Annotated in this window: 42 protein-coding genes, 1 tRNA gene and 2 pseudogenes; 14 read left to right on the top strand and 31 right to left on the bottom strand. The window is 68.0% G+C overall.

The window, feature by feature from the left end; genetic code table 11:
• Positions 1-532: 532 nt before the first annotated feature.
• Complete coding sequence (locus N5096_RS07200) at positions 533-1,636, bottom strand: pyridoxal phosphate-dependent aminotransferase (RefSeq protein ID WP_267663650.1); 1,104 nt, start codon at positions 1,634-1,636, stop codon at positions 533-535.
• Positions 1,637-1,782: 146 nt separating this feature from the next.
• Between N5096_RS07200 and N5096_RS07195 the strand changes: the two genes are divergently transcribed.
• On the top strand, positions 1,783-2,295 hold the full coding sequence (locus N5096_RS07195) for a metal-dependent hydrolase (protein ID WP_267663649.1): 513 nt from the start codon (positions 1,783-1,785) through the stop codon (positions 2,293-2,295).
• Positions 2,296-2,353: 58 nt separating this feature from the next.
• On the opposite strand, the gene N5096_RS07190 is transcribed toward N5096_RS07195, so the two are convergent.
• The gene (locus N5096_RS07190) at positions 2,354-3,145 is read right to left on the bottom strand and encodes a PHP domain-containing protein (RefSeq protein WP_267663648.1); all 792 of its coding nucleotides are present in this window, start codon (positions 3,143-3,145) and stop codon (positions 2,354-2,356) included.
• Positions 3,146-3,284: 139 nt separating this feature from the next.
• Between N5096_RS07190 and N5096_RS07185 the strand changes: the two genes are divergently transcribed.
• Positions 3,285-3,581 (top strand): DUF7565 family protein, encoded by a 297-nt coding sequence (locus tag N5096_RS07185; protein WP_267663647.1) that lies wholly within the window; start codon positions 3,285-3,287, stop codon positions 3,579-3,581.
• A gap of 34 nt (positions 3,582-3,615) precedes the next feature.
• Here N5096_RS07185 and rocF read toward each other — a convergent pair whose 3' ends face one another.
• Positions 3,616-4,521 (bottom strand): arginase, encoded by a 906-nt coding sequence (gene rocF / locus N5096_RS07180; protein ID WP_267663646.1) that lies wholly within the window; start codon positions 4,519-4,521, stop codon positions 3,616-3,618.
• Between the two features lie 104 nt (positions 4,522-4,625).
• On the opposite strand from rocF, the gene N5096_RS07175 reads away from it, so the two are divergent.
• Complete coding sequence (locus tag N5096_RS07175; protein WP_267663652.1) at positions 4,626-5,021, top strand: 6TM ABC transporter family protein; 396 nt, start codon at positions 4,626-4,628, stop codon at positions 5,019-5,021.
• Between the two features lie 132 nt (positions 5,022-5,153).
• Positions 5,154-5,687: an Rrf2 family transcriptional regulator gene (locus N5096_RS07170; RefSeq protein WP_267663645.1), complete on the top strand. Its 534-nt coding sequence runs from the start codon at positions 5,154-5,156 to the stop codon at positions 5,685-5,687.
• Between the two features lie 175 nt (positions 5,688-5,862).
• On the opposite strand, the gene N5096_RS07165 is transcribed toward N5096_RS07170, so the two are convergent.
• The 6 genes from N5096_RS07165 to N5096_RS07140 all read right to left on the bottom strand — a co-directional run bounded on the left by N5096_RS07165 (position 5,863) and on the right by N5096_RS07140 (position 11,578).
• Positions 5,863-7,044 (bottom strand): NAD(P)/FAD-dependent oxidoreductase, encoded by a 1,182-nt coding sequence (locus N5096_RS07165; RefSeq protein WP_267663644.1) that lies wholly within the window; start codon positions 7,042-7,044, stop codon positions 5,863-5,865.
• 81 nt (positions 7,045-7,125) lie between these two features.
• A complete protein-coding gene (locus tag N5096_RS07160; protein ID WP_267663642.1) occupies positions 7,126-7,998 on the bottom strand; it encodes a nucleoside phosphorylase in 873 nt (290 codons plus the stop codon).
• 84 nt (positions 7,999-8,082) lie between these two features.
• Positions 8,083-8,484: a cytidine deaminase gene (gene cdd / locus N5096_RS07155; RefSeq protein ID WP_267663641.1), complete on the bottom strand. Its 402-nt coding sequence runs from the start codon at positions 8,482-8,484 to the stop codon at positions 8,083-8,085.
• Between the two features lie 81 nt (positions 8,485-8,565).
• Positions 8,566-9,603 carry an AI-2E family transporter gene (locus N5096_RS07150; protein WP_267663640.1) on the bottom strand — a complete coding sequence of 346 codons (1,038 nt, stop codon included), beginning with the start codon at positions 9,601-9,603 and terminating at the stop codon, positions 8,566-8,568.
• 97 nt (positions 9,604-9,700) lie between these two features.
• Positions 9,701-10,291 (bottom strand): GNAT family N-acetyltransferase, encoded by a 591-nt coding sequence (locus N5096_RS07145; RefSeq protein ID WP_267663639.1) that lies wholly within the window; start codon positions 10,289-10,291, stop codon positions 9,701-9,703.
• A gap of 60 nt (positions 10,292-10,351) precedes the next feature.
• A complete protein-coding gene (locus N5096_RS07140) occupies positions 10,352-11,578 on the bottom strand; it encodes a pyridoxal-phosphate dependent enzyme (protein WP_267663638.1) in 1,227 nt (408 codons plus the stop codon).
• Between the two features lie 622 nt (positions 11,579-12,200).
• Between N5096_RS07140 and N5096_RS07135 the strand changes: the two genes are divergently transcribed.
• On the top strand, positions 12,201-13,514 hold the full coding sequence (locus tag N5096_RS07135) for an NAD(P)/FAD-dependent oxidoreductase (protein ID WP_267663637.1): 1,314 nt from the start codon (positions 12,201-12,203) through the stop codon (positions 13,512-13,514).
• On the opposite strand, the gene N5096_RS07130 is transcribed toward N5096_RS07135, so the two are convergent.
• From N5096_RS07130 to N5096_RS07115, 4 genes are all read right to left on the bottom strand, one after another.
• A complete protein-coding gene (locus tag N5096_RS07130; protein WP_267663636.1) occupies positions 13,509-13,925 on the bottom strand; it encodes a type II toxin-antitoxin system VapC family toxin in 417 nt (138 codons plus the stop codon). The two genes, N5096_RS07135 and N5096_RS07130, sit on opposite strands and share 6 nt — an antisense overlap.
• Positions 13,922-14,191 (bottom strand): AbrB/MazE/SpoVT family DNA-binding domain-containing protein, encoded by a 270-nt coding sequence (locus N5096_RS07125; protein ID WP_267663634.1) that lies wholly within the window; start codon positions 14,189-14,191, stop codon positions 13,922-13,924. The genes N5096_RS07130 and N5096_RS07125 overlap by 4 nt, the downstream gene beginning before the upstream one ends.
• Before the next feature lie 41 nt (positions 14,192-14,232).
• Positions 14,233-15,438, bottom strand: a complete 1,206-nt coding sequence (locus N5096_RS07120; RefSeq protein ID WP_267663633.1) for a thiamine pyrophosphate-dependent dehydrogenase E1 component subunit alpha — start codon at positions 15,436-15,438, stop codon at positions 14,233-14,235.
• A 75-nt stretch (positions 15,439-15,513) separates the two neighbouring features.
• On the bottom strand, positions 15,514-16,554 hold the full coding sequence (locus N5096_RS07115; protein ID WP_267663632.1) for an NAD(P)-dependent alcohol dehydrogenase: 1,041 nt from the start codon (positions 16,552-16,554) through the stop codon (positions 15,514-15,516).
• A gap of 156 nt (positions 16,555-16,710) precedes the next feature.
• On the opposite strand from N5096_RS07115, the gene N5096_RS07110 reads away from it, so the two are divergent.
• Entirely contained in the window at positions 16,711-17,772 is a 1,062-nt protein-coding gene (locus tag N5096_RS07110) for an amidohydrolase family protein (protein ID WP_267663631.1), read from the top strand.
• A complete protein-coding gene (locus N5096_RS07105; protein ID WP_267663629.1) occupies positions 17,772-18,680 on the top strand; it encodes a metal-sulfur cluster assembly factor in 909 nt (302 codons plus the stop codon). Before N5096_RS07110 ends, N5096_RS07105 begins: the two co-directional genes overlap by 1 nt.
• A gap of 79 nt (positions 18,681-18,759) precedes the next feature.
• Here the strand turns inward: N5096_RS07105 and N5096_RS07100 are convergent, their stop codons facing one another.
• The 4 genes from N5096_RS07100 to N5096_RS07085 all read right to left on the bottom strand — a co-directional run bounded on the left by N5096_RS07100 (position 18,760) and on the right by N5096_RS07085 (position 20,842).
• Entirely contained in the window at positions 18,760-18,957 is a 198-nt protein-coding gene (locus N5096_RS07100) for a hypothetical protein (protein ID WP_267663628.1), read from the bottom strand.
• Between the two features lie 32 nt (positions 18,958-18,989).
• A complete protein-coding gene (locus tag N5096_RS07095; protein WP_267663627.1) occupies positions 18,990-19,715 on the bottom strand; it encodes a metallophosphoesterase in 726 nt (241 codons plus the stop codon).
• Positions 19,716-19,761: 46 nt separating this feature from the next.
• Positions 19,762-20,475, bottom strand: a complete 714-nt coding sequence (locus N5096_RS07090) for a J domain-containing protein (protein ID WP_267663626.1) — start codon at positions 20,473-20,475, stop codon at positions 19,762-19,764.
• 109 nt (positions 20,476-20,584) lie between these two features.
• The gene (locus tag N5096_RS07085; RefSeq protein WP_267663625.1) at positions 20,585-20,842 is read right to left on the bottom strand and encodes an MTH865 family protein; all 258 of its coding nucleotides are present in this window, start codon (positions 20,840-20,842) and stop codon (positions 20,585-20,587) included.
• A gap of 152 nt (positions 20,843-20,994) precedes the next feature.
• Between N5096_RS07085 and N5096_RS07080 the strand changes: the two genes are divergently transcribed.
• The 3 genes from N5096_RS07080 (at position 20,995) to N5096_RS07070 (ending at position 23,337) form a co-directional block, all read left to right on the top strand.
• Positions 20,995-22,047, top strand: a complete 1,053-nt coding sequence (locus N5096_RS07080) for a M42 family metallopeptidase (protein ID WP_267663624.1) — start codon at positions 20,995-20,997, stop codon at positions 22,045-22,047.
• 523 nt (positions 22,048-22,570) lie between these two features.
• On the top strand, positions 22,571-23,176 hold the full coding sequence (locus N5096_RS07075) for an SRPBCC family protein (protein ID WP_267663623.1): 606 nt from the start codon (positions 22,571-22,573) through the stop codon (positions 23,174-23,176).
• Positions 23,177-23,265: 89 nt separating this feature from the next.
• A tRNA-Ala gene (locus tag N5096_RS07070) sits at positions 23,266-23,337 on the top strand.
• Between the two features lie 360 nt (positions 23,338-23,697).
• Here the strand turns inward: N5096_RS07070 and N5096_RS07065 are convergent.
• A complete protein-coding gene (locus N5096_RS07065) occupies positions 23,698-24,534 on the bottom strand; it encodes an alpha/beta fold hydrolase (protein WP_267663622.1) in 837 nt (278 codons plus the stop codon).
• 182 nt (positions 24,535-24,716) lie between these two features.
• Between N5096_RS07065 and N5096_RS07060 the strand changes: the two genes are divergently transcribed.
• Together N5096_RS07060 and N5096_RS07055 are read left to right on the top strand one after the other, a co-directional pair.
• Positions 24,717-25,967 carry an RNA-guided endonuclease InsQ/TnpB family protein gene (locus N5096_RS07060; protein ID WP_267663621.1) on the top strand — a complete coding sequence of 417 codons (1,251 nt, stop codon included), beginning with the start codon at positions 24,717-24,719 and terminating at the stop codon, positions 25,965-25,967.
• Positions 25,968-26,142: 175 nt separating this feature from the next.
• Positions 26,143-26,715: a PAS domain-containing protein gene (locus N5096_RS07055; protein ID WP_267663620.1), complete on the top strand. Its 573-nt coding sequence runs from the start codon at positions 26,143-26,145 to the stop codon at positions 26,713-26,715.
• A 22-nt stretch (positions 26,716-26,737) separates the two neighbouring features.
• Here N5096_RS07055 and N5096_RS07050 read toward each other — a convergent pair whose 3' ends face one another.
• The 6 genes and pseudogenes from N5096_RS07050 to purB form a co-directional block, all read right to left on the bottom strand.
• The gene (locus N5096_RS07050) at positions 26,738-28,321 is read right to left on the bottom strand and encodes a phytoene desaturase family protein (protein WP_267663619.1); all 1,584 of its coding nucleotides are present in this window, start codon (positions 28,319-28,321) and stop codon (positions 26,738-26,740) included.
• A 123-nt stretch (positions 28,322-28,444) separates the two neighbouring features.
• Positions 28,445-29,125 carry a metal-dependent hydrolase gene (locus N5096_RS07045; RefSeq protein ID WP_267663617.1) on the bottom strand — a complete coding sequence of 227 codons (681 nt, stop codon included), beginning with the start codon at positions 29,123-29,125 and terminating at the stop codon, positions 28,445-28,447.
• Positions 29,126-29,812, bottom strand: a complete 687-nt coding sequence (locus N5096_RS07040; protein WP_267663616.1) for a hypothetical protein — start codon at positions 29,810-29,812, stop codon at positions 29,126-29,128.
• A 51-nt stretch (positions 29,813-29,863) separates the two neighbouring features.
• The gene (locus N5096_RS07035) at positions 29,864-30,664 is read right to left on the bottom strand and encodes a sensor domain-containing protein (RefSeq protein WP_267663615.1); all 801 of its coding nucleotides are present in this window, start codon (positions 30,662-30,664) and stop codon (positions 29,864-29,866) included.
• A 112-nt stretch (positions 30,665-30,776) separates the two neighbouring features.
• Positions 30,777-30,921 (bottom strand): annotated as a pseudogene (locus N5096_RS07030) (zinc ribbon domain-containing protein); the annotation flags it as partial.
• 37 nt (positions 30,922-30,958) lie between these two features.
• Positions 30,959-32,398, bottom strand: a complete 1,440-nt coding sequence (purB, locus tag N5096_RS07025) for an adenylosuccinate lyase (protein ID WP_267663614.1) — start codon at positions 32,396-32,398, stop codon at positions 30,959-30,961.
• A gap of 168 nt (positions 32,399-32,566) precedes the next feature.
• Here purB and purN point away from each other — a divergent pair, with 168 nt between their 5' ends.
• The gene (purN, locus tag N5096_RS07020) at positions 32,567-34,186 is read left to right on the top strand and encodes a phosphoribosylglycinamide formyltransferase (RefSeq protein WP_267663613.1); all 1,620 of its coding nucleotides are present in this window, start codon (positions 32,567-32,569) and stop codon (positions 34,184-34,186) included.
• 496 nt (positions 34,187-34,682) lie between these two features.
• Here purN and N5096_RS07015 read toward each other — a convergent pair whose 3' ends face one another.
• From N5096_RS07015 to N5096_RS06985, 7 genes are all read right to left on the bottom strand, one after another.
• Positions 34,683-35,843, bottom strand: a complete 1,161-nt coding sequence (locus tag N5096_RS07015; protein WP_267663612.1) for a sensor histidine kinase — start codon at positions 35,841-35,843, stop codon at positions 34,683-34,685.
• A 173-nt stretch (positions 35,844-36,016) separates the two neighbouring features.
• Entirely contained in the window at positions 36,017-36,574 is a 558-nt protein-coding gene (locus N5096_RS07010) for a diadenylate cyclase (protein ID WP_267663611.1), read from the bottom strand.
• Between the two features lie 130 nt (positions 36,575-36,704).
• Positions 36,705-41,414, bottom strand: coding sequence for a glutamate synthase large subunit (gltB, locus tag N5096_RS07005; RefSeq protein ID WP_267663610.1), 4,710 nt, complete (start codon positions 41,412-41,414; stop codon positions 36,705-36,707).
• Positions 41,415-41,752: 338 nt separating this feature from the next.
• Positions 41,753-41,920 (bottom strand): HEWD family protein, encoded by a 168-nt coding sequence (locus N5096_RS07000; RefSeq protein ID WP_267663608.1) that lies wholly within the window; start codon positions 41,918-41,920, stop codon positions 41,753-41,755.
• A gap of 68 nt (positions 41,921-41,988) precedes the next feature.
• Positions 41,989-43,296: a hypothetical protein gene (locus N5096_RS06995; RefSeq protein WP_267663607.1), complete on the bottom strand. Its 1,308-nt coding sequence runs from the start codon at positions 43,294-43,296 to the stop codon at positions 41,989-41,991.
• Between the two features lie 460 nt (positions 43,297-43,756).
• Positions 43,757-45,190, bottom strand: a complete 1,434-nt coding sequence (locus N5096_RS06990) for a hypothetical protein (protein ID WP_267663606.1) — start codon at positions 45,188-45,190, stop codon at positions 43,757-43,759.
• 243 nt (positions 45,191-45,433) lie between these two features.
• The gene (locus N5096_RS06985; protein WP_267663651.1) at positions 45,434-45,802 is read right to left on the bottom strand and encodes a DUF6517 family protein; all 369 of its coding nucleotides are present in this window, start codon (positions 45,800-45,802) and stop codon (positions 45,434-45,436) included.
• A gap of 123 nt (positions 45,803-45,925) precedes the next feature.
• Here N5096_RS06985 and N5096_RS06980 point away from each other — a divergent pair.
• A pseudogene (locus tag N5096_RS06980) lies at positions 45,926-46,672 on the top strand (IS4 family transposase); the annotation flags it as partial.
• Positions 46,673-46,742 lie beyond the last annotated feature (70 nt).

The raw sequence follows: 46,742 nt of genomic DNA, 5'->3' as shown, positions 1-46,742 counted from the left end.
GCTTTGGAGTTTGTAGACACAGTCTCCAAACCCTGCTGCTTCGCACGTGACGCTTTCTATGACAGGCTCTAACATGGTTGATGCTGGCTCGGCAGAGAACACCGCCAACGCCCCAGCCGCTCGGCTATAAATACTCGACTACAGATCGGCGAAGAACACCGCCAAAGCCCCAGTCGCTCGGTTATAAATACTCAACTACAGATCGGCGAAGAACACCGCCAAAGCCCCAGTCGCTCGGTTATAAATACTCGACTACAGATCGGCGAAGAACACCGCCAAAGCCCCAGCCGCGAGAAGGCCGCACGCTCGCTGCGCTCCTCAGTCGCTCGTTTCACTTCGTCCTTGCGGTGCTTGCGTCGCCTGCGGCCTTCTCGCGACTGCCCCTTTGAATCCCGCCCAACCGCACCGCAACCTCACGCCTCCCCAGCCTCGCCGCGACGGCGTTTATAAACGCCGTCGCGGGCTCCCTCGCGCGTGCGACTCGCGGCCTACCGGCCGCTCGTCGGCACGCGCCACCGCTATCTGTTCCGGATCACTCTCCGAAGTAGTCCGCGAGGCGCTCCGCGGCCTCGACGGCGCGCGGGGTGACGAGGGCGAACCGGACCCACTCGTCGCGCGCGGTGCCGAACGCCTCGCCGGGCATCCCCGCGACGCCGGCCTCGTCGACCAGCCGCTTCACGTTCGCCATCGTCCCGGGAAATCCGTCGAAGCGCGCGAGCACGTAGAAGGCTCCCTCGGGGCGGCTGTACTCGGCGCCGGCCGCGTCGAGCGCGTCAGTGAACGCGTCAGCGCGCTCGGCGAGCAGCTCGCGGGCCTCGTCGTAGTACTCCGGCGGGGTCTCCGCGAGCGCGTGGTGGACCGCGTACTGCGAGGGTCGCGCCCCGGCAACGTTCACGAGCATGTGCCGCGTCTTCGCGTCGCCGACGTGGGCCTCGGGGAAGAGCCCGTACCCGACCCGGAACCCCGTAATCGCCATCGACTTCGAGAAGCCGCCGGTGACGAGCACGCGGTCCGACTCCAGCGTCAGGGCGGACTCGAACGAACCGGTCAGGTCGAAGTGGTCGTACACCTCGTCGACGAGGACGAGGGCGTCGACCGCCTCGGCGACCCCGACGACCTCGCGGACCGCGTCGAGGTCGTAGACGGCGCCCGTCGGATTGTTCGGCGTGTTCAAGACGATCAGCGCGGTGTCCTCGCTCGCGGCCTCGCGGATCGCCGCGACGTCGAGGCCGCCGTCGCGCTCCGTCGGGGCGAACGTCGACTCGCCGCCGAGCATGTCCACCTTCCCGGGGTAGTACGGGTAGACGGGGTCGGTGAGCACCGCCTCGTCGCCCGCGTCGCGCTCGAACGCGCGCGCCATCGCGAGGTAGTTCGCCTCCCCCGTCCCGTTCGTGACGACGACGCGGTCGACGTCGACGTTCCGGCGCTCGGCGATCGCCTCCCGGAGCTCCAGGAGCCCCTCGCTCGGCGGGTACTGGAACGCGTCCGGCGGGAGGTCGGCGTACTCGCGAAGCGCCTCCCGCAGCGCGGCCGGCGGCTCCCAGTCGGGGTTACCGCTCACCATGTCGATGACGTCGCCGTCGGCCGCGGCCGCGTACTGCATCACGTGGAAGAACTTCGGCTCCTCGTACTCCATACCCACCGCTGGGCGCCGCCCCCCGTGGCTCTTTCGACCGGCGGATCCGCGGGTCGACGCCCTCCGGGTCGACGGCCGGTAAGGCGACCGTCCCCGCCGTCGGCGGGATCCGGTGGTTTCACTTACGGCCCCGGCCACCCGGAGGTATGAACAAACGCGGCCACGTTCTCAACGCCCTTCTGCTCGCGCTCGGGCTCGGCTTCGTCATCGAGCCCGGGCTCGACGTGGCGACGGCGCGGACCACCGCTCAGATCACCGTGCCGATCGTGTTGGGGGCGCTATTCCCCGACGTCGACACCGCCTTCGGGCGCCACCGGAAGACGCTCCACAGCCTTCCGGTGCTCGCCGTCTTCCTCGCGTATCCGATCGTCTTCGGTAACCTCCAGTACGTCTGGATCGGCGTGTTCACTCACTACCTCCTCGACGTCGTTGGGAGCCGGCGCGGCATCGCGCTGTTCCACCCGCTGTCGGACGCGGAGTACGGTCTCCCGACCGGCGTGACGACGAGCAGCAAGTACGCCGACCTCGTCACGGTGATCGTCACGGCCCTGGAGCTGGCGGCGTTCTGGGCGCTCCACACCTACGTCGTGACGCTCGATCTGGACGTCTCGGCCGCGGCTCGAGCCGCGAGCGAGGCGGCGGCGGGCCTCGGGCTCTGACGGGGTCCGGCCGGTTCGGTCCGGTTCGACTCGATAGTTCGCGACCCCGGCGGCTCTCTCACTTCGGCCGGTAGTCCGACAGCGTCCCGGAGTAGACGCTCACGTCGTTGAACCGCCCCTCGTAGACGACGTTGGTCGGGAGAGTCGGCTCGTCGCCGGAGAGGAACAGCCGGTCGAGCTTCTCCCAGGTGTTCTCGTAGCCCAAGTGAGCGAACTCGACGAGCCCGCGGAGCTGGTGGCCCACTCCGCCGCGGTGGACCACGGTCCGGGGGCGCTCCTCGCGGAAGGCGTCGACGACCGCGTCGGCGTCGTCGAGGTCGCCGTCGAACTCGGTCCACGCCTCCCCGACGGTGCCGGGCAGGTGCGCGTACGAGGAGCCGAAGCCGGGCTGGTCGGTCACCTCGGCGATCCGCCGGGTCCGGGCGTTCTGGTGGGGCAACAGCTTGGTGTTGTACGTCTCCACCGCGGCGAGCCGCTCGGCGTGGGCCGCGATCTCCGGGCGCGTGAGCGAGATGGTGGCGAAGCCGGGGTGCGGGACGAGCACGGCGGCCTCCTGCCGGTCGAACTCCGCCATCGCCGCCTCGAAGGTGATGTAGTCGGGGACGGGCTCGTCCAAGCCGACCACGAGCAGGTGCCGGCGGTTCCCCCAGTCGCCGGTAAACACCTCCCGGCCGGGGACGATCGTCAGGTCGTCGTCGGCGTACCGGGCCGCGCGCTCCCGGACCGTCGTCAGCCGGGTGAAGTGCGGCGCGTACACGAGCGCGTCGATCCCTCGCTCCTTCGCGAGGGCCACGACGTCGTCGTCGAGCACCTTCACGTGGGCGTCGACGCGCGTTCTCGATCGGGTCACGTTACCGGACGGTGTATGTCGCCGAGCAAAGGCGTATCGTTTGCCCGCGAGCGGATCCGGTTCCGACGGCGGGAGCGCGGCCGGGGTGAACGAGGCCGCGGGGGGAAACGGTTAATCCCCCGCGGGCGAGACGGGGAATATGCCCCGCTGGACGTGCGGAATCGACGGCTGCGACGCCGCCTTCGACGACGCTGAGTCGGCCATCGTCCACCAGACCGACGGCCACCAGCGCCACGAGTGCAAGGTGTGCGGCACGATCGTCCCGGACGGCTACTTTGCGATCCGGCACGCGTTCGACGAGCACACTCGGGCCGAGTTCGTGCGCGCGTACGACGCCGACTCCGCGGCGGTCCGCCGCCGCGAGGAGATCAAACGCGAGATCGAACGGGAGGCCGACCTCCAGCGCGTCGTCGACGAGTTGGACCGCGGCGTCTGACCGGGGAGTCGGACGTCCCTGTTCTCCCGCCCGCCTACAGCACCCGCTTCCCGAACGCGCTCGCCGCCAGCTCCGTCGCGAGCTCGGCCGTCTCGTTGTGCTGGTCGAGCGTCGGGTTCACCTCGACGAGCTCCATCGACCGGAGCGAGTCGGCCTCGTCGACGATCTCCATCGCCCTGTGGGCCTCCCGGTAGGTGACGCCCCCGCGGACCGGGGTCCCGACGCCGGGCGCCTCCTTCGGGTCGAGCCAGTCGAGGTCGAGGCTGACGTGGACCCCGTCGACGCCGGCGCCCGCGGTCGCCATCGCCTCCTCGGTGACGTCGGTGATCCCGCGCTCGTCGATGTCGGACATCGTGTACGCCGCGAACCCCCTGTCCCGGATCACTTCCACCTCCGCCTCGTCGACGGAGCGGAGCCCGACGAGCGCGACGTTCTCAGGGGAGAGGCCGGGCGCCGTCGCCCACTCCGACCCCGCGAACTCGTCGAGGCCGAGCGCGGCCGCCAGCGGCATCCCGTGAACGTTCCCGGACGGCGTCGTCGAGGGCGTGTTGAGGTCGGCGTGGGCGTCGAACCACACCGCGCCGACATCAGCGTCGCGCGCCGAGCCGACGAGCGAGCCGATCGCGATGGAGTGGTCGCCGCCGAGCCCGAGCGGTACCGCCCCGTCGGTGAGCGTCCCGCCCACCTCGTCCGCGAGGCGCCGGCAGACGTCGGCGGTCTCCCGGAGGAACTTCGCGTTCCCCGCGCTCGGCGCGTCCGCGTCCGGGTCGCGCTCCTCCGCGCGCGGGACCGCCAGGTCGCCCGCGTCGACGACGTCGACGCCCGCGCTCCCGAGCTGGTCGGCGAGCCCGCCGTACCGGATAGCTGACGGCCCCATGTCCACGCCGCGTCGGTTCGCCCCGTAGTCGGTCGGCGCGCCGATGATCCTGACGGTGGTCATATCAGAGAGCGCGGCGTCCCGGCGCTTGAATGGTGGGGTCGCGCGGCGGCGACCGGACGGACGCGATCGCACACGGTTTTGTCGCCCCGCCCCGATCGGTCGGTATGGGCGGCTCTGAAAACGGCTCTCGTTCCGGGGAGGACGCCGACAGCGACGACGCCGGCGAGGTCGACAGTGACGACGCCGGCGAGGTCGACAGCGACGACGCCGGCGAGGTCGACAGTGACGACGCCGGCGAGGTCGACAGCGACGACGCCGGCGAGGTCGACAGCGACGACGCGCCGCCCGAGTTCGACCCCGCTGACGTCAGCGGGAGCGACATCGAACCGGTCGGCGCCATGATCGCCGTGGCCTTCACCGGGGCGGTAGTCGGCCTCGTCGGCGCCGGCGTCGCGCTGTTCGTGACCGACCTCGGACTGGCCCTGATCGGGGTCGGCGTCGTCGTCGCGCTCTCCAGCCCGCTCGCGTACGTCCGGATCCGTCGCCGATACGGATCGTAGCTGCCGCCGGTACGGACCGTACCCCCCGCCGACGCGGACCGCGCTCGCCGGGGGGCGGGTCGTCAGATCCTACATAATCGTTTATAAGGGGCTTCCATCGCATTTAAGCGGTGCGGCCATCTATCCGTCTCCATGTCATCGATCGAGCTCACATCGAGTCAGAAAAGCATCCTCACAGCCCTCATCAACCTGTACGGGGAGCAGGAAGACGCCGTGAAAGGGGAGGCGATCGCCGATGAGGTCGACCGCAACCCCGGCACCATCCGCAACCAGATGCAGAGCCTGAAGGCCCTCCAGCTGGTCGAGGGCGTCCCCGGCCCGAAGGGCGGCTACAAGCCCACCTCGAACGCCTACGAGGCGCTCGACATCCAGCGCATGGACGAGCCCGCCGACGTCCCCATCTTCCACGAGAGCGAGGAGGTCACGGGCGTCAACGTCGACGGGATCGACCTCTCCAGCGTCCACCACCCCGAGCTCTGCCGCGCCGAGATCCACGTCCAGGGCTCCGTCCGGAACTTCCACGAGGGCGACTCCGTCACCGTCGGCCCGACGCCGCTCTCGAAGCTCGTCATCGACGGGACCGTCGACGGGAAAGACGACACCGCGAACATCCTCATCCTGCGGATCGACGACATGCGCGCCCCCGACGAGCCCGCCGAACACTGAGCGTCTCGCCGAGAGTCCCGCTCCGTTCTCTCTCCTCCCGACCGCCTCCACGACCCGAGCGCGGCCGCTCGACCTCGGTCGCTGATCCCGCCGCTATCGGCGGACTCACCGCTCTCGGCCCGGGACACCCGACCTCCGATAAAACGCCGTTACGACGGGTTCGGTCCCCCCGAGCTTACATGTCGCCGAACGCGCTCACGCCGCGTCCGGTCGAGGACACCTTCGCGATCCACCGCACCGCGATGGACTTCTTCAGGAGCTTCGCCGGGGCGCCGCCGAACGTCTTGATCGGCATCCCTATCACGTCGTGGGCGACCGCCTCCTCGCCGACCGAGATGACGGTCCCCTTGTCCTTGTGCTCCCACGACTGGAGGGGCGCGCCGCGGGCGGCCCGCGCGAGGTTCTCGCCCGCGACCTCGGCGGCCTGCCAGGCGGCCTGCGCGGTCGGCGGCGCGACGTCGTCGTCGCCCTGCTCGACGAGGGCGCTGTCGCCGATGGCGAACACGCGGTCGTCGCTGGTGACGAAGTCGGAGGCGGCGTGGACGCGGCTCGAGCGCTCGTCCTTCTCGACTTCGACGCCCTCGATCTCCGGCTGCCCCGTGATGCCGCCGGTCCAGACCAGCACGTCGTGCGCGAGCTCCTCCGGCTCCTCGTCCTCGCCGCCGCCGAGGTAGACCGCGTCCTCGTCGGCCTCCGAGATGAAGTCGCCCGTGAGTATCTCCACGTCGGCGTCCTCCAGCCGCTGGCGGAGCGCGCCCTGGAGCTGCGGGTCGTTGCCGGGGAAGACCTCGTCGAGCCCCTCGACGAGCGTGATCTCTATCGGGGCGCGGTGTTTGTCCCGGTACTCCGCGATCTCGCCCGCGGTCTGGATGCCGGAGAGCCCGGCGCCGCCGACGATGACCTCGACGGGGTCGGACCGGGTCGCCTCGGCCGCGGCCGACCGCACGTCCTCGTGGATCGCCTTCGCGTCGTCGAGGCTCTTGAGCTGGTGGGCGTTCTCCTCGAGCCCCTCGATGCCGAAGAAGGCGGTCGTGGAGCCGACGCCGAGCAGGAGGTAGTCGTAGTCGACGGTCGTCCCGTCCCCGGTCTCGACGACCCGCTCCTCGGTGTCGACGTCGACGACGCGGCCCTGGACGAACTCCGACTCGGGCGACTTGATCTCGTCGACGGGGATGGTGATCTTCTCGGCGACCGCGGGGTTGCGGATCGCGCGGTGGACCTCGTGGAGAACGAGGTGGTAGTCGTGCTCCGAGATCCACGTGAGCTCCGCCTCGCCCTCGCCGACCTCGTCTTCGAACGCCTTCACCGCACCCGCCCCGGCGTAGCCGGAGCCGACGACGACGACCTGTGTAGTCATGCCTGTCAATCCGCGGTGCGCGGGTAAAGTCGCTTTGGAACGCTCGCAACGCCCTCGCGGTCCGGCGACTCGCGGTCCGCCCTACAGCGAGAGCCCCGCGTGCCAGCGGTCTGCGCCCGCTTCCCGCTTGACCCCGTCCATGCGCGCGAGGAGCTTCACTGCGAGGCTCGCGGTCTCCGCCGCCCGCGACTCGCCCTCGGTCCGGAACTCGCCCGTGATCCGGTTCGCGTACACGGAGCAGACCGCGCCGGCGCGGAGCCCGTACACGCTCGCGATCGTGAGGATCGCCGACGCCTCCATCTCGATGTTCCTCACGTTGGCGTCCCGCAGCTCCGCGACCAGCTCGTCCGAGCCCGCGGCCTCGAACCCCTCGAAGCCGGCGCGGCCCTGCCCGGCGTAGAAGGAGTCGGCGCTCATCGTCACGCCCGTGTGGTAGTCGTACCCGAGCCGCTCGGCGGCGGCGACGAGCGCCGAGACGACCTCGCCGTCGGCGGCGGCCGGATACTCCTCGCGGACGTACTCGTCGCTCGTCCCCTCCTGGCGGACCGCGCCGGTCGTGATCACCAGGTCGCCGACCTCCATCCCGGGCTGGATCGCGCCGCAGGAGCCGACTCGGACGAACGTGTCGACGCCCACTCTGGCGAGCTCCTCGACGGCGATGGCGGCCGACGGAGAGCCGATCCCGGTCGACGTCACCGAGATCGGCGCGCCGTCGTAGCTGCCGGTCGCGGTGCGGTACTCGCGGTGGTGCGCGACCTCGTCGTACTCGTCCCACAGCGCCGTGACCTTGTCGACGCGCTCGGGGTCACCGGGGAGGAGCACGGCGTCGGCGACGTCGTCGGGCCCGACTTCGACGTGGTAGCCCGCCTCGTCGCTGGGGTCCTCGCTGTCGCCGCCCGCGGCGCCGTCGCCGTCGGCGGTGTGGTCGGTGGAGGTCTCGCTCTCGTCGCTCATGTCCCCGCCCTTCGGCGAGCCGTTTAAAAGTAGTTCCGTCTCGCGGTCCGTCACTCGGGCCCCGGGGACGCTCGACGACGCGACTCAGACCTCTTTCGCGTCGTCGAGCGTCCCCTCCGAGATGGTGTTCGGGAGCAGCTCGCCGAGCGTGTACTCGCTCGTCTCGCCGTCGCCCTCGTCGCAGACGACGACGAGGTCGTCGGCCGCGAACTCCGTGAGGGTCTGCCGGCACATCCCGCAGGGGGTGACGCCGTCGCGGACGCCCGAGGTGACCGCGATGCGGTCGAACTCGCGGTGACCGTTCTTCACCGCCTCCGCCACCGCGACCTCCTCGGCGTGGAGGCTGTTGGAGTAGTTCGCGTTCTCGATGTTACAGCCGACGTAGACCGTGCCGTCGGCGGTCTGGAGCGCGGCGCCGACGCGGTACTCGGAGTAGGGGACGTGGGCGGCGTCGAGCGCGTCGCGCGCGGCCTCGATCAGGTCCATACGGGGGCGTCGACCGGGCCCCGAATAAATGGCCGGTTCGCGACCGACCGCGAGCGGTCGGCGGTCCGAGCTCTCGGGGGCTCAAGCGCTCTGCTGTCCGGTGTGTCCCCGAGCGAAGGCGTCGAGGACGAGCTTCGCGCCGCCGAGGACGACCGGGCCGATGAACAGCCCGACGGCGCCGAACACGGCGAGGCCGCCGAAGATACCGATGACGATGGTCGTGGCGTTGAACGCGCCGGTCCGACCGATCAGCGCGGGCCGGAAGTACGTGTCGGAGAAGGTGACGATCAGGCCGTAGACGGCTATCGCCACGGCGGCGGTCGGTCGGCCGACCCCGACGAGATACGTCGCGGCCGGGACCCAGACGCCGAACGAGCCGACGAGCGGGAGCAGCGTCAGCACGAACGTGGCGACCGTGAGGAAGACCACGGCGGGGAGGCCGGCGATCGCGAGCCCGACGCCGAGCAGCGCAGCCTGAATGGCCGCGACGGCGACGTTCCCGACGACGGAGGCCCACATGAGCTGGTCCAGTCCCTCGCGGAGCTCGTCCGAGACCGCCTCGTCGATCGGCAGCACCCACTGGATCCACGCCACGAACGCTTCCCCGTCGCGCAACAGGGCGAACAGGACGAACAGCGTGATCGTCAGTCCGATGAACAGGCCGGGCAGACTACCGACGAGATCGATCGCCCCCGACGTGACCTGTTGGAGGCCCGTCGCGATCCGCTCCTGATTCGCTTCGTACAGGACGACGAGGTCGAACTGATACCCGGTCCTCGCGAGGAGTTCTTCGATCGACCCGATATCGATCTGCCCGTTCCTGACGGCGCTCACGACCCTGAGCGACTGTTGAATGGCGATCGTGAGGAGATAGATAGCCGGAATCAGGACGAAGAACAGCGCGGCCGCGACGACGGCGATCGCCGCGAACGTGGGTCTGAGGTACTCCTCCGCTCGTTCCTGGACGGGAGACAGGACGTACGCGAGAACCACGCCCAACAGGGCGAACTGGAGGTACGGCAGGAGGACGAACAGCACGAGGAGGCTGCTCAGCAGGGCGAGCGCGGTCAGTCCCGGGTGCCCGACGAGCCACGCCTTGGGGTCGGGTCTGTCTGACATACGGGACATGGAACGGATACGGGTTTCAGTCCGTTGGTGCGATAGCGGGGCCTCGGACGACCCCGGAGGGCCCAAGCGCGGGCGCGAGAGGCCTTCCTCACCGCCCGGTGTCGTACTTGTACGTGGCCGAGTCGGGGTCGATCCCGAAGTCCTCCGGCGACTCCTTCGGGTCGTCGGCGGCGGCGTCCGCCGGCTCGGCCTCCTTGAACGCCTCGCGGAAGCGGTCCGACATCTCGAACTCGTCGGTCGGGAGCCGCAGGCCGCCGACGTCGCCGCCGAGGAACTCGCGCTTCTCGTCGAGCCGGTCGGAGAGCGCCGGCGGGAGGTCGTCGGTGTCGACCTCGGCGAAGCCGAACTGGGTCAGGTAGTCGGGCTGGTCGGTGAGGACGTACACCGTCTCGAAGCCCTCCGCGGCCGCGGTGTCGACCAGGCGCTCGACCACGTGCGCGCCGACGCCGCGGTCGCGCCACTCCGGGAGCACGCCGATCCCGGTGAGCTCGATCCGGTTCTCCTCGCTCTCGTCGCCGCGGTGCAGGCGCAGCCGGCCGAACCCGGCCCGGTCGCCCGACTCTTGGTCGACCGCGATCACGTAGTCCCGTGACCGGAAGGCGACGTCGTCGAGTCCCAGCTGCTCGATCGCGTCCAGCAACCACGCCTCGTCACGGTTTTTGGCGTCGCGGACGTACATGTCCGAACCTATACGGGCCGACGTAAAAACGGTTCCCCGCGGACCGTCGCGCTGAAATCGCTAAATACCCTGTCCCATCAGGTGACTGCGCAGCACGTCCGGCGTCTTGAGTCCGGCGTCGCTGTTGACCAGGACGACCGTCTCGTCGCCGTCGAAGAAGCCGTCCTCCTTGAGCGCCCACGCGCCGGCGGGCGCGGCGCCGCCGGTGGCGCCCATCTCCATCACCTCGTTCTGGGCGACGGCGACCGCGCTCGCGAGGACGTCCTCGTCCTCGACGCCGACCGCGGTCCCGCCGCTCTCCCGCACCGCCTCGACCGCGGCCGCGCCGCCCGCGGGGTCCGCGATCTCCAGCTCGCCGCAGATGGTGTCGGGCGTCTCCCACGGCTCCGGCTCGTCGAGCCCGCGCTCGACCGCCGCCGCGACGGGCGCGCAGCCGGCGGCCTGCGCGGCGACGACCCTCGGGACCGCGTCGATCGCGCCGACGCGCTCCAGCTCCCTGAATCCTTTATAAACTCCCCCGACGACCTCCCCGGAGCCGGTCGGGACGACGACGACGTCGGGCGCCGCTTCGAGATCGGCGACCAGCTCGAAGGCGAGCGTCTTCACGCCGTCGTGGCGGAACGGCGTCGCGAACTCGCCGAGGTCGGTGTAGTCGGTCTCCAGCTGCTCGTCGACGGCCGCCGCCGCGTCCGGGAACCGGCCGCCGACCACGCGCATATCCCCGCCGTGGACGTTCGTCATCGCCTTGTTCGAGAACGCGCAGCGGGACGGGACGAACGAGTACGAACGCAGGTCCGCCCGGCCCGCGTACGCCGCCATCGACTGGCCCGCGTTGCCCGGGCTCGCGCACGCGAGCGGCTCGACGTCGGCCCCCGCGGCCGCCCGCGCCGCGACCGCGGTGAGCGCGACCGAGAGCCCGCGGTCGAACACCGTCCCGGTGGGGTTCCGGCCCTCGTCTTTCACGTAGACCGCGTCGACGTCGAGCTCGTCGGCGAGCCGGTCCGTCGGGACGAGCGGCGTGGCGCCCTCGCCCGCCGAGATCGCCTCCGCCGCCGGGAACGGCAGGAGCGCGTCGAAGCGCCAGTGTCCGCGGCCCGTCCCGGCCGGGCCGTCCCGCGGGGACCCGAGCAGCGTCTCGGGATCGACCGCCTCGTAGTCGTAGGCGGGGTCGAGTCCCCGCGCCTGTTCCTCGGCCGACACCGTCGTCGGGTCGGCCGTCTCGTGGACGCGACCCGACGCGCGACTCTCCAGCCCGCGGAACGCCGTCGTCGTCTCCGTCAGCTCCATACGAACCCTTGCGGCGGCGGCGACTAATCGCTTCCCTCTCGGCGGTGGACCCCGATTGAAATGATACGTTCGTTGTGCGGTGGCGCGCGCCTCCGAGCGGCCGCAGCGGAGGCCGCCCGACGAGGCTGGGGAGGTGTGAGGTGCGGTGCCGTGCGGTGCGGGGTGGGACTCAAAGGGGCAGCCGCGAGGGCGAAGCACGCCGTAGCAAGCACCGCAGCGAGCGATAGCGAGCGAGGAGCGCAGCAAGGCGCGCGAGCCCTCGCGGCTGGGGCTTTGGAGATGTTCTCGGCCACAGCGACTGCAGCGACGTGTAGCCGAGCGGTTGGGGCTTTGGAGATGTTCTCGGCCACAGCGACTGCAGCGACGTGTAGCCGAGCGGTTGGGGCTTTGGAGATGTTCTCGGCCACAGCGACTGCAGCGACGTGTAGCCGAGCGGCTGGGGCTTTGGAGGTGTTCTCGGCCACAGCGACTGCAACGACGTGTAGCTGAGCGGCTGGGGCTTTGGAGGTGTTCACCGCCGCTCCACTATCAACCATTTATAAATGACCGGCTGGGGATCGGAACTCCCTCGCCGTCTCTCCATCATCGACCGTTTATAAATTCGCGACTCGATACCTCACGTATGAACGGAGACGTCACCGTTATCGGCGGCGGGCTCGCTGGGCTCGTCGCGGCGACCCGGCTCGCCGAGGCGGGCGCGGACGTGACCCTGTACGAGCGACGGCCCGACGTCGGCGGGCGCGTGCGGACCGAGACTGTCGACGGCTTCACCCTCGACCGCGGGTTTCAGGTCCTGTTCACGAGCTACCCGGCGGTCGCGAGCGAGCTCGACGCCGACGCCCTCGACGTCCGGCGCTTCGCCCCCGGCGCGACGATCTGTCGCCCCGGGTCGCGCTCGACCCTCTCGGACCCCCTCCGCGACCTCCGCGGGGCGATCCCCTCCCTCCTGAACGACGAGGTCTCCTTCTCCGACAAGCTCCGGACGCTCGCGCTTCGGTACGACCTCTCGAAGCGCGACGAGGACGACTTCTTCGCCGGACCCGACGACTCCATCCGCGAGTACCTTTATAAATGGGGGTTCGCCGACGACTACGTGGAGCACTTCGTCGAGCCCTTCTACGGCGGGATCACCCTCGACCGGACCCTCTCGACCTCCAAGCAGGTGTTCGAGTACACGTTCCGCGCGATGGGCCGCGGGGCCATCGGCGTCCCGGCCGAGGGAATGGAAGCGATCCCCGAGGCGCTCGCGGCCCGCGCTCGGGAGGCCGGCGTGACGATCGAGACGGGCGCGGACGTGGAGTCGGTCCGGACCGCGGGACAGAGCCGGATCCCGTTCCGGACTGGCACGGGCGACGGCGCGGGCGCCACCGTCGAGCTCGCCGACGGCTCGACGCGCGAGACGGACGCGGTCGTGGTCGCGACGACCCCGCCCGAGGCCCGGAAGCTCACGGGCGTCGACTCGATCCCCACCGAGGGCGTGCCGAACGTCACCGGCTGGTACGCGCTCCCCGCCGGCGAGTCGTTCGAGACCGGACGACGGATCCTGCTGAACGCGGCCGAGGAATCCCCGAACGCCGTGATTCCGATGTCGGAAGTCGCACCCGAGTACGCCCCGGACGACCGCGCGCTGCTCGCGGCGACGTTCCTCGGCGACGACTCCTTGGACCGGCCCGCGGACGCGCTCCGCGACGACGTCCGGGACGCGCTCGAGGCGTGGTACCCCGAGCGCGACTTCGGGGGCCTGGAGACCGTCGACGTCCACCGGATCCGGTTCGCGCAGTTCGCGCAGCCGCTGGGCGTCCACGCCGACCTCCCCGACCCGGACGACCCGGAGGGACCGGTCGTCCTCGCCGGCGACTACACGGAGTGGTCGTCGATCCAGGGCGCGCTAGAGAGCGGGCGGAAAGCGGCCGACGCGGCCGGCGGGTACTTATAAAATGACAGTCTCGATCTCGTCGAGGCCCTCGAAGTCGGGATCGCCCGAGTAGAGCGTGTCACAGTCGTCGTGGGCGACGGCGCTCGCGAGGTGGATCGCGTCGGCGTAAGAGAGTTCCCGCTCTCCCCGCTCGTAGTATTTAAACCGAAGCTCTGCGGCGTACTCGGCGATTTCGTCGACCGGTGGAACGCTTTCGATGTGTTCGTAGTCGCGGATCGCGCGTACGGTCTCTCCCGCGCCCTCCTCGTCTTCGACGACGTGGAGTCGATACGACACCTCCGCCAGGACCGTCGGTGCGACGATACCTCCGCAGTCAGGCGAATTGGCGCGCTCGATTGCGGCCTCCGCCTGCTCGTCTTTGTCACCGCTGAAGACGTACTCAAGCCAGATCCAAGAATCGAGAAAAATCACTCTTCGTCTCCGCCGTACGCGGACTCCCAGGCGTCTTTCGACTCGCGGCGCATCCGATCGACGTCGATATCACGCCCTGCGAGCCGTTCTTTTACCTCACGCAGTCGGTCCATCGGCGGCCGCTTCGGGCGAACGCTGATCGTCCCGTCGTCTTCGAGTACGAACTCGACTTCCGTGCCCGCGTCGATATCGAGCGCGTCTCGGATTCGCTTCGGAATCGTCACTTGCCCCTTACTCGTCACAGTCGCTTCCTCTGAAACACTCATCCTTACATTACATTCCCAATTCTTACTTATAAATATTCGTCTTACTCTCCCCGGCGGAACGACGCCTCGCCGTGTTCGTCGACCGCCGCGAGCAACTCCTCTCGCTGGCGACGGATCTCGGGCGGGAGCTCGGCGTAGGCGTGATCGAACATGTCGCTCGGGTCGACCTCGATCGACTCCGCGACGTCGATCGCGTCGGCGACGACCTCGTCGGCCTCCTCGTGAATCGCCTCGACGCCCTCGTCGTCGATCCGGTCGGTCTCCCGGAGGAACGCCTCCATGCGGTCGAGCGGGTCGAGCGCGCGCCACGGCTCCACGTCGTCGGGGTCGCGGTAGGCGGTCGGGTCGTCGGCGGTCGTGTGCGCCCCGAACCGGTACTCGACGAACTCGATGAGGGCGGGGCGGGGCTCGCCGCCGTCGAACTCCTCTCCGTCCGCCGAGTCCCCGTCCGACTCATCTCTGTCTCCCGAGTCTCCTCCGTCGCCCCGCGCCCGCTCCGCCGCCTCCCGCGTGACCGCGTAGCTCGCGAGGGGATCCATCCCGTCGACGCGGACGCCCTCGAAGCCGTAGGCGGCCGCCTTCTCGGCGAAGGTGTCGCTCGCGGTCTGTCGCGACTCCGGGATCGAGATCGCCCAGCCGTTGTTGTGACAGCAGAAGAGCGTCGGCGTGTCGAAGACGCCCGCGAAGTTCATCGCCTCGTGGAAGTCGCCCTCGCTGGTCGCGCCCCCGCCGAAGTGCGCGGCGACGAGCCGGTCCTCGCCCCGGTAGTCGAACGCCCACGCGGCGCCGACCGCGTGCGGGAGGTGCGCCGCGATCCCGATGTTCAGCGGGAAGACGTTGCCGTCGGCGATCGCCTCGGTCCCGGACTCGTGGCCCATCCAGTAGGGAAGGTACTCCGACAGGAGGTCGCGGACGACGACCGCGCCGTGCTCGCGGTACTGGTAGCTGATCAGGTCCCGGTCCGCGAGCGCGTGCGTCGACCCGACTGCGGAGCCCTCCTGGCCCGCGCAGGGCGCGTACGTCCCGATACGCCCCTGTCGCTGGAGGCTCACCGCGCGCTCGTCGAACCGCCGGGTGACGACCAAGTCGCGGTAGATCGCGCGGAACTGCTCGTCCGACAGGTCCGGGACCGTCGCGTCCGGCAGCGGGCTGCCGTCCGGTCCGAGCACGCGGTAGACGTCCGCGTCGGCGAGCGGGTCGGTCGCGGCGTCGGGGGAACCGGCGGCGTCGTCGCCGTTCTCGTCCATGGGCAATCGGTGTGCGCTCCGGTCACAAGGAGTTAGCGGTCGGGGTTGAGACGCCGACCTCGTTCGACGCCCGGCTCAGGGCGTGATCACGGCGCGCCCGTCGATCTCGCCGTGTTCGAGCTTCTCCGCGACCGTGTTGATGTCGCCGAGGTCGTACCGGCTGGTGTGGAGGTCGACGTCTCCCTGCTCGACGAGCGCGACCAGCTCCTGGAGCTCCGCGTACCGCCCGACGATGTTGCCGACGAAGGAGAACTCCCCGTTCACCAGCGCCTGCGCCGGCTCGTGGACGTGCCCGCCGTAGCCGATGATGTGGTGGTCGCCGCCGGCGGCGGTGATGTCGGGCGCGTACCCGGTGGTCACGTCGGCCCCGACGAAGTCGAGCACCTGTTCGGCGCCCGTCTCGTCGGTGATCGCTTCGATCTCCTCGCGGACGTCCGCCTCGCCCGGGTTGACGAGGTGGTCCGCGCCGTACCCGTCCGCGAGGTCGAGCGCGGACTCCTTCAGGTCGACCGCGGTGATCCGGGCCGCGCTCATCGCGTTTAGGCACTGTAGCCCGATGTGGCCCAGCCCGCCGACGCCGATGACGACCGCGTGGTCGCCCGGACTGAGTTCGCCGACCGCCTTCTTGACGGCGTGGTACGCCGTGATCCCGGCGTCGGCGTGCGGCGCGATGTCGATCGGCTCGACGCCGCTCGGCAGGGGGATCACCGAGCGCTCGCTGGTGTGGAGGTACTCGGCGAAGCCGCCGTCGACGGTGAGCCCGTTGAACGAGTCGTTCTCGCAGTACATCGTCTCGCCGAGCCGACAGGGACGGCAGGTGCCGCAGGTCTGGACCGGGTGACAGATCACCGGGTCGCCCTCGGAGACGAGGCCGACGTCCTCGCCCGTCTCGACGACCGTGCCCGCGTTCTCGTGACCGAGCGTCATCGGGAGGTCCTGCGGGACGTACTCCTCCCACATCCCCTCGATGATGTGATTGTCAGTCTGACACCAGCCCGCCCCCTCGACCTCGACGATCACGTCGCTCGCGCCCGTCACGTCCGGTCGGTCGACGTCGTCGATCGCTAGCCCTTCGCTCATGTCGTCGGTGTACTCGTGGAGTCTGGCAGCTTGCATGTGACTGAGTATCTCACACACTCCCACATAAACATTCGTTACGAGATTGGGGTGAATATCTAAACTATGTACGCGTTTTGAGTTCTCAAACTACCAATGGTAAAAATCTTGAACGATCCTTATAGTTATGTGTGATCCCACCTCATGACAACTCGTATGTACGAGATGGACGGCGAGGAGGTCTTCGTGATCGACGGCCACGTGCACATGTGGGACGCCCGGGAGGAGAACATCATCCACGAGGGGGGCGAGCAGTTCCTCCAGTGTTTCTACGATTACCACACCGGGTTCACGCCGGAAGAGGAGCAGTGGGACATCGACACGTACCGGCACTACGGCGCCGACAAGATGACCGAGGACCTGTTCGGGAATGCGGCCGCCGACATGGCGGTCTTCCAGCCCACGTACCTCGACGACTTCTACGACGAGGGGTTCAACACGACCGAACAGAACGCGGAGCTCGCCGAGGAGTACCCCGAGCGGTTCGTGCTCAACGGGAGCTTCGACCCTCGCGACGGCGAGGAGGGGCTGCGCTACCTCGAACACCTCAAAGAGGAGTACGACATCCCGGGCGTGAAGCTGTACACCGCCGAGTGGCGCGACGACTCGAAGGGGTGGCGGCTCGACAGCGACGACGCCTTCGAGTTCTTAGAGAAGTGCTCGGAGCTCGGCATCGAGAACATCAACGCCCACAAGGGGCCGACGATCCGCCCGCTCAACCGCGACGCCTTCGACGTGGAGGACATCGACGACGCCGCGTCGTCGTTCCCGGAGCTCAACTTCATCGTCAACCACGTCGGGCTCCCGCGGCTCGACGACTTCTGCTGGATCGCCGCCCAGGAGCCGAACGTCTACGGCGGGCTCGCGGTCGCCTCCGCGATGTCGACCCACCGCGAGCGGAAGTTCGGCGAGATCATGGGCGAGCTCCTCTTCTGGCTCGGCGAGGACCGGATCCTGTTCGGCTCCGACTACGCGCTGTGGAACCCGGACTGGCTCGTCGACCAGGTAATGAACGCGGAGCTCACCGACGAGCAGAAAGACGAGTACGGCGTCGAGCTCGACGTCGACGTCATGAAGAAGATCATGGGCGAGAACGTCGCGGAGCTGTACGACATCGACATCGAGGAGAAGAAGCGCCAGTTCCGCGACGACGACATCAGCGAGCGGTTCGACCTGGCCGACCACTACGGCGGCGACGCGGGGGCCGCGGCGGACTGATGTCGGGGAGCAGCGCGGACCCGACGAGCGACGCCGGCGACGGTCGGCGGAGCGAACCCGCCGACCCGACTGGCGGCCCACAGGGGACGGCGGCCGTCAGGGAGCGACTGGACCGCGTCGAGGATCCGGAGCTCGCCCGCTCCATCGTCGAGCTTGACTACATCGACGCGATCGATATCGACGGGGACCGCGTCGAGGTCCGGTTCACCCTCCCGACGGCGTGGTGCTCGCCCGCCTTCGCGTGGATGATGGCGACCGACGCCCGCGACGAAGTCGAGGCGCTCGACTGGGTACGCGAGGCGCGGATCGAGCTGTGCGACCACATGCACGGCGAGGAAATCACGACCGGCGTTAACGCACGCGACACCTTCGGCGAGACGTTCCCCGACGCGGACGGCGGGGTAGCGGAGGTCCGGGCGGCCATCGCCGACAAGGCCCGCGTCTCGACGCAGCGCGACGCGATCGACGCGCTCCTTGAGGCCGGCGTCGACCCGGAGCAGATCGTCGCTCTCGAACGCTCGGACGTCGACGTCGCCGGCGACGAGGCGCACGTCGACCTCGGCGGGCTCTCGGTCGTCGTCGACGCCGCGCCGATCGCCGACTACCTCGACCGCGTCGAGACGAGCGGCCACGTGACGAGCGGCGACGACACGGTGTTCCTGACGCCGGAGGCCGACCCGATCCCGGCCGACCGACTGGACGTGGTGCAGAAGCGCTCTCGGCTCGCGTCCGTGAACATGGGCGGGCAGGGCGCCGTCTGCGACGCGCTTCACCGCGCCCGCCACGGACCCGACGGCCCGGACGGGTCCGGGGCGTCGTACGTCGACCGGTCGACGTCCGATCAGTCGGCGTACGACGGCGACGTTGACGAGTTCACGTCGACGTGGACGCTCAGCTCTGACGACTGAGTCGCGCCTCGCCGGCCGATTGTCCCGCCGTCGCGGTCTCCCCGCCTGTCGACCGCCCCGCCATCGCGGTTTCTCGTCCTCAGCGGATCGGGCCGAGACCCCCGAGTCCGCCGCCTCCGGACCCGCCGTCCTCCTCGGGCTCGCCGTGTCCCTCTTTCTCCAGTCCGTGTCGACCGCTCGTGGCCCACTCGTCACGGTCCCAGCCGCACTCCGGGCACTCGCCCTCGCCCCAGTCGAACGGCTCGCCACACCCAAGACAGGCGTTCTCCGTGTTCATGGGTCACGATACGCACGACGGAACAAAAGCGTTCACAACAGCTCGCGGAACTCCCCCAGCGGCGGGAACCGGAGCGGCTCTCCGGCATCGCCCGTGTCGGGGTCCACGACGACCGGTGCCAGCCGGTCCGCGTCGGCGACGAGCGGGGAGTCGAACGCGCCGGTCCGCATGTCGTTGACCGCCACGCCCGGGGCGAGCCGGGTGAACGCGGGCAGCATGAGGAGGTCGGCACCGCGGTGAACCGCTTCGCCCCGGAGGAAGCAGGGGCGCCGGTCGCCCTCGATCTCGATCGTTGGGTGGACGTGGCCGGTCACGTACCGGTCCCCCGCCGCCGACGGCGCCTCGTGGCCGTGACAGACGACGGTGCGGGGCGCTGTCGGGTCGCCGTCGGCGGGACCGAGGACGTACTCCTCGCGAACCGGACCGTCCCACGCGCTCGCGAGAGCGGTGTCGTGGTTGCCCGCGACGAGCTCGAGGGCGGTCCCGTTCGCCTCGCAGACGTCACGGAGCGCCGCCAGGGTCCCCAGGCTCCGATCGGTGACGCGGTCGAACGTGTGGACGACGTCGCCGGCGACGACGGCGGTCTCGGGGTCGAACCGTCTCACCAGTCCGGCGAGCCGGTCGGCGAGGTCCTCGCGCTCGCCGACCGGGAGCGAGACCGTGGAGGCCTCCCCGCGGCCGACGTGGAGGTCGGCGACGACGAGCGCGTCGTGGCGGCCGAGGTACGCCGCGCGCTCGCCGAAGGCGACTCCCGTCATCGACCGCCCCCCGTCACCGGCCGCACCCTATCATCGGCCGCCCCCGTCACCGGCCGAAGCCCGTTGGGGGGTCGGTGCGGTCAGTGCGGTCGGTCCGGCCGCTCCGGGCGGCGGGGCGCCCCCGATCGGTCTCCTCACTGGCGCCGCCGGCGTGGTTGCGGGCGGTCGCGTACGCCTCGCGGACGCGCCGGAACGACTCCTCGTCGCCGCCCTGGTCCGGGTGGGTCTCCTTGACGCGCTCGCGGTAGGCGCGTTTCACCTCGTCGGCGTCGGCGTCGCGGTCGACGTCGAGCTCCGCGAACGCCGCGGCGACCGGGTCGGGACCGCCGGGGTCGACGGCGGGATCCGGCCCCCAATCGGGCTCGATCACGTCGAACGGGAGGCGGCGGCCGAGCCCCCGACCCGGCATCTCGTGTTCGCAGAGGACGGTGTAGACGCCCTCGCCCTCCAACCGGAAGTAGTCGTGCGCGTCGAACGTGATGGCGACCTCGCGCCGGGGGAGGTAGAAGGGGACGGCTACCTCCCCGAGCGCGTGGTCCTCGCGGAACCGCTCGTCGATCGCCGACAGGTACTCGCGGATCTCTCGGCGGCGTCGCTCGTCGCCCGCGCTGGTCTGGTCTTCCCCGGCCGCGGCGACGCTCGGAGCGACGAACCGGTTCCCGAGGTAGAAGACGACCGCCGCGAGCGCGGAGGCGACGCCGCCGACCGCGACTCCGATCAGGATCCACGGCGGCACCGCGCCGATGAGCTCGACGACCACGACCTCCGTAACGGCTCGGCGCCTATCAACCTCTCGCCGGGCGACGGCGGCTCGGCGAGCGACGCGCTCCGGCGGGGAGAGGCGTAGTTAAAAAAGCGGGGCGCCGACGTCAGATCATCCCCTTCGACTCGAGGCCGTCGAGGATGTCGTCGACGAGCGCCTCGGGGGTGTCGTAGGGGAACTCCTGTTCGCTGCCGAGCTTCGCGGCCAGCTCCATCGCCGTGAGGCTCACGTCGCCGGCCTCGAACTTCGTGGCCGGGCCGTCCGGGAGCGCCGGGACGAGGTCCATCTGGTTCTCGACGGGGAAGTCGGCGCCGCCGAACGCGTCGAGGAACTGTTCGCGGAGTTCCGCTCTGACGTCAGTCATACAGCCCTATCCCGCGAGCCGCCGCAAAAGCGTTGCGGAACAACGGCAAACAAATTTGTAGTTCTCGAACGACGAGAGCCGGACGGACCGCCCAAACCCGACGCTCGTGCCGGAACCTCACTCCCTTTGTCGCTGGGCCACAACCCTCGTCCATGTCGTTGGACTTCGATTTCGACCTGCTGCGAGAGCTGACCGAGGCCCGCGGCGTCCCGGGCTACGAGGACGACGTCCGCGAGATTGTGCGCCGCGAGTTCGCCGAGACCGCCGACCGGGTCCGGTCCGACGCGATGGGGAACGTGGTCGGGACGATCGAGGGCGACGGCGACTACTCGGTCGCGGTCGCGGCCCACATGGACGAGATCGGGTTCATGGTCCGACACGTCACCGACGAGGGGTTCGTCCAGGTGGACCCGCTCGGCGGCTTCGACGCCCGCGTGCTCCGCGCCCAGCGCGTCACGGTCCACGGCGAGGAGGACTGCACCGGCGTCATCGGCTCCGTGCCCCCGCACACGCTCACGGAGGAACAGACGGAGCGGAGCGACGAGGTCTCCGACGTGTTCATCGACCTCGGGCGCGACGCCGAGGCGGTCGAGGCGCTCGTCGGCGTCGGCGACCTCGTCACGCTCGACCAGACGACGACGCGCATGGGCGACCGGATCACGGGGAAGGCGCTCGACGACCGGGTCTGTCTGTTCGCGATGCTGGAGGCCGCCCGCCGGATCGACGACCCCGACGTGACGGTCCACTTCGCCGCGACGGTCCAGGAGGAGGTCGGAATCCGGGGCGCGACCGCGCTCGGCGTCGACATCGACCCGGACCTCGCCGTCGCGCTCGACGTCACCGTCGCCAACGACGTCCCGCAGATCGGCGAACCGGCCGACGCCGTGACCGAGCTCGGCGAGGGGACCGCGATCAAGCTCAAGGACTCCTCCGTGATCACCAGCCCGAAGGTCCACGGTCGGCTGACCGACGTGGCCGAAACCGAAGACATCGATCACCAACACGAGGTGTTGCCCGCGGGCGGCACCGACACCGCTGGGTTCCAGAACACGGCGGGCGCGAAGCCCGTCGGCGCCATCTCGATCCCGACGCGGTACCTTCACACCGTCACCGAGACCGCCGACGGCGGCGACGTCGCGGCGACGATCGACCTCCTCACCGCGTTCCTCGATTCCGAGACCGGCAAGCACGACTACAGTTTATAAGCATATCATAAATAGCAACGCGGAGGCGCGCACCTGCGAGCGCCCAGCGGGCGCGAGCAGAGTGCGCGAGGGAGTCGGTCGCCCGGAGCGAAGCGAAGGGCGACCGACAGGGCGAGAGCGAAGCTCTCGCTTGCAGCCGGCGGCTTCGCCGCCGGCGACGAGGCTGGGGAGGCGTGAGGTGCTGTGCGGTGCGGGGTGGGACTCAAAGGGGCAGCCGCGAGGACGGCGCAGGCGATGCAAGCACTGGAAAGAGCGAGCAACGCGAGCGACTGAAGCGCGCAGCGAGCGTGCGCCGTCCTCGCGGCTGGGGCTTTGGAGGTGTTCACCGCCGATCCGTGTTCAACCATTTATAAGTGAGCAGCTGAGGGCTTTGGAGTTGTTCATCGGAGCGTCCATTTATAAATAAACGGCTGGGAATCTCTCTCCACTCGCTGTTCCGCCGACCGCCTTGCGACCAACGACCCGGCTGTCCCGCACGTAGTATCGCCGGACCGCTTATTACGCCCCGCCCGAACCACCGTGCGTGGACGAACTCGTCGTGAGCACCGAGGTGTACGCCGACCCGGAGGAGGTGTACGAGTTCCTGCTCGACTTCCCGGGCTACGCGCGCTACTCGAAGTACCTCGACGGCGTGCGGACGATCGAGGGCGACGGCGGTCCCGGCACCCGCTACGCGCTCCGGTTCGCGTGGTGGAAGGTATCCTACACGGCCCACTCGCGGGTGACCGGCGTCGAGCCGCCCGAGCGGATCGACTGGGAGATCACGAAGGACATCGACGCCGGCGGCCGCTGGCGCGTGACGCCGGTGACGGGTGCGGACGGTGACGCCGGTAGCGACGGTGACGTCGATGCCGACGCCGACAGCGACGCGGACGCCGGCACCGACGTCGACGCTGACGCCAACGCCCCGGTCTGCGAGGTCGCGCTCGAAGTCGAGTTCGACCCGGGATCGGCCAGCCCGGACGCGCTCGACCTCCCGCGGCTCGTCTCCTTCGACTGGGTGGTGAAGAAGGCGGTCCCGCTCATTCGGACCGAGGCCGAGCGGGTCATCCAGCGCGCGGTCCGCGATCTGGAGGACTCGAGCCGCGGCGTCGACCTCGACGTGTACGTCGATTCCGAGCGGATCTGAGGGCTGAAGGCACGCGCGGAGCCGGTCTTCCCGCCGTCGTCGAGTCGAAGGCCTTAATGTATCCAGCGGAGAACGGTGGAACGCAGCGAGGGCTCGTAGATCAGTGGTAGATCATCCCCCTGGCACGGGGAAGGCCCGGGGTTCAAATCCCCGCGAGTCCACTCCTTCGCTCACTTCGTTTGCTCAGTCGCTTCCTCGCCTGCCCCCGCTCGCTCCGCTCGTGGGGACCCCGCGAGTCCATAATTTTGTGCCGCGAGCAATATCGCGAGCGGCGCAATCCTGCAACGAGCGGGATTTGAACCCTGCCAGTCGCGCGCAGCGAACGGTGCGAGATGCGAGCGAAGCGAGCACCTCGATAAGCGACCGGCACCGCCACGAGCAGTGAGCGAGCACGCCTGGCTCTGGTTCACGGTCCCGGCAGGTCCACTCGACTCCCTTCCCGTACCCTCTCATCGGCTCCCCTCTCGTTGCTCACCGTGAGACGACTGCCGCCGCTCGGGTGACTTCCCGATCCCCGTCCGCTACGCGTCGCCGACCCACTGCAACACCTCACACCGATAATCGAGCAGCGTTCCGAGGTGATCGGTCTCGGCAGTCGTGAGCGTCGCTTCGCGCTCGCCCGCGAGCGCCTCCACGGCCGACAGCGGCGCGTTCCCGTCGCGGGTCCCGTGCCAAGCGCGGACGGGGACCGGAGTTCGGTCGATCCCTGCCCACTCGCTCCCGAACGACCGGTTCTCCCGAGCGACCGCCGTCGCCCCCTGCCGCAGAGCCTCGTGGAAGTCGTCGGCGACCGCCCGCGAAACGGCCTCCGGTACGGACCGGTCGGTGTACTGTCCGACGACCGTGTCCGGACCCGCCACTGATGCGAACGCGCCCGACAGCCGGAAGAGGGCGCGAACGGCGAACGGGACCCGCGACAGCCGCACGAGGGCGACTTCCGCCGGCGGGACGACGCTGCTGACCAGCCCGACCCGGGACACGCGATCGCTCCCCCCGGCCGCGAGCGCGAACGGGCCTCCGCCCGAGAAGCCAACGACTCCGCACCGTTCGACCGACTCCGCGTCGAGGAGGGCCGCGAGGTCCCTCCGCCACTCCCGCCACCCCCAGTCGTCCGGCGGCGGCGACGAGCGCCCGTAGCCGGGTCGATCCGGAACGAGGAGTCGGACGCCCGCTTCCGCCGCGGCGTCGTCGAGGAGCGACGCGAACAGCCGCGACCCCGGGGTTCCGTGGTGCGCGACGACCGGCGTCCCGCTCTCGTCCCCGCCGACGGCGTAGGCGAGCGTTCGACCGTCCCCGAGCGCGCACGTCTCAGCCGCGGGCGCGACACCGCGGTCCTCTCGTCGAGATTCCCGTTGCATGCCTCGGCGTTCCGCCCCGCTCGGCATAACGGCCCGGGAGTCTCAAACCGGCGTTTTACCAGAATTGAGGCGAGAATGCCCCTTCCTCAAGGAGCAAGTATTGCGAGCGAGTAGGGAGGGGATGAATCGCCGCACGGTAGTACAAGCCATTAAGAAAACACATCCCTAATCAAGGGATAGCGATGGAGTACAGTCACCGTTATCCCGCATACCCGACACAACAGGTAGCGACTGTACTGGACTCTCATGTCGACATTCATCGCCAAGCGTACAACTACACCCTGTACGAGTACGAGAACGTGGACGCTGACGACATCGGTTCCGCGTACAAACACCACTCCCGACTCCCCGACTGGAAAGACGAGTTCCCCGTTTTCTCGGAAGTTAACTCCAAAGCACTACAGCGAACCGTCACTCGGTTCTACCAGAACCTCACCGGACTTTCCGAGCAGAAGCAAAACGGACGCAAGGTCGGGAAGCTCACGTGGAAGTCTCCGAGAGAGTTCCAGAGTATAACGTATTCGCAGTCTGGCTTCGAACTCAAAAACACGAGTGGCCGACGCGCGACGCTCTGGCTCTCTAAAATCGGAAACATTCCGATCCGCTACCACCGCGAAATCCCCGATGAAGCCGACATCAAAGAAGTCACTATCAAGAAAGAGACAACTGGCGACTGGTTCGTCTCTTTCGGGCTGGAAACCGACGACGCCAACCTGCCCGAGAAACCCGATGTGAACTCGCTCAATACGAGCAATAGCGTGGGTCTTGACCTTGGGATCCTCAACTACATTCACACCACAGATGGGACGACTGTAGATTGGCTCCACCTCGAAGACGAGTACGACCGACTCCGCCACGAGCAACGCAAACTCTCGCGGAAAGAGCAAGGGTCGAACAACTACGAGGAGCAACGCGAAAAAGTGGCGAAGGTCAAGCGACACATCCGTCGGAAGGTGTTGGACTACCAGCACAAAATCACGACGTGGCTCGTCCGCGAGTACGATGCTGTGTTCGTCGAGGACTTGGACGTGAAGGGGATGTTGGAACAGTCGCACAACGCTCGCAACAAGCAGGACGCGGCGTGGCGACAGTTCATCACGCTCCTCGAATACAAGGCAGACTTGTACGGCTGTCGCGTCGTTCAGGTGGAAGCAGCAGGAACAACGAAAGAGTGCGCGAAGTGTGATGTGGAGACGCCGAAACCCATCTGGGTTCGAGAACACTCTTGTCCGTCGTGTGGGTTCGAGTGTGACCGGGACGCGAACGCAGCGATGAACATCTTACAGCGCGGCTTTGCTGAACTAGGGCTGGGATGGCCCGAAGACACGCCTGTGGAGACTGCGCTCCCTACGGACACCCATTCGGTGTCTGCAAAGCGCGTCATAGAAACAGGAAGCCCCACCCTCAACGAAGCCGCACCAGCGGCTGAGTAGGGTGGGGTAGTTCACCCTCCGCCGATCCGGCTCCTCCACACTCCGGGCCGAAATCGATGGGACCGCGGATTGATGTGGACCGCCCTCAAACAGATCGGTATGTCGACACACGAGGTCACGGTGGAGCGCACGGACGGTCTGTTGTACGCGACCGGACGGGCCCGCTGACTGCGCGATGTCCCTCAGATCGGACGTCCTCGACTTCCTCGCGTGCGACGAGGCGACCGCCCGGAGCGCGTTTCGCGACCTCCTCAGCGACGCGGTTGGCGACAGCGACGACCACGCTCGCGGGATCGATCCGCACGGACTCCCGCGGACCCGCTCGGCGGTCGCCCCGCCCCCGACGATCGCCGACGTCGACGGTCTCACGGAGCGCGACCGACGGCTGATCGAGCGCGTCAGGCTCCTTGACGACGCGCCGGTCGGCGTCACGCTCTGCGGCCCGGCGTACCGCGACACCCCGATCCGCTACGCGAACCGGACGTTCCGCGAGCTCACCGGCTACTCGCTGGCGGCGCTCCGCGGCCGCAACCCGCGGCTCCTCCAGGGCCCGGAAACGGGTACCGCCCCGGTGGAAGACCTCCGCGAGGCGGTGTCCATCTGGGAGTCGGTGACCGTCGAAGTCTGGAACCACCGGCGCGACGGGACCGCCTTTTTCAATCGCGTGTCGCTCCGGCCGCTCCCCGGCGACGACGGGACGATCACGCACTGGGCCGCCGTGCAGGAAGCGGTCGACGGACCGGACTGAAGTCGAAGTCCTCTAATCGGGCCTACCGCAGCGTCGAGGTCGGCACCACAGACGGGAGCACCCCGCCCGTCGCGTCCTCGACCACGGCGTCGGCCACGTGCTCGCCGCTGAGCAGGCACATCGGCATCCCGATCCCGGGGTTGGTGTACGCGCCGACGTAGTAGAGCCCGTCGACGCCGGGGGCCCGGTGCGCCGGGCGGAGCGGTCCGGTCTGCCCGAGCGTGTGCGAGAGCGCGAGCGCGGTGCCCCGCGGCGCGTTGAACCGCTCACGGAAGTCGGAGACGCACGCGGTCTCCTCGAAGGCGATCCGGTCGCGGAAGTCGACGTCGGCGTGCTCCGCGAGGTCGTCGAGTACCAGCTCGCGGAAGCGCTCGCGGGTCTCGGCGTCGTCGTCGAGCCCGGGCGCGAGCGGAACGAGGACGAACACCGCCTCGTGGCCCTCGGGGGCCGCTTCCGGGTCCGTCTTCGAGGGGACGTGGACGTAGTACGCGGGGTCGTCGGGCCACGCCGGGTCGTCGAAGATCGTCTCGAAGTGCGGCCGCCAGTCGGTCGGCAACACGAGCGCGTGGTGGTCCAGGTCGACGTCGCCCTCGACGCCGAAGTACATGAGAAACGCCGAGGGGGCGTACGTCCGCGACTCCCAGTACGCCTCGCGGCGCGCGAACTCGTCGGGGAGGAGGTCGCGCTCGACGTGGGGCGGCGCCGCGTTCGCGACCACTCGGTCGAACCGGCCGGTCGACGCCGCGGCTCCGGTCCCGGCTTCGCCCCCGGACGCCCCGAACGCCACCTCGAACTTCGGTCCCACCGCCGCGATCGAGGGCTCGATGGCGGTCACCGGGGTCTCCGTGCGGATCTCGACGCCGAGGTCGGTCGCGAGCGCGGCCATCCCGTCGACGACGCTCGCGATGCCGCCGATCGGGTGGTAGACGCCGAGGTTCATGTCGACGTGGCTCATCAGCGTGTAGATCGCCGGGGTGTTGTACGGCGAGCCGCCGAGGAAGACGAGCTTGTACTCCGCGATCTGCCGGAGCTTCTCGTGGTCGAAGTAGTCGCCGACGTAGTCGTCCATCGTCCGGAGCTTCGGCAGGGCGCGCCCCGACCGCAACACGTCGAGGTCGACCATGTCGCGGAGCCGGGAGCGGCTCGGGTAGACGAAGCGGTCCATCCCGAGCTCGTACGCCTCCGCGGCGTCGTCGAGGTACGCGTCCAGGCGGTCGCCGGCGCCCGCCTCGTACGACTCGAACAGCGCCTTCTGTCCCGCCCGGTCCGCGGGCATCGTCGCGCGGTCGCCGTCCTTCCAGACGACCTCGTAGAGCGGGTCCAGCTCGGTCAGCTCGTAGAACTCGTCGGTCGACCGACCGAAGTAGTCGAAGAAGCGGTCGAACACCTCCGGCATGAGGTACCAGGAGGGGCCGGTGTCGATCCGGAAGCCGTCGCGCTCGATCCGGCCGGCGTACCCCCCCGGATGCTCGTTGCGCTCGAACAGCGTCACGTCCGCCCCGGCGTCGGCGAGGTACGCGGCCGCGGAGAGGCCGCCGAACCCGGCGCCGACGACCGCGATCTCCTCACCGGCGAGGCGCTCATCGTCGCGTGAGCGAGAGTCCATCACGAGTGCGTAGGGCCCCGACGGGGTTCACTCACCCGCCATACTATGTGGGGTAGTTCACCACGACCGCGGTCGCCGGCTTGGAGTCCCGTCCGATCGACCTCAAGTCCCGTCCGATCGACCTCAGGCTCCTTCCTCTCCCGGCGCCCGGTCTTGCAGTTTCCGCGCGGCCAGCGCGAAGAGGCCGGTCCCGACCAGGTACAGCCGCCAGCCGGCGTTCGCGATCGGAAAGGTCCGCTCGACCGGCTCCTCGGTCGCCCGGTCCGGGTCGCGCGGCTCGACGGGGTTGTTCACGTGGACCGTTTCGGTGGTCCCGCCCCCGCCGGCATCGACGACCCGGTTCCCGGTCTCCGGGTCGATCCGCAGGTCGACGAACGTCTGGACGAACCCCTCTGCGGTCGACAGCGTCACCTCCCCGTCGAGGGCGTAGAAGCGGTCCCGAAGCGGCCAGAAGACGTTCACGCCCTCGAGATGAACCCAGTCGAGCGAGACGTGCGCGAAGGCGTGCACGAACAGCCCGATCCACGCGACCGCGATCCACCGGTCCGCGAGGCGCTCGCGGAGCGCGGACCGGTCCCGGAGGCGGGTGTCGTAGTAGAGCAGCGCCGCCGCCGCCACGGGCAACACGAGGTTGTGACCGACCGTCCGGTGGGCCCCGGGCATGACGAATCCCAGGAAGCTGTCCGCCTCGGGGACGACGACGATCGCGAGCACGACCCCGAGCGCTCGCCGGTCGTAGTAGTCGCCGAGCAGGCCGGCCGCGAGTAGCAGCGCGAAGCCGGCGTGGACGACCGAGGAGACCATCTACCTGCTCACCCCCGCGGCGCCGTCGACCGACTCCGCCCGGTCCTCCCGTCGGAACCGCACCGCCAGCAGCGCGGCCGCGCTCGCGACGACGACCAGCTGCCACCCCGTCCGGACGAGGTCGAGCTCGCGCTCGGCGCCGAGCGAGAGGCCCGGTCGGCCGTCGGGGTTTATAAACGTCGAAACCGCGTACGACTCCGTCGTTCCGAGACTCTCGAGGGGGAGGACCCCCGGCCCCTCCGCGCCGAACGCGACGAACGTCTGGACGATCCCGTCCTGCGTCGAGTAGAGGAACCCCCCGCTGACGAGGTAGTAGGCGTCGCCGAGCGGGTACAGCAGGTTCACGCCCTCGCGGCCGAACAGGTCCGGGCCGACGCCGGCGACGAGGAACGCCGCGAGCGCGACCCACGCCACGCGGACCCCGCGCCGCCCGGCCCGCTCCCGGAGCCGAGAGGCGTCGCCGGTCTCGGTGTCCAAATAGAGGACCGCTCCCGCCGCAAGCGGGAGCCACACGGCGTGGAGGAGGGCGTTCGTCGCGCCGGGGACGAAGAGGCTCGCGACCGCGTCGAGGTCGGGGAGGACCGCGGCCCCGACGACGACTCCGACCGCGCGCCGGTCGAACGCGACCCCCAGCAGGGCGGCCGCGAGCAGCGCGCCGAACGCGGCGTTGACCAGCGTCGGTGCCATACCGGTCCTGACGCCCGCACGCGAATAAGTCGCTCGGGGACCTCCACCCGGTCAGCGGGAGTCGTCGTCGCCGGCGTCGGCAGGGTCGGGACCGGGGACGTCGGCGCCATCGGAATCGGCGGCGTCGACGTCGACAGTCGGGCCTCCGTCACCGTCGGGGTCGCCGCCGGTCGGAGGGTCGCTGCTCGCCCCCGAGGTCACCCGCTGCGATCCGGCCGCGTCCGGGCGGCCGAGCAGCGCGACGGCCATCTGCCGGGCCGCGTAGGCGACGAGGTTCGTGACGTGAAGCGCGACGAGGACGCCGGCGACCCCGAGCGGGAGCGCGACCAGCGCCTCCGGGAGCGTGTCGATCGCCCACGTCACGGGCTCGCCGTTGACCTCGCCGAAGTCGGCCGCGTAGGGGTATCGAAGCGGCGCGGCGATCAGCGGGAGCGCGTTCGCCAGCAGGAAGACGGGGACGAACGCGAAGAGACTCACCCAGAACTTCAGCGAGACGAACCCGACTCCCGTCCACGTCGACCGGGCGTCGACGTACGTCCGGACGCCCGCGAGCGCGCCGTCGGCGTCGGTGAGGTCGTCCGGCCGCGCCAGGCGGGTTCCGAGCAGCGCGTTCGCGAGCCGCCGCTCGAAGCCCGCGGCGAGTCGGGCGCCGATCAGGGTCGCGAGCAGGATCACGAACCCGACGAGCGCGACCGAGAGGACCAGCCCGAACATGACCCCGAAGGCGAACGCCGTGGAGTAGACGACCCCGAGCGGGACCGCGAGCAGGAGGTACAACAGGTGCCTGTACGTCTGGCCGTCGACGACGACGCCGACGACCGGGAGGGCGGAGAGGCTTCGGAGGGAGACCATGCGCGGTCGAAACGGGTTCCTCTGCCGACATAAATCGCTCGTTCTCGGCACCGCAGGGCGGGCTCGGGAGCCGCCCGGAACGGCCTCGCCGCCCGAGACCGTCTCGTCGCGCTCAGCCGACGAAGAAGTCGATGGCGTTCCCCCTTCGACTGGCTCTTATAAATCTCCGAGTAGCCGTAGTTCGTGCAGGAGACCACGACGAACGAGCGGTTCTGCACGTCGAACAGCTTCGTGAGGCCGGTCCCGCTCGTCGCGATCGAGAAACCCCTTGGGGCCTTCTCGCCGATTCCCCAGCTACTCGTCGACCTCGTCGACGAGGTCGTCGGCGACGCCGACGTACCCCGCCGGCGTCAGCGCCCGCAGCTCCTCGCGCACGTCCTCGTCGACGTCGAGGTCGCCGAACAGCTCGCGGAAGTCCTCAAGCGTGACCGACCGCCCCCGCGTCAGCTCCTTCACGCGCTCGTAGGCGTCCGTGTCGCCCTCGCGCCGAAGAATCGTCTGGACGGCCTCCCCAATCACCTCGGGCGTCGCCGCCAGCTCCTCGCGCATCACCGCCTCGTTCGGGACGACCTTCGCGAGCCCACTCTCGGCTTTCCCGTAGCCGATGAGACAGTGCGCCAAGGCGGCGCCGACGTTGCGCTTGACGGTGGAGTCCGAGAGATCCCGCTGGAGCCGCGAGCTCGTCACGTAGTCGGCGAGGAAGGTGAGATCGGCGTTCGCCTTCGAGAGGTTCCCCTCGCTGTTCTCGAAGTCGATCGGGTTCACCTTGTGGGGCATCGTCGAGGAGCCGGTCTCGCCCTCGACCGCCCGCTGGCCGAGGTACCGGTCGGAGACGTAGAGCCACGCGTCCAGGTCCAAGTCGAGGAGGACGTTGTTCACCCCCCGAAGCGCGTCGAACAGCGCCGCGAGGTCGTCGCAGGGGTTCACCTGCGTCGCGAGCGGGGTGTACTCCAACTCAAGCCCGTGCACGAACGACCGGGAGAACGACCGCCAGTCGACGTCCGGGTAGGCGGCGTCGTGGGCCGCGTACGTCCCCGAGGCCCCCGCCAGCTTCCCGGAGAGGTCGCCGTTCGCGACGACGACGCGGCCGAGCGCGCGGCCGAGCCGCGAGGCGTACACCGCCATCTCCTTGCCGAACGTCGTCGGCGTCGCGGGCTGGCCGTGAGTGCGGGCGAGCATCGGCGTCTCTCGGTGTTCCTGCGCGAGGTCGACCAGGGCGTCCCGGACCTCGCGGACCGCGGGCACGAGGACCTCGCTCACCGCGGGCTCCAACAGGAGCCGGTGCGCGAGGTTGTTGACGTCCTCGCTGGTGAGCCCGAAGTGGATCCACGGGGACAGCGTCTCCGCGTCGGCGACTGCTCCGGACTCTTCTAACCCGTCCAGCCGCACCCGGAGGAAGTACTCGACCGCCTTCACGTCGTGGTTGGTCGCGGCGTACCCCTCGGCGCCCTCGACCTCGAGCGCCTTTATAAGTCGAGCGTCCTCGGCCGAGAACTCCTCGTAGACCGCGCGGAGGGCCGCCTCGGCCGCCTCGCCGAGTGCGATCGGCGTCGCGTCGAGCGCCGCCAGTTCGATCAGGTACTCGACCTCGACGCGGCTCCGCGCGCGCATGAGCGCGGCCTCGCTCGCGTACGGCGACAGCGGCGCGGTGCGGGAGGCGTATCGCCCGTCAAGCGGGGAGACGGCCGCGAGTGGGTCCGACCGCGACAGGCCCGAGATGGCGTGGTCCGTCATGTCCGCGACTGCCCCCGGCGCCAGCAAAAGCGTGTCGATGGCGTGACGCACGGACGTGGATAGGTTCATCCCTTTTATGGGCGCGGCTCGCCGATCCTATCCGCAAACGTGGATCCTCGGGCGCCCCGGACCGCAATCGATATACGCGATCGGTCGGACCACTCGCGTATGAAGATCGCCGGACTCGCGAGCAACCGGGGGCGGAACCTCAGACACATCGCCGACGTCGCGCCGGGCGGCGCGGAGCTGTCCGTCGTCCTGACCAACCGGGAGCAGGCGCCCGTGCTGGAGGCCGCGACGGAACGTCGGATCCCGACCGAGGTCGTCGAGCGCGAGGCGGACGAGTCGCGGGCCTCCCACGAGCGACGAATCCTCGACCGGCTCGCCGACTACGACTTCGACTTGGTCTGCCTCGACGGGTACATGCGCGTGCTCACCGACGAGTTCCTCGACGCGGCGCCGACGACGCTGAACGTCCACCCCTCGCTCCTCCCCTCGTTCTCGGGGATGGACGCCCACGAGCAGGTGCTCGACGCGGGCGTCCGAACGACGGGCTGTACCGTCCACGTCGTCACCGAGGTCGTCGACGACGGCCCGATCGTCACCCAGGAGCCGGTCCCCGTCTACGCCGACGACGACGCCGACTCGCTGAAAGACCGGGTGCTCCACGACGCGGAGTTCACGGCGTACCCGCGGGCGGTCCGGTGGTTCGCCGAGGACCGCGTGACGGTCGAGCGGGGGGGTGACGAGGCCGGCGCGAACGGCGACCCGATCGACGTCACCGTCGAGGGCGACGCCGGCGGCGACTTCCCGGAGCGGCGGTTCGTCTCCGAGGAGCGCGCCGAGACGCTGCGCTACGGCGAGAACCCGCACCAGGACGCCGCCCTCTACGCGGACGACGGCCGCGAGGAGGCGGGCGTCGTCGGCGCCGACCAGCTGAACCCCGGCGCGAAGGGGATGGGGTACAACAACTACAACGACGCCGACGCGGCCCTGAACCTCGTCAAGGAGTTCGACGAGCCGGCGGCCGGCGTGATCAAGCACACGAATCCCGCGGGCTGCGCGACAAGCGACACGCTCGCGGACGCGTACGACCGCGCGCTCAGCACCGACGCGAAGTCGGCGTTCGGCGGTATCGTGGCCCTGAACCGCGAGTGCGACGCCGACACCGCGACCGCGGTCGCCGACTCGTTCAAGGAGGTCGTCGTCGCGCCCGGCTACACCGACAGCGCGCTCGACGTGCTCACGGAGAAGCAGAACCTCCGCGTGCTCGACGTCGGCCCGCTCGGCGAGGGGGACGACCGCTTCGCCGAGCGGTCCACCGAGAAGCCGATCGTCGGCGGGCGGCTCGTGCAGGACCGGGACCTCCAGTCGCCGACCGCCGACGATCTGGAGGTCGTCACCGACCGCGAGCCCACCGACGAGCAGCTGGAGACGATGACGTTCGCGTGGAAGACGCTCAAACACGTCAAGTCGAACGGGATCCTGTTCGCGACCGGCACCGAGACGGTCGGCGTCGGGATGGGGCAGGTGTCCCGCGTCGACGCCGTGACGCTCGCGGCGATGAAAGCCGAGAAGGACGCCGAGGGCAAGTCCGCCGAGGGCGCCGTGATGGCCTCCGACGCGTTCTTCCCCTTCCCGGACGCGATCGAGGAGGCCGCCGAGGCCGGGATCGAGGCCGTGATCCAGCCGGGCGGCTCCGTCAACGACGAGGACGTGATCGCCGCCGCCGACGAGCACGAGATGGCGATGGCGTTCACCGGCTCGCGCTGCTTCCGCCACGACTGACGCCGACCGTTGCGGCGACACGGTGACCGCCTCTCATTCAGGCAGATTCGCCAGAGAGGGCGGTCGCTGATGATCAGTCCCCGGTCGATCGCGGGAGTGGGTATATCGGGTCGGGTGAGTGGTTCGTTATCAGTGATCGAGTGGTGTTGTTGTCGGCTGTTTATAAGTGGTAGGCGGCTCTGCGGTGGACACTTCCAAAGCCCCAGCCCCAACCGCACACCACCTCACGCCTCCCCAGCCTCGTCGGGCGGCCTCCGCTTTGCTCCGGCCGCCCGACTCCCTCGCACCGGCGGTTCGCGGCCCTCCGGGCCGCTCACCGGGGCGCGTCACCGGCCCGGCTACTTATAAATAATCGTCGCTGTCGCTCGTGCCTTTTAAATAGCATATCATCACCAACGATCTGCAACACCCACTCCCGAAATCGATCACCGGTGTGTCCGTCTCAACCGCAACCGGGACGGGACGTCACGAGGCGGATCGCCACGAAGCCTCTCCGCTACTCGCCGTCGCCGTCGGTCTCCGACTCGACGAACTCCATTCCGCTGATCTCGAACCGCGCCCCGCCTGCGTCGCTCTCGGTCAGGGCGATCTCCCAGCCGTGCGCCGAGACGACCTGCTGGATGATCGTCAGCCCCAGCCCCGTCCCGGACACGTCGGTGGTGTAGCCGTCGACAAACACCTCGTCGCGCTCCTCCTCGGGGATCCCAGCCCCGTCGTCCTCGACGTAGATCCCCGAGCCGTCCGCCAGATCGCCGACCCGAACCGTCACGTCGTCGCCGCCGTGTTCCACGCTGTTCCGGAACAGGTTCTCGAACACCTGCTGGAGGCGGCTCCAGTCGCCCATCACGACGCGGTCGGTGTCGACCGCGAGCCCCGCCGCCTCGCCGCTCACGAACGACCACGATTCGCGGGCGAGCGCCGCGAGGTCGACCTCCTCGCGCCCCCCGAGCGTCTGCCCCTCGCGGGTGAGGAAGAGGAGGTCGGCGAGCAGCGACTCCATTCGGTCGACCGCGTCGCGGCACCGCTGGAAGTGCTCCGGGTCGCCGGTCCGCTCCGCCATGTCGAGGTAGCCGTCGACGATCCCGAGCGGGTTCCGGATGTCGTGGGAGACGACGCGCGTGAACTCCTCCAGCTGGTCACGCTGCCGCTGCATCCGCTCGGTCGCCTGCTTCCGGAACAGCTCGTAGCCGACCCACTGCGCCAGCAGCTCCACGAACGTCTCCTCGCCCTCCGAGAAGGGGCGGTCTCGCGCTTCGGTGTCGGCGAAACAGAAGGTCCCGTACACCTCGCGGTTGACCACGACCTTCGCGCCGATGTACGCCTCCAGCCCGAACTCCTCGTAGGCGGCGTCGTCTTCCCACCCCTCGACCCGGGCGTGTTGGACCGTCAGCGCGCCGTCGAGGTCGACGGTCCGCTTGCAGTACGCCTTCGACAGCGGGCAGCTCCTGCCGGCCTGCAGCAGCTCGTGGTCGCCGCGCGCGTCCACGATCACCTGCCTCCCGTCGTCGATCTCGGTGAGGAAGCCGGCCTCCACGTCGAGATACGCGCGGCCCAGGTCCAACAACTCCGGGAGCTTCTCCTCGAGCGGTCGCTCCTGATCGGCGGTGACTCGGTACATTCGGCGGAGAGCGTCGCCCTCTGAGATGCCTTCACTCATCGTCGATCACCGCTCCGATGTCGTGGTTCGGTCTCCCTCCGGGTTAAACCGGACGGTGCCGACCGGCGAGGAGTTCCACGAAGCCGCCCGATCCTGCGCGGACACGCGTAGGCGCGGGTTCGCCGCCGGGAGGGGGCCGTTTCGGAACGGCGGCACGCCGACGAGGGCGGGCGTCACGAGTTCGGTCGCCACCGGCCGCCGATCTCCTCGCGGGGGTAGTCCTGATACGTCCCGTCGAGATACGTGGTGACGCGACCGTTTTCCTCGCTGAGCGTGATCGCCCATAACACGTTCTCCCGGAGCGACGTCTCCAGGGCGCTCATGTGTTTGGTCCCCATCCAGTCGGGGTACTCGAGCTCCTCGACCGCCGGCACCTCCGCGCGGTTGGGGCTCCGGACTCGGGCCATCTGCCGCTGGACCGTCCCGTCCCCGGTCACGATGATGGCGCCGTCTCGGCTGAACGCGACGTCTTCGGCGACCCGCCGAAACGCCTCTGGCGAGTCGAGCACGATCTTGCAGCGATCGGTCGGCCAGACGTTCTCTCCGAGCGGGTCGGTGTACTCCTCGAAATCCGTCTCGGCGACGACCAGGAAGTACAGGCTGGGACCACTCACGTACTTGTCGTCCCACTTGTCGAACTCCATGCTCAACGCCTCGGCGACGTATCGGATCTGGTCCATGAGGTCCTGACTGGTGGCGTACTTCTTCAGGACCTGATCGAGTTCTTCCATCCGTCTCCTCAGATACTAGGCGTGGAACGGTATTAAGCCCTGCTCAGGTCGGCCTGCTCGGTCGCCGAATCTCGCCGCTTCCGACCGAACGGGGGTCCTGGCGAGCCCGTCAACACGGGAGGATCCTGTCTCAGTCGTCGCTCGACGCCTGCTCGGTCGGGTCGCTCGCCGCGCCCGGGACGGCCTCGGCCGGCGCCGGCGGCTCGTCGCGCACGTCGGCGCCCTTGCCCTCGGCGATGACGTCCGCGTACGCGTCGGGGAAGACGCGCACGAAGTCGCCCAGCGCTGCCGTCCAGTCGTCCAGCAGCTCGGCCGCGCGATCGCTGCCGGTGTACGCGCGGTGGTTCTCCACGAGCCGGCGGAGCATGCGCTCGTCGGAGTCGTCGAGCGTCTCGGAGACGGAGACCATCCCGCGGTTCACACGCTCGGCGAACCGGTCGTCGGGGTCGTACACGTAGGCGACGCCGCCGGACATCCCGGCGGCGAAGTTCCGACCGGTGTCGCCGAGGACGGCGACGACCCCGCCGGTCATGTACTCGCAGCCGTGGTCGCCCACGCCCTCGACGACCGCCTTCACGCCGGAGTTGCGGACACCGAACCGCTCGCCGGCGACGCCGTTGACGTAGGTCTCGCCGGCGGTGGCGCCGTACAGCCCGACGTTACCCGCGACGACGTTCTCGGCGGGGTCGTAACCGGCCTCCTCGGGGGTGTTGACGACGATCCGGCCGCCAGAGAGCCCCTTCCCGAGGTAGTCGTTGGCGGCGCCGGTGAGCTCCAAGGTGACGCCCGGCGCGAGGAACGCGCCGAAGCTCTGGCCGGCGTAGCCGTCGAACCGGCAGCTGACGGTGTCGTCGGGAAGGCCCTCGCCGCCGTGCTCGGAGACGACGCGGTTCGAGAGGGTCGCGCCGACCGCGCGGTCGACGTTCTCCACGTCGCGGGTGAGCGCGACGGGCGCGCCGTCCTCGATGGCCGGGGCCGCCTCGTCGATGAGGTCCCAGTCGAGCAGCTCCTCGATGTCGGCGTCCTCCTGCTCGCGGGTCTTCGTCCGGGCGTCGCCGGCGGGCTCGGCGATGACCGCCGAGAGGTCGAGGTGCTTCGCCTTCTCGTGGTCCGTCTCGCGCTGGGAGAGGAGCTCGGGGCGGCCGATGAACTCCTCGACCTCGGTGTAGCCCAGCTCGGCCATGAGCTCGCGGAGTTCCTGGGCGATGAACGTCATGTAGTTGATGACGTGGTCCGGCTGGCCGGGGAAGCGCTCGCGGAGGTCCTCACGCTGGGTCGCGACGCCGACCGGACAGGTGTTCTCGTGGCACTGCCGGGCCATCACGCAGCCGGAGGTGACGAGCGACGCGGTGCCGAACACGTACTCCTCCGCGCCCAGCGCGGCGGCGACCGCGACGTCGCGGCCGGTCTTGAGCCCGCCGTCCGCGGTGACGCGGATGCGGTCGCGGAGGCCGGTCGCGCGGAGCATCTGGTTCGCCTCGGCGAGCCCCAGCTCCCACGGGAGCCCCGCGTTCTTGATCGACGTCTTCGGGGACGCGCCCGTCCCGCCGTCGTGGCCGGAGACGTGGACGACGTCCGCGTTCGCCTTCGCGACGCCGGCCGCGATGGTGCCGATGCCGGCCTCCGACACCAGCTTCACGTTGACGTCGGCGTCGGGGCTCGCGGCCTTTAAATCGAAGATGAGCTGCTTGAGGTCCTCGATCGAGTAGATGTCGTGTTGCGGCGGCGGCGAGATGAGCCCGACGCCCGGCGTCGAACACCGGACGTGCGCGATCATCTCGTTGACCTTCTCACCGGGGAGGTGACCGCCCTCGCCGGGCTTCGACCCCTGCGCCATCTTGATCTGCAGCTCGTCGGCGCTCGCGAGGTAGTCGGCGGTGACGCCGAACCGGCCGGAGGCGACCTGTTTGACCGAGCACGCCTTCTCGGTGCCGAATCGCTCCGGCGGTTCGCCGCCCTCGCCGGTGTTCGACTTCGCGCCGATCCGGTTCATGGCGATCGCGTTGTTCTCGTGGGCCTCCGGCGAGATGCTCCCGAGGCTCATCGCGGCCGTCGAGAAGCGCTCGACGACCGACTCGACCGGCTCGACCTCCTCGACCGGTACCGGATCGCGGTCCGACTCGAACTCTAAGAGTCCACGGAGCGTCTGGAGCTCCTCGGACTGGTCGTTCACCAGCTCCGCGAACTCCCGGTACTGCTCGTAGTCGCCGCCCCGGACCGCCTGCTGGAGCGTCCCGACCGTCTGGGGGTTCCAGCCGTGTTTGATACCCGACGAGCGGTGCTCGTACTCGCCCGTGGTCTCCAGTTCGGGGTCGGCGCCGAACGCCATCGCGTGCCGCGTCCGAAGGTCGTCTTCGATCTCCTCGGCCCCGATCCCCTCGGTGCGGATCTCGGTGCCCTCGAAGTACTCGGCGACGAACTCGGAGGCGAGCCCGACCGCCTCGAAGATCTGCGCGCCCTGGTACGACTCCATCGTCGAGATTCCCATCTTCGCCATCGTCTTGAGGAGGCCGTCCTCCAGGGCGCCGCGGTACGCGGCGAGCGCCTCCTCCTCGTCGGCGCCGTCCGGCCCCGCGACGACGTCCGCGATGGAGTCGTACGCGAGGTACGGGTCGATCGCGTCGGCGCCGTAGCCGACGAGTGTCGCGATGTGGTGGACCTCGTGCGGCTCGCCCGACTCGACGACGACCCCGGCGCGGTTCCGAAGCCCGTTCCGGACGAGGTGGTGGTGGACCGCGCCGGTCGCGAGCAGGCTCGGGACCGCGATCCGGTCCGGACCGACCGCGCGGTCGGAGAGGACGACGACGTCCGCGCCGTCCTCGATCGCGGCCGCGGACTCGTTTCGGATCCGGGTGACGGCGTCGACGAGCGACGCCTCGCGGTCGTACGTGATATCGACCGTTGCCGAGGCGAACGAGGGCCCGTCGCCGTCGACGGGCTCGGCGCTCAGTCCCTTCAGCGCGGCCGTCTCGGCGTCGGTAAGTATCGGCGAGTCAGAGACGATCTGCTCGGCGTGCTCGGGGGTCTCGTCGAGGAGGTTCCGCTGGTTCCCCATCCGGGTCTCCAGCGAGGTGACGAGCTCCTCACGGATGTAGTCTATCGGCGGGTTCGACACCTGCGCGAACAGCTGCTTGAAGTAGGTGAACAGGGGGCGGTCGACGTCGGTGAGCACCGAGAGCGGGGTGTCGTCGCCCATCGAGCCGACCGGGTCCTTCCCGTCTTCCGCCATCGGCTCGACGAGGTGGTTCAGCGAGTCGGTGGTGTAGCCGAACGCGGCCTGGTGGGCGCGGACGGTTAGGTCCTCGTCGCCCTCAGTCTCGTCGACGTCCTCACTCCTGTCGACGTCCTCAGTCCCCTCGACGTCCTCCCGCTCGCCGAGGCGCGGCACCGTCTCCGCGTCGCCGCCGACACCGCTCACCACCTCGTCGAGGTCGACCTGGCCCTCGTCGACCCACTCGCCGTACCGCTCGTCGGTGAGGTCGGCGAACACCTCGTCGTCTGGGACGATGCGTCCCTCCTCGGGGTCGGCGACGAAGATCTCGCCGGGCTGGAGCCGCCCGCGACGCCGCACGTCGGCGGGGTCGGTCGGGAGCGCGCCGACCTCGCTGCCGACGACGAGCCGGTTCTCGTCGGTCACCTCGTACCGGCACGGGCGGAGCCCGTTGCGGTCGAGGACGCCGGCGACCCGGTCGCCGTCGAAGCCGATGACCAGGGCGGGGCCGTCCCACGGCTCGACGAGCGAGGCGTGGTAGTCGTAGAAGTCGGTGCGGGCCGCGTCCATCAGGTCGTCCTCGCGGAACGCCTCCGGGATCAGCATCCGGAGCGTGTGCGGGAGGTCGCGGCCGGCCTGCAGGAGGAGTTCGACCGCGTTGTCGACGCTCGCGGTGTCCGACTGGTTCGGGTCGTCGATCACCGGCTTGATGGTGTCGAGCTCCGCGCCGAACGCCGGGTGGTCGAGGTCGTTCTCGCGGGCGCGCATCCAGTTGACATTCCCGCGGATCGTGTTGAACTCGCCGTTGTGGACGATGTTGCGATACGGGTGCGCGAGGTGCCACGCGCCGAGCGTGTTCGTCGAGAAGCGCGCGTGGACCAGGGCGACGTGGCTCGCGAAGCGCTCGTCGGTCAGGTCCGGGTAGTAGTCGCCGAGCTGCGAGCCCTTCAGCAGGCCCTTGTACACGACGCGCTGGCGGTCGAGCGAGCAGACGTAGAACCGACCGGCGCCGTCGACGTCGCTGACCGCGTTCTCGATCTCGCGTCGGGCGGCGTACAGCGCGCGGTCGAAGCCGAGCAGCTCGGGGTCAGCGTCGTCCGGCCGCGTCTCCTCGCTGGTAAACCGCTCGGCGAGGCCGGCGCCCTCGACAGGCGCGGCGAACAGCTGGGCGACCTCCGGCTCGGAGTCGAGCGCGGTCGCACCGAGGTCGGCGTTGTCCGTGGGCACGGAGCGCCACGCGAGCACCTCCAGCCCGTAGACGGAGAACACCTCCGCGATGACGTCGTGGATCTCCGCCTGAACGCTCCCCTCGGTCGGCATGAAGACAGAGCCGACCGCGTACTCCTCTGGCAGGTCGGCGTCCACGACGTCGCGGAAGAAGTCGTCCGGGCGCCCGACCATGATCCCGGCCCCGTCGCCGGTGTTCTCCTCGGCGCCCGTGGTCCCGCGGTGTTCGAGGTTCTCGAGCAGCCGGACGGCGTCGGTCACCGTCTCGTGGTTCGGGTCCCCGTCGAGGTCGACGATCCCGCCGATCCCGCAGTTCGACCGCTCGTCCGATACTGTGGCAAGCCCCCCATCGCGGCCCGAGGACTCCGAACTCCCTCGGGTGTCATTACGTGGCTCGGTCATATCTCCCACTCGCGGATGATCGCTTAAAGGTATGACCCTGATACGGGTAGGATCCCTCGTACACACATTAGGGAATATAAGGTAATTATTCATCAGGGGCTGATACCGAGTGCCACACTCTCCGTTCGATCAACTACAATCGGATTCTGCTGCAGTAAAACCGATTAAAATCCAAACGACTCGCCGAGACAGGTATATATTCGACGGATTATCTTGTTATCGTCATTCCCGAGCCGGGCGGTCAGTCGACCGGCGCCGGGTCAGCGCTCGGACGCTTTCGGACCCTCCGTGGATCGAGCGCGGAGCCGGAATCGCGGGTCTCCCCGGTCCGGAGCCGATCACTTGCGCAGCGGTACGAACGTTCCGTTGATGTCCCACTCGTGGATGCAGTAGACTTCCCCCGGCTCGTCGGCTATCCGCCAGCCGGTGGCGTCCTCGTCCCACCGCTCCCGGCGGCCGCACAGCTCGCACTCGCGCTCCTGTGGCGGAGTGATGGTCGCGCTCATACCCGGCAGGAGGGAGTCGCCCAGCAAAAGGATACCGCCGGCTCCGCGAGCGGACGACGCTCCCGGCTTCACGACGCCCGCTCGCGCTCGGCGGCCTTCCCGGCGAGGAGGAGTGCGACCAGCGTGACGACCGGGCCGAACCCCGGTACGTCGTCGGCGGTCACCCGGATCGGCGCGTCCTCGTAGTCCGGGGTCGCCCGCTTTGCGGACCCCGTCTCGGAGTCCGTTGCCGGATCGTCGCTCACGCCCGACCCGGCCTCCTCTGCTGCGGACGCGCTGTCCCCGTCGGCGCCGCTCTCACCGGGATTGGCGCCCACGGGCGAGACGGCCACCGGCGATCTACTCGGTCCGTCGCGCGCGGCCGCACGGAAGCCTTCGACCCGCTGGGCCTCAAACCGGCCGTCGCTTCCGACGAAGTCGACCCGCGTCTCGTCACCGCCGTCGCTCCCCCGCTCGTCGGCTTCCGAGCCACTCGGCGGAGAGCCCGCCCCCGGTGTCTCACCGGCTGTCCCGCCGTCACCCGCCGCTCCGCTACCGCTGGGTCCGCCGCCCGCTCCGCCACTTCCCGGCCCGCCGCCACCCGCCCCGCCACCTGCTCCGCCACCTGCTCCGCCGCCACCCGCCCCGCCACCCGCCCCGCCACCTGCTCCGCCGCTACCTGCTCCGCCACCTGTACCGCCACCATCCGCCCCGCCACCACCGGGCTGGCTACCGTCCTCTTCGGGGAGCTCGTCGCTCGGGTCGGTATCGCCCCCGTTCGACGGCGGCGCCTCGAAGGTCACCGTCGTCGACGCGGCGTGGTCGCCCGTCGGGTCCGACGCGGTCTCGCGCAGCCGTTCGTCTTCCACGCGGAACTCGGCGGTGAACGCCTCGCCGTCCGCGGGCGTCCCGTCGGTCGCGAGGGCGTCGCCGCCCTCGGCGACGAGGTAGAGCCCGTCCTCACCGAGGTGGACCGAGGAGTTCCCGGGAACGGCCCCGCTCGGGTCTGACCCGTCGCCGTCGCTCGCCAGCGCCGACGTGTTGGACCGGACGCCGAATGCGAGCCCGTCGAGTCGGGCGAGGTCCGACCCCGCCTCGAGCGTCGCGTTCCGCGCGGCCGGGAGCCCAGTCAGTCCCGTAGCGTTGACGGCGTACGCCACGGTCTCGTTCGAGGCGACGGTCGAGGTCGGCGAGAACGTCCCGTTCGCGATCGCCCGCCGTACCGCGGCGGCGGTCTCGAGATCGTCCCGATCGAGGTCAGTCGTCGCGTAGGCGCGCATTCCGTCCGTCGACCGGTTCCCGACCATGACGGTTGCCTCATCGGCGGTCGTGGCGAGTCCCCGCTCAGATCGGATCTCGATACGGTACTTTCCGGGCGGTAGCGTCCCGTTTGACATCGATGTGTCGACGGACTCAACGGTCGCGTTCGGTCCCGTCGTGATGAGAGCGTCCGTCAGCGACTCGTTACCGAACGCATAGGTGTTGAGACCGATTGAGGTTCGTCCCGGAGTCGGTGTGGAGAGGTTTGCTGTGATAAGTGTATTGTTTGCATCTGAATCCGAAATTTCTATACTTATTTTAGATGTATTGTGGCGTAATCTATATGTAACATTTTCTCCCACCTCCGTCTTGTCACTGACATTTGTAAGAGCTACCTTCTGCTCGTCTTTACCAATTAGCTTGAACTGGTTTTCCATTTCAAACCCACCACCAGAGAGAAAATATGTTCCTGTCTCTAATCCAGTGGTATTGAATAGCATTCTGTCTGTAGTATTTGAATAAGTTCCCACACCGGATATCACTGACCGGTCATCTTTGATGATTCTATGCAACTTGGCAGAACCTCCTTGCGCTGTTCTATTCTTGAATCCCGACTACCTCTCCCGAGTATATCTGATTCCCATTATATCCTGTCTCATTAAATAGACGACTCACATTGTTACTGTCGTTCTGCCCTGGACGAACATTAGAAATGTGTACCTGCGTACTATCTGACACACCTCCATGAATAAACTGTTCTGCAATATCTGAATTTGGCAATAGATTCGTTGAGTTCAAATCTGCCGGCTCTCCGGCCGTTTGCCCTTGTGCAAGTCGAATAGTTGCCACAAATCTGTTACTATGCCAAATTTCACTTCTACTTCCTCTGGCATTTCTAATAGGGATGCTCAAACCGTCGTTTACACCAACAAGTACATCTGAGTACCCAATATATTTCTCGTACATAACCTCTCCATCAGCAGTGATCGGATGAACTGAAACAACATAGGGAGTATTTAATCCGGCTGTGTCCCGTACCTCGGTAGTTGCTACAGAGACATTAGTAATTCCTCCACTCTCATACTCCTGACTGTTGAACTGTACTGTTCCTAAGTATACCTGAAATCTGTCTTTGGCAATTGCCGTTTGCTTTAGCCCATCCGGTGACTTATTCCCAGTGTATTCTTTTGTTATACCAATTTTGCTATTGGGTATGAGATATGCACTAATATCTCCACCAAGAATTGTGGTATTAAGTGATGCACTATCTCTATCGGCGATTTCCCGTGTGTTTTGTGACTTATACCCAACAACCCTGTCATTTTCTTCATTAATAAGTATGATTTTTGAGTTAACACTTGAAGTAACTTTACTGACTGTTACTCCAGATGAGGTCCTACTACTCTTGTTAAAATTAGTTGAAGTAGTTGCTTGATCCCGTACCCTGATAGAGCCATCCACAAAATCGAATTCTGTGGAATTCTTCGTGTGTCCACCTGCCTCTAACTTTTCGTAATCACTCGTTGAATTGGTGTTTGCTGCAGCCACTCTGTACTGAATATTCTTTGTTATTTTGCCATCCGACGAATTATACCCACCCAATTGTACTGAATCAATTTGAATGGGGTTGCTGGTATCAGATTGTTTAATTTGTACTTTGAGCGTGATTTCTCCATTAGTCCTACTCTTATTCGTCGTGATAACCTGTCCATTTGTGATTTTTGAATTTCGAACCGTCACCTCAGATACATTGATATCCGCATTTTGTAATTCTACAAGATTTATATATAGAGTTTTATATTCGTCAGCTGACTTCTCCTCGCTCGCTGCAATTTCCACATTAGAAATAGTATGATTGTTTTCAAACGAGAAGAGATCCTTGGTCTCACCTGAATTTGTTATGTTGAGCGGCTGTCGTTCATGTGTTTCGGCAGATACGTGAGCTACTCCTATTGTAGCAACTAAAACGACAACAACACAGATGACGAGGACGATAACCGGTCCGTGCCGAGTTGAGTTTCTTCGGTCCATCGTGAAGGGCCACGATCGACAGAGCCGGAGCTACGAAGCGCTCGCGTCGCGATGCCTGACGAGTTCGCTACGCCGCCGCCGTCTCGCGTCGTGGGACACGCTCAATCGGTCGATTACTAATTAAATCAGTTACGGAGACAGACGCTTCAAATCGGGAAAATGTCTCCGGCGAGCCGGACTCAGTCTGACGATCTGAGCGGTCGCTTCTCGGCCTTCAGAGGCGCTCAAAACCGATTCGCCGTCTCAGGCCGACGACGGGTGTTCGACCTGTTCCATCAGCGAGAGGACGGAGTTGCGGGCGTCGACCGCGGTCGGGTGGATACCGACGAGCGCGACCACGTCCTCCTCGTGCTGGACGGTGGCCACGTAGAGGAACACGGGAACGTCCTCGACGCTCTCGCTCTGGTCGCCGCCGCCGACCTCCGCGTCGATCGTGGTCTCGAGGATCGACACCTCGATTTCCTGGCCGAGAATGGTCCGCGTTTCCGACCCGGCCTCCTCGATGTCGTCGGCCTGTACCTCGGTGCCCTCGCCGCCGATCCCGCGCTGGTTGGCCCGCTCTAACAGCCGGCGGATCAGCTCCGCGTCGTCCGCGCCGACGAGGGGGTTGATCGACTGGCCATTCGTCTTTAGCTAAGCGAAGAACCGCATGACAGCAGCGGCTTATCGAGGCTACTTTTTGAGAGGAATGAGGAGGCGGCAAGTGTGCACCAAGACGCCTCCTCATCGAGAATCATGCGTCGGCTTACTACACTGTTTCCCTCTGAGTTCCTCGAAGAGCACGCCGAGGAACTCGGCGTGGTCGAGCGTGAGGGCAAACTTCAGATTCCCGTCCTCGTGTGGGCGCTCGTGTTCGGCTTCGCCGCAGGCGAGAGCCGAACACTCGCTGGATTTAGACGCAGCTACAACTCTACAGCCGATGAGACGATCTCTCCCGGTGGCTTCTATCACCGGTTGACACCGTCACTTGCAGAGTATCTCCGCGACCTCGTCGAGCGTGGTCTCGACGAGGTCGCTGTTCCCGACGCTGTTGACGCTGATATCGACCGATTCAGGGACGTGATGATCGCTGATGGAACGGTGTTGCGGTTGCACGAGTTCCTTTCCGACGAGTTCCAAGCTTGCCACGAGGAGCAGGCTGGAGCGAAGCTCCACCTGCTCCACAATGCCACCGATCAGACGATTGAACGGATTGACGTGACCGATGAAAAAGCGCACGACAGCACGTTGTTCAAGACGGGATCGTGGCTGCATGGACGGCTAGTTTTGTTCGACCTAGCGTACTTCAAGTACCGCCGCTTTGCGCTGATCGACGAGAACGACGGCTACTTTGTGAGCCGGTTGAAGCAGAACGCGAATCCGGTGATAACAGAAGAGTTACGCGAATGGCGCGGGCGCGCCATTCCCTTAGAAGGGGAGAAGATCCACGACGTGGTCGGTGATCTCTCGCGGGAGTACATTGACGTAGAGGTCGAAGCGGAGTTGCCTTGTTTTGCCGCCGACTGACGGCAACTTCAGACGTTCTTACCGCAATATTCCGCCAGATTAACCC

Source organism: Halorubrum yunnanense (assembly GCF_026586675.1).
GTDB lineage: Archaea > Halobacteriota > Halobacteria > Halobacteriales > Haloferacaceae > Halorubrum > Halorubrum yunnanense.
Note: the sequence above shows the minus strand (reverse complement) of the source record. Positions and strands in the feature narration are given on the sequence as shown.

Coding starts and splice junctions, on each gene's coding strand:
- N5096_RS07045 (WP_267663617.1), bottom strand. CDS start 29,125: ATGGTCTCCTCGGTCGTCCACGCCGGCTTCGCGCTGCTACTCGCGGCC.
- N5096_RS07105 (WP_267663629.1), top strand. CDS start 17,772: ATGTCGGGGAGCAGCGCGGACCCGACGAGCGACGCCGGCGACGGTCGG.
- N5096_RS07200 (WP_267663650.1), bottom strand. CDS start 1,636: ATGGAGTACGAGGAGCCGAAGTTCTTCCACGTGATGCAGTACGCGGCC.
- N5096_RS06990 (WP_267663606.1), bottom strand. CDS start 45,190: ATGGACCGAAGAAACTCAACTCGGCACGGACCGGTTATCGTCCTCGTC.
- N5096_RS07145 (WP_267663639.1), bottom strand. CDS start 10,291: ATGTACGTCCGCGACGCCAAAAACCGTGACGAGGCGTGGTTGCTGGAC.
- N5096_RS07185 (WP_267663647.1), top strand. CDS start 3,285: ATGCCCCGCTGGACGTGCGGAATCGACGGCTGCGACGCCGCCTTCGAC.
- N5096_RS07140 (WP_267663638.1), bottom strand. CDS start 11,578: ATGGAGCTGACGGAGACGACGACGGCGTTCCGCGGGCTGGAGAGTCGC.
- N5096_RS07055 (WP_267663620.1), top strand. CDS start 26,143: ATGTCCCTCAGATCGGACGTCCTCGACTTCCTCGCGTGCGACGAGGCG.
- N5096_RS07115 (WP_267663632.1), bottom strand. CDS start 16,554: ATGCAAGCTGCCAGACTCCACGAGTACACCGACGACATGAGCGAAGGG.
- N5096_RS07195 (WP_267663649.1), top strand. CDS start 1,783: ATGAACAAACGCGGCCACGTTCTCAACGCCCTTCTGCTCGCGCTCGGG.
- rocF (WP_267663646.1), bottom strand. CDS start 4,521: ATGACCACCGTCAGGATCATCGGCGCGCCGACCGACTACGGGGCGAAC.
- N5096_RS06995 (WP_267663607.1), bottom strand. CDS start 43,296: ATGTCAAACGGGACGCTACCGCCCGGAAAGTACCGTATCGAGATCCGA.
- N5096_RS07035 (WP_267663615.1), bottom strand. CDS start 30,664: ATGGTCTCCCTCCGAAGCCTCTCCGCCCTCCCGGTCGTCGGCGTCGTC.
- N5096_RS07135 (WP_267663637.1), top strand. CDS start 12,201: ATGAACGGAGACGTCACCGTTATCGGCGGCGGGCTCGCTGGGCTCGTC.
- N5096_RS07120 (WP_267663633.1), bottom strand. CDS start 15,438: ATGGACGAGAACGGCGACGACGCCGCCGGTTCCCCCGACGCCGCGACC.
- N5096_RS07010 (WP_267663611.1), bottom strand. CDS start 36,574: ATGGAAGAACTCGATCAGGTCCTGAAGAAGTACGCCACCAGTCAGGAC.
- N5096_RS07085 (WP_267663625.1), bottom strand. CDS start 20,842: ATGACTGACGTCAGAGCGGAACTCCGCGAACAGTTCCTCGACGCGTTC.
- N5096_RS07050 (WP_267663619.1), bottom strand. CDS start 28,321: ATGGACTCTCGCTCACGCGACGATGAGCGCCTCGCCGGTGAGGAGATC.
- N5096_RS07100 (WP_267663628.1), bottom strand. CDS start 18,957: ATGAACACGGAGAACGCCTGTCTTGGGTGTGGCGAGCCGTTCGACTGG.
- N5096_RS07080 (WP_267663624.1), top strand. CDS start 20,995: ATGTCGTTGGACTTCGATTTCGACCTGCTGCGAGAGCTGACCGAGGCC.
- N5096_RS07175 (WP_267663652.1), top strand. CDS start 4,626: ATGGGCGGCTCTGAAAACGGCTCTCGTTCCGGGGAGGACGCCGACAGC.
- N5096_RS07150 (WP_267663640.1), bottom strand. CDS start 9,603: ATGTCAGACAGACCCGACCCCAAGGCGTGGCTCGTCGGGCACCCGGGA.
- purN (WP_267663613.1), top strand. CDS start 32,567: ATGAAGATCGCCGGACTCGCGAGCAACCGGGGGCGGAACCTCAGACAC.
- N5096_RS07125 (WP_267663634.1), bottom strand. CDS start 14,191: ATGAGTGTTTCAGAGGAAGCGACTGTGACGAGTAAGGGGCAAGTGACG.
- N5096_RS07015 (WP_267663612.1), bottom strand. CDS start 35,843: ATGAGTGAAGGCATCTCAGAGGGCGACGCTCTCCGCCGAATGTACCGA.
- N5096_RS07160 (WP_267663642.1), bottom strand. CDS start 7,998: ATGAGCGACGAGAGCGAGACCTCCACCGACCACACCGCCGACGGCGAC.
- N5096_RS07040 (WP_267663616.1), bottom strand. CDS start 29,812: ATGGCACCGACGCTGGTCAACGCCGCGTTCGGCGCGCTGCTCGCGGCC.
- purB (WP_267663614.1), bottom strand. CDS start 32,398: ATGACGGACCACGCCATCTCGGGCCTGTCGCGGTCGGACCCACTCGCG.
- N5096_RS07060 (WP_267663621.1), top strand. CDS start 24,717: ATGGAGTACAGTCACCGTTATCCCGCATACCCGACACAACAGGTAGCG.
- N5096_RS07110 (WP_267663631.1), top strand. CDS start 16,711: ATGTACGAGATGGACGGCGAGGAGGTCTTCGTGATCGACGGCCACGTG.
- N5096_RS07095 (WP_267663627.1), bottom strand. CDS start 19,715: ATGACGGGAGTCGCCTTCGGCGAGCGCGCGGCGTACCTCGGCCGCCAC.
- cdd (WP_267663641.1), bottom strand. CDS start 8,484: ATGGACCTGATCGAGGCCGCGCGCGACGCGCTCGACGCCGCCCACGTC.
- gltB (WP_267663610.1), bottom strand. CDS start 41,414: ATGACCGAGCCACGTAATGACACCCGAGGGAGTTCGGAGTCCTCGGGC.
- N5096_RS07165 (WP_267663644.1), bottom strand. CDS start 7,044: ATGACTACACAGGTCGTCGTCGTCGGCTCCGGCTACGCCGGGGCGGGT.
- N5096_RS07000 (WP_267663608.1), bottom strand. CDS start 41,920: ATGAGCGCGACCATCACTCCGCCACAGGAGCGCGAGTGCGAGCTGTGC.
- N5096_RS07170 (WP_267663645.1), top strand. CDS start 5,154: ATGTCATCGATCGAGCTCACATCGAGTCAGAAAAGCATCCTCACAGCC.
- N5096_RS07065 (WP_267663622.1), bottom strand. CDS start 24,534: ATGCAACGGGAATCTCGACGAGAGGACCGCGGTGTCGCGCCCGCGGCT.